Origin of the sequence: Streptomyces sp. SolWspMP-5a-2, assembly GCF_900091845.1 — a bacterium.
In the GTDB taxonomy this organism is placed as follows: Bacteria; Actinomycetota; Actinomycetes; order Streptomycetales; family Streptomycetaceae; genus Streptomyces; species Streptomyces doudnae.
The window spans coordinates 1-46,140 of sequence record NZ_FMCI01000336.1 but is presented as its reverse complement, the minus strand read 5'-3'; the positions used below and the strand labels follow the sequence as shown (position 1 = coordinate 46,140).

Annotated in this window: 35 protein-coding genes, 1 other RNA gene and 1 pseudogene; 19 read left to right on the top strand and 18 right to left on the bottom strand. The window is 72.8% G+C overall.

The window, feature by feature from the left end; translation table 11 throughout:
- Positions 1-303: 303 nt before the first annotated feature.
- Together GA0115242_RS33345 and GA0115242_RS33340 are read left to right on the top strand one after the other, a co-directional pair.
- On the top strand, positions 304-1,038 hold the full coding sequence (locus tag GA0115242_RS33345; RefSeq protein WP_093835205.1) for a class I SAM-dependent methyltransferase: 735 nt from the start codon (positions 304-306) through the stop codon (positions 1,036-1,038).
- A complete protein-coding gene (locus GA0115242_RS33340) occupies positions 1,035-2,105 on the top strand; it encodes a prenyltransferase/squalene oxidase repeat-containing protein (protein ID WP_093835203.1) in 1,071 nt (356 codons plus the stop codon). Before GA0115242_RS33345 ends, GA0115242_RS33340 begins: the two co-directional genes overlap by 4 nt.
- Before the next feature lie 156 nt (positions 2,106-2,261).
- Here the strand turns inward: GA0115242_RS33340 and GA0115242_RS33335 are convergent, their stop codons facing one another.
- Positions 2,262-2,555, bottom strand: coding sequence for a hypothetical protein (locus GA0115242_RS33335; RefSeq protein WP_093835201.1), 294 nt, complete (start codon positions 2,553-2,555; stop codon positions 2,262-2,264).
- A gap of 143 nt (positions 2,556-2,698) precedes the next feature.
- On the opposite strand from GA0115242_RS33335, the gene GA0115242_RS33330 reads away from it, so the two are divergent.
- Entirely contained in the window at positions 2,699-3,250 is a 552-nt protein-coding gene (locus GA0115242_RS33330) for a hypothetical protein (RefSeq protein WP_093835199.1), read from the top strand.
- Here the strand turns inward: GA0115242_RS33330 and GA0115242_RS33325 are convergent.
- Positions 3,247-4,278, bottom strand: a complete 1,032-nt coding sequence (locus GA0115242_RS33325) for an LLM class F420-dependent oxidoreductase (RefSeq protein ID WP_093835197.1) — start codon at positions 4,276-4,278, stop codon at positions 3,247-3,249. The genes GA0115242_RS33330 and GA0115242_RS33325 overlap by 4 nt on opposite strands.
- Positions 4,279-4,508: 230 nt before the next feature.
- On the opposite strand from GA0115242_RS33325, the gene GA0115242_RS33320 reads away from it, so the two are divergent.
- The 3 genes and pseudogenes from GA0115242_RS33320 to GA0115242_RS33310 all read left to right on the top strand — a co-directional run.
- Positions 4,509-5,696 carry a hypothetical protein gene (locus tag GA0115242_RS33320; protein ID WP_093835195.1) on the top strand — a complete coding sequence of 396 codons (1,188 nt, stop codon included), beginning with the start codon at positions 4,509-4,511 and terminating at the stop codon, positions 5,694-5,696.
- Between the two features lie 343 nt (positions 5,697-6,039).
- Positions 6,040-6,768: a dienelactone hydrolase family protein gene (locus GA0115242_RS33315; protein ID WP_093835218.1), complete on the top strand. Its 729-nt coding sequence runs from the start codon at positions 6,040-6,042 to the stop codon at positions 6,766-6,768.
- 222 nt (positions 6,769-6,990) lie between these two features.
- Positions 6,991-7,356 (top strand): annotated as a pseudogene (locus tag GA0115242_RS33310) (tyrosine-type recombinase/integrase); the annotation flags it as partial.
- A 130-nt stretch (positions 7,357-7,486) separates the two neighbouring features.
- On the opposite strand, the gene GA0115242_RS33305 reads toward GA0115242_RS33310, so the two are convergent.
- Together GA0115242_RS33305 and GA0115242_RS33300 are read right to left on the bottom strand one after the other, a co-directional pair.
- Positions 7,487-7,828 (bottom strand): hypothetical protein, encoded by a 342-nt coding sequence (locus tag GA0115242_RS33305; protein ID WP_093835191.1) that lies wholly within the window; start codon positions 7,826-7,828, stop codon positions 7,487-7,489.
- 1 nt (position 7,829) lies between these two features.
- A complete protein-coding gene (locus tag GA0115242_RS33300; protein ID WP_256089817.1) occupies positions 7,830-15,584 on the bottom strand; it encodes an RHS repeat-associated core domain-containing protein in 7,755 nt (2,584 codons plus the stop codon).
- A 486-nt stretch (positions 15,585-16,070) separates the two neighbouring features.
- Here GA0115242_RS33300 and GA0115242_RS33295 point away from each other — a divergent pair, with 486 nt between their 5' ends.
- Positions 16,071-19,169 carry a DNRLRE domain-containing protein gene (locus GA0115242_RS33295; protein ID WP_256089816.1) on the top strand — a complete coding sequence of 1,033 codons (3,099 nt, stop codon included), beginning with the start codon at positions 16,071-16,073 and terminating at the stop codon, positions 19,167-19,169.
- A 98-nt stretch (positions 19,170-19,267) separates the two neighbouring features.
- Here GA0115242_RS33295 and GA0115242_RS33290 read toward each other — a convergent pair whose 3' ends face one another.
- The 4 genes from GA0115242_RS33290 to GA0115242_RS33275 form a co-directional block, all read right to left on the bottom strand.
- Positions 19,268-20,056 carry a DUF5336 domain-containing protein gene (locus tag GA0115242_RS33290; RefSeq protein WP_176729958.1) on the bottom strand — a complete coding sequence of 263 codons (789 nt, stop codon included), beginning with the start codon at positions 20,054-20,056 and terminating at the stop codon, positions 19,268-19,270.
- Between the two features lie 83 nt (positions 20,057-20,139).
- The gene (locus GA0115242_RS33285; RefSeq protein ID WP_093835185.1) at positions 20,140-21,096 is read right to left on the bottom strand and encodes an N-acetylmuramoyl-L-alanine amidase; all 957 of its coding nucleotides are present in this window, start codon (positions 21,094-21,096) and stop codon (positions 20,140-20,142) included.
- Positions 21,097-21,106: 10 nt separating this feature from the next.
- Entirely contained in the window at positions 21,107-21,769 is a 663-nt protein-coding gene (locus GA0115242_RS33280) for a class I SAM-dependent methyltransferase (protein ID WP_161353407.1), read from the bottom strand.
- 334 nt (positions 21,770-22,103) lie between these two features.
- Entirely contained in the window at positions 22,104-23,849 is a 1,746-nt protein-coding gene (locus GA0115242_RS33275) for an MFS transporter (RefSeq protein ID WP_093835181.1), read from the bottom strand.
- 173 nt (positions 23,850-24,022) lie between these two features.
- Here GA0115242_RS33275 and GA0115242_RS33270 point away from each other — a divergent pair, with 173 nt between their 5' ends.
- Both GA0115242_RS33270 and GA0115242_RS33265 read left to right on the top strand, forming a co-directional pair.
- Entirely contained in the window at positions 24,023-25,210 is a 1,188-nt protein-coding gene (locus tag GA0115242_RS33270) for a lipid-transfer protein (protein WP_093835179.1), read from the top strand.
- A gap of 212 nt (positions 25,211-25,422) precedes the next feature.
- Positions 25,423-26,853, top strand: coding sequence for an MFS transporter (locus tag GA0115242_RS33265; RefSeq protein ID WP_370672340.1), 1,431 nt, complete (start codon positions 25,423-25,425; stop codon positions 26,851-26,853).
- Between the two features lie 196 nt (positions 26,854-27,049).
- On the opposite strand, the gene GA0115242_RS33260 is transcribed toward GA0115242_RS33265, so the two are convergent.
- Together GA0115242_RS33260 and GA0115242_RS33255 are read right to left on the bottom strand one after the other, a co-directional pair.
- Positions 27,050-27,682, bottom strand: a complete 633-nt coding sequence (locus GA0115242_RS33260; protein WP_093835212.1) for a response regulator transcription factor — start codon at positions 27,680-27,682, stop codon at positions 27,050-27,052.
- A gap of 67 nt (positions 27,683-27,749) precedes the next feature.
- The gene (locus tag GA0115242_RS33255; protein WP_107461555.1) at positions 27,750-29,102 is read right to left on the bottom strand and encodes a sensor histidine kinase; all 1,353 of its coding nucleotides are present in this window, start codon (positions 29,100-29,102) and stop codon (positions 27,750-27,752) included.
- Positions 29,103-29,666: 564 nt separating this feature from the next.
- On the opposite strand from GA0115242_RS33255, the gene GA0115242_RS33250 reads away from it, so the two are divergent.
- From GA0115242_RS33250 to GA0115242_RS33240, 3 genes are all read left to right on the top strand, one after another.
- On the top strand, positions 29,667-30,527 hold the full coding sequence (locus tag GA0115242_RS33250; RefSeq protein WP_093835175.1) for a MaoC/PaaZ C-terminal domain-containing protein: 861 nt from the start codon (positions 29,667-29,669) through the stop codon (positions 30,525-30,527).
- Positions 30,528-30,775: 248 nt separating this feature from the next.
- Positions 30,776-31,852, top strand: coding sequence for a Zn-dependent alcohol dehydrogenase (locus GA0115242_RS33245; RefSeq protein WP_093835173.1), 1,077 nt, complete (start codon positions 30,776-30,778; stop codon positions 31,850-31,852).
- Between the two features lie 11 nt (positions 31,853-31,863).
- The gene (locus GA0115242_RS33240) at positions 31,864-32,802 is read left to right on the top strand and encodes a 3-oxoacyl-ACP reductase (RefSeq protein WP_093835171.1); all 939 of its coding nucleotides are present in this window, start codon (positions 31,864-31,866) and stop codon (positions 32,800-32,802) included.
- A 186-nt stretch (positions 32,803-32,988) separates the two neighbouring features.
- On the opposite strand, the gene GA0115242_RS41030 is transcribed toward GA0115242_RS33240, so the two are convergent.
- Positions 32,989-33,144 carry a hypothetical protein gene (locus GA0115242_RS41030; protein WP_093835169.1) on the bottom strand — a complete coding sequence of 52 codons (156 nt, stop codon included), beginning with the start codon at positions 33,142-33,144 and terminating at the stop codon, positions 32,989-32,991.
- Between the two features lie 103 nt (positions 33,145-33,247).
- Positions 33,248-34,696 (bottom strand): hypothetical protein, encoded by a 1,449-nt coding sequence (locus tag GA0115242_RS33230; protein ID WP_237549451.1) that lies wholly within the window; start codon positions 34,694-34,696, stop codon positions 33,248-33,250.
- A gap of 197 nt (positions 34,697-34,893) precedes the next feature.
- Here GA0115242_RS33230 and GA0115242_RS33225 point away from each other — a divergent pair, with 197 nt between their 5' ends.
- The 3 genes from GA0115242_RS33225 to GA0115242_RS33215 are packed head-to-tail and all read left to right on the top strand — an operon-like array spanning position 34,894 to position 37,787.
- Positions 34,894-35,742, top strand: coding sequence for a Nif3-like dinuclear metal center hexameric protein (locus GA0115242_RS33225; protein WP_093835167.1), 849 nt, complete (start codon positions 34,894-34,896; stop codon positions 35,740-35,742).
- Positions 35,739-36,482: a zinc ribbon domain-containing protein gene (locus GA0115242_RS33220; RefSeq protein WP_202556208.1), complete on the top strand. Its 744-nt coding sequence runs from the start codon at positions 35,739-35,741 to the stop codon at positions 36,480-36,482. The genes GA0115242_RS33225 and GA0115242_RS33220 overlap by 4 nt, the downstream gene beginning before the upstream one ends.
- Positions 36,483-36,494: 12 nt before the next feature.
- Positions 36,495-37,787: a bifunctional RNase H/acid phosphatase gene (locus tag GA0115242_RS33215; RefSeq protein WP_093835165.1), complete on the top strand. Its 1,293-nt coding sequence runs from the start codon at positions 36,495-36,497 to the stop codon at positions 37,785-37,787.
- A 100-nt stretch (positions 37,788-37,887) separates the two neighbouring features.
- On the opposite strand, the gene eda is transcribed toward GA0115242_RS33215, so the two are convergent.
- The 4 genes from eda to GA0115242_RS33195 all read right to left on the bottom strand — a co-directional run bounded on the left by eda (position 37,888) and on the right by GA0115242_RS33195 (position 41,085).
- Entirely contained in the window at positions 37,888-38,580 is a 693-nt protein-coding gene (eda, locus tag GA0115242_RS33210) for a bifunctional 4-hydroxy-2-oxoglutarate aldolase/2-dehydro-3-deoxy-phosphogluconate aldolase (protein WP_093835163.1), read from the bottom strand.
- 274 nt (positions 38,581-38,854) lie between these two features.
- The gene (gene yaaA / locus GA0115242_RS33205; protein ID WP_093835161.1) at positions 38,855-39,637 is read right to left on the bottom strand and encodes a peroxide stress protein YaaA; all 783 of its coding nucleotides are present in this window, start codon (positions 39,635-39,637) and stop codon (positions 38,855-38,857) included.
- Between the two features lie 90 nt (positions 39,638-39,727).
- The gene (locus tag GA0115242_RS33200; protein ID WP_093835159.1) at positions 39,728-40,333 is read right to left on the bottom strand and encodes a hypothetical protein; all 606 of its coding nucleotides are present in this window, start codon (positions 40,331-40,333) and stop codon (positions 39,728-39,730) included.
- Positions 40,330-41,085 carry a MerR family transcriptional regulator gene (locus tag GA0115242_RS33195; RefSeq protein ID WP_093835157.1) on the bottom strand — a complete coding sequence of 252 codons (756 nt, stop codon included), beginning with the start codon at positions 41,083-41,085 and terminating at the stop codon, positions 40,330-40,332. The genes GA0115242_RS33200 and GA0115242_RS33195 overlap by 4 nt, the downstream gene beginning before the upstream one ends.
- A 78-nt stretch (positions 41,086-41,163) precedes the next feature.
- Between GA0115242_RS33195 and rnpB the strand changes: the two genes are divergently transcribed.
- Together rnpB and GA0115242_RS33185 are read left to right on the top strand one after the other, a co-directional pair.
- An RNA gene (gene rnpB, locus GA0115242_RS33190) (RNase P RNA component class A) lies at positions 41,164-41,563 on the top strand.
- A gap of 205 nt (positions 41,564-41,768) precedes the next feature.
- On the top strand, positions 41,769-42,287 hold the full coding sequence (locus GA0115242_RS33185; protein ID WP_176729957.1) for an AMIN-like domain-containing (lipo)protein: 519 nt from the start codon (positions 41,769-41,771) through the stop codon (positions 42,285-42,287).
- Positions 42,288-42,383: 96 nt separating this feature from the next.
- On the opposite strand, the gene GA0115242_RS33180 is transcribed toward GA0115242_RS33185, so the two are convergent.
- Both GA0115242_RS33180 and GA0115242_RS33175 read right to left on the bottom strand, forming a co-directional pair.
- Positions 42,384-42,653, bottom strand: coding sequence for a hypothetical protein (locus GA0115242_RS33180; protein ID WP_093835155.1), 270 nt, complete (start codon positions 42,651-42,653; stop codon positions 42,384-42,386).
- Between the two features lie 114 nt (positions 42,654-42,767).
- On the bottom strand, positions 42,768-43,322 hold the full coding sequence (locus GA0115242_RS33175) for a DoxX family protein (RefSeq protein WP_093835153.1): 555 nt from the start codon (positions 43,320-43,322) through the stop codon (positions 42,768-42,770).
- 390 nt (positions 43,323-43,712) lie between these two features.
- On the opposite strand from GA0115242_RS33175, the gene GA0115242_RS33170 reads away from it, so the two are divergent.
- On the top strand, positions 43,713-44,702 hold the full coding sequence (locus tag GA0115242_RS33170) for an aldo/keto reductase (protein WP_093835151.1): 990 nt from the start codon (positions 43,713-43,715) through the stop codon (positions 44,700-44,702).
- 333 nt (positions 44,703-45,035) lie between these two features.
- On the top strand, positions 45,036-46,140 hold a 1,105-nt coding region (locus GA0115242_RS33165), incomplete at its 3' end, for a D-alanyl-D-alanine carboxypeptidase family protein (RefSeq protein WP_093835207.1).

Genomic DNA, 46,140 nt, shown 5'->3' with positions numbered 1-46,140 from the left:
CGCCGCGGCCGAGGGGCGCACCGGGCCGGTGCGCGGCGGCCCGGCACCCGCGGGCCGCCCGGCCCCGGTCCGCTCCGGCGGTGAACTCGCCGGTGACGGTGGGGGAATCGTCCGGTCCGGCGGTGAACCCGCCCGTGACGGTGCGGGAGTCGTCCGCTCCGGCGGTGAACCCGCCCGTGACGGTGGGGAAATCGTCCGGTCCGGCGGTGAATCCGCGCGCGACAGTGCCGGAGTCGTCCGGGCCGGGGCGGAACCCGTCCGGGCCGATGCCGACGCCGAACCCAACCCCGAAAGCAGGGCCACGTGCTGACCGTCGACTTCTCCCGGTTCCCGCTCGCCCCCGGCGACCGCGTCCTGGATCTCGGCTGCGGTGCCGGACGGCACGCGTTCGAGTGCTACCGGCGCGGTGCCCGGGTCGTCGCGCTGGACCAGAACGGCGAGGAGATCCGCGAGGTCGCCAAGTGGTTCGCCGCGATGGCCGAGGCGGGCGAGGCACCGGAGGGCGCGACCGCCACCGCGATGGAGGGCGACGCGCTGGCGCTGCCCTTCCCCGACGAGTCCTTCGACGTCGTCATCATCTCCGAGGTGATGGAGCACATCCCCGACGACAAGGGCGTACTGGCCGAAATGGTACGGGTGTTGAAGCCCGGCGGTCGGATCGCGATCACCGTGCCGAGGTACGGTCCCGAGAAGGTCTGCTGGGCCCTCTCCGACGCCTACCACGAGGTCGAGGGCGGCCACATCCGCATCTACAAGGCCGACGAACTCCTCGCGAGGATCAGGGAGTCCGGGCTGCGCCCCTACGGCAGCCACCACGCCCACGGGCTGCACTCGCCGTACTGGTGGCTCAAGTGCGCGTTCGGCGTCGACAACGACCGGGCGCTGCCCGTACGGGCGTACCACAAGCTGCTGGTCTGGGACATCATGAAGAAGCCGCTCGCCACCCGGGTCGCCGAACAGGCGCTCAACCCGCTCATCGGCAAGAGCTTCGTCGCCTACGCCACCAAGCCGCACCTGCCCCTGGTGGACGCCAAGTGACCACCCCCCGGACAGAACACCTCGTCCTGCCCGGGGTCCTCACCGCCGAGCAGGCGCTCGCGACCGTGGCCGGCATCCGCGCCGTGCAGCGGGAGGACGGCGCGATCCCCTGGTTCAGGGGACACCACCTCGACCCGTGGGACCACACCGAGGCCGCGATGGCCCTGGACGCGGCGGGCGAGCACGACGCCGCCGAACGGGCCTACGCGTGGCTCGCGCGGCACCAGAACGACGACGGCTCCTGGTACGCGGCCTACGCCGACGGCGACTTCGCCGACGTCACCGACCGCGGCCGGGAGACCAACTTCGTCGCCTACGTGGCGGTCGGCGTCTGGCACCACTACCTGTCGACCGGCGACGACACCTTCCTCGACCGGATGTGGCCGGTCGTGCACGCCGCGATCGAGTACGTCCTGCGCCTCCAGCAGCCCGGCGGCCAGATCGGCTGGAAGGGCGAGGACGACGGCACGTCCACCACGGACGCGCTGCTGACCGGCTCGTCGTCCGTCCACCACGCGCTGCGGTGCGCGCTCGCCATCGCCGAACAACGCGAAGAGGCGCAGCCGGACTGGGAGTTGGCGGTGGGGGCGCTGCGGCACGCGATCCGCCGCCACCCCGAGCGGTTCCTCGACAAGGGCCGCTACTCGATGGACTGGTACTACCCCGTCCTCGGCGGCGCGTTGACCGGCGCCGAGGCCAAGTCCCGCCTGGAGGAGGGCTGGGACCGGTTCGTGGTGCCCGGCCTCGGCGTGCGGTGCGTCGTCCCCAACCCCTGGGTCACCGGCGGCGAGTCGGCCGAACTCGCCCTCACGCTCTGGGCGTTGGGCGAGTCCGATCGCGCGCTGCAGATACTCCAGTCCATCCAGCACCTGCGGGACCCGGACAGCGGGCTGTACTGGACGGGGTACGTCTACCAGGACCGGGCCGTGTGGCCCGAGGAACTCACCACCTGGACGGCGGGCTCCCTGCTCCTCGCGGTGGCGGCCCTGGGCGGCCACGAGGCGACCTGCACGATCTTCGAGGGAACCCACCTCCCTTCGGGCCTCGACCCGGACTGCTGCGGCTGACGCGCCGCGCGGCGGTTCAGGCGCGACGCGGCGCGTGGCCGGCGGTCCGGTCGTCAGTGGCGGTGCATGCGGTTTGGCGGTCCGGGCGTCGACGGCGGTGTGTGCGGTTGGCGGTCCGGTCGTCGATGGCGATGCGTGCGGTTGGCGGTCGGGCCCTCAGTGGCGGTGCATACGGTTGGCGATGGCGTGGCCGATGAAGAGGTAGACCACCGCCGCCAGGCCGTACCCCGCCACCACGCGCGCCCACGCCTCGTCGAAGGTGAACAGGTCGCGTGACCAGCCCGCCAGCCAGGCGGCCACATTGTGGACGAACTGCACCAGGTCGTTGGCCCGGTTGGCGTCCAGCAGATACATCAGGATCCACAGTCCGATGATGACGGCCATGACGTCCGCGACGACCGCGATGACCGTACCCGCGGAGTTGGAACCGCTCCGGTTTCGATAGGACATGGTGTTCGAATGGCCCCGGATTCCTCGTTGAAACCCGTAGGGCACAAGGGCCCGTCACTCGAACAGGTTCCCCCGGGTGGCGGAGCCGCGCGCCCCGGGTGACGGTGGCCGGGAGATCCGTCCGACGTCCCCCGGAGGACCCCGTGCCCATATCCCTGCGGCGCCTGCTCGTGGCGCTCACCCTCTGCTGCGCCCTGACAGCGGGCGCCACCGCCTGCGGCAGCGGCAGCGACGACGCCGTCTCCGCGGCCTCGACGCCCAGCGCCACCCACTCCGTCGACCGGCAGAAGCTCGCCAAGACGCGCTTCGTGGCGAACGCCGGTCTGGCCGCAGGTGCGACCTACCAGTGGATCGTGAAGCCCTGGAAGGCCGGCAAGTTCAAGAAGGGCGCCCACGGCAGGAAGCTCGCGCTGGTGAAGGCCGCGCTCGCCGGAGGGTTCGCGTACAACCGGCTCAAGGCCGCCCACCGCAACGCCGAGGGCGACCCGACGCTCTCCAAGGCGCTCGCCCCGCTCACGGCGGGTATCGACTCGCTTAAGGAGCTGCCGTCCAAGCTCCGCAAGGGCGACAACCCCGACGGGGTGGCGGGCGACTACAACGACATCATCAACAAGGTGAAGGACGCCGGGAAGAGCGCGGGCGCCGAGGTCAAGGACAAGGTGCCGTCGACGTCCCAGCTGACGAGCGGCTCCTAGTCCTCCTCGGCGTGACCGGCGTTCAACTCGGCCAGCACACGCAGCGTCTCGGGGTCCGGTGACAGGGCCAGCAGGTCCGTCACCGGGCCCTTGCGCCACGACTCCAGCCGTCCGGCGAGGCGTTGACGCGGGCCGACGAGGGAGATCTCGTCGGCGAAGTCGTCCGGGACCGCCCGCACGGCCTCCTCGCGCCGTCCGGCGAGGAACAACTCCTGAACCCGGCGGGCCTCTTGGGCGAACCCCATGCGGCCCATGAGGTCGGCGTGGAAGTTGCGGGCGGCGTGCCCCATGCCGCCGATGTAGAAGCCGAGCATGGCCTTCACCGGCAGCAGCCCCGCGGCGACGTCGTCGCAGACCTGGACGCGGGCCATCGGCGCCACGGTGAACCCGTCCGGGAGGGCGCCGGTCACCGCGGGCCCGTACACCTCCGGGCGGGACGGCGCCCAGTACAACGGCAGCCAGCCGTCGGCGATCCGCACCGTCTGGGCGACGTTCTTGGGGCCCTCGGCGCCGAGCAGCACCGGCAGTTCCGCGCGCAGCGGATGGGTGATCGGCTTCAGCGCCTTGCCCAGCCCCGTCCCGTCGCCGCCCCGGTGGGGGAGCTGATGGAACCGCCCGTCGAGCCGCACCGGCCCTTCCCTGCGCAGCACTTGGCGCACGACGTCGACGTACTCGCGGGTCGCGGTCAGCGGCGACGAGGGGAACGGGCGCCCGTACCACCCCTCCACGACCTGCGGCCCCGACAGCCCGAGCCCCAGCATGACGCGCCCGCCGGAGAGATGGTCGAGGGTGAGGGCGTGCATCGCGGTGGTGGTGGGGGAGCGGGCCGCCATCTGCGCGACGGCGGTGCCCAGCCGGATGGTCGAGGTGTGGGCGGCGATCCAGGTGAGCGGGGTGAAGGCGTCGGAGCCCCAGGACTCGGCGGTCCACACGGACCGGTACCCGAGCCGCTCGGCCTCCCGCGCCAGCTCGACGTCCCCGGCGGACGGCCCCCGCCCCCAGTACCCGAGCGCGACACCCAACCGCATCCGGCACCTCCTGACGGTCCGTCATATCGGGCCTGTGACTGTACGGCAGGGGCCGCGAGGGGTCCAGACGACCGGGAGGTGCGCGGGGAGGTGGGCGCCGTGCGAGGCGGCGGGCGTGGGCGGCACAACTCCGCGGCATCGTCGGGAGTCTGACGACGCAGGAATCCAGACAGGAATCCAGACCTGGGAAGAGCCGTCCGTCCGCCCGCGTTCCGACAGGGGTCCACTCCATGCCGACACACCCGTCCACCCGTCGCGCCTCCCGTGCCGTGGCGGCCGCTCTCGGCGCCGCTGGCCTGGTCGCGCTGGCCGCGGCGCCCGCCGTCTCCGCCGGTGATCCCGCGCCCGACCTGGTCGTCGGGGGCATCGGGCCGATGGACGGGCTGAAGCCGGGGAGCACCTTCGATCTGCCGGTCACCGTGGCGAACAAGGGCACCGCAGCCGCCGGGAAGGTCTGGATCCGCTACGCGGTCACCCGGGGACTCGACTTCGCGGAGGTCCCCACCAACTGCTTTGCGCAGTACGTGCGTTCCTACGACGAGATGCCGGAGCTGTGGACCGTGGTGTGCGGGTTCGACCAGGCGGTGGAGCCGGGCGTCGTCTACACGCCCGACCGGCCTCTCCCCGTCCGGGTGCTGGACCGTGCGCTCGACGACGAACTGCGCCTGCGCGTCCTGGAGTACGACCCGGGGGCGGACGAGAACGGCACCGCGCCGGTGGCGGGCACGGCGGCGCCGGTGAGGCTGGTCGAGAGACCGGGCGGGGCGCGGGGATCCGCGAGCGTCGTCCACCTGCCCGTGACCTCCGTCAACACGGCGGACTTCCGGGTGACGGGCGCGGAGCTGAAGGGCGCCGTCGGTGACACCGTCCCGATGAGCGTGGAGTTCGTCAACGCCGGACCCGCCTGGGTCATGGGCAGGCCGGACACCCCGTCCGTGAGCGTCACCGTCACGCCGCCCGCCGGGACCTCGGTCGTCAAGCCCGCCATGTTCTGCAAGGCCAAGGGCGAGGCCTACCGGTGCGGCATGCTCGCGGGCGCCCTCGACGAGGGAGGCAGGCAGGGATACACCTTCAAGCTGAAGATCGACAGGCGGGTCGCGCACGCCAGGGGCACCGTCGCGCTGAGCACCGAGGCACGGCCCTTCGACCCCCGCAAGGCCAACGACAGGGCGGACATCGTGCTGGAGGTCACCGGTGCGCAGCCCAGCGTCCCGCCCGGCGGATCGCCCGGTGGCGGTGACGGTCCCGCAGACGGGTCGCCGTCGACCGGCGGCGGGGCTGCCACGGCGAACGGCGGCGGCCACCTGGCCGAGACCGGAGCGCCGGCGCGGGGCGTCGCGGGGGTGGCCGCCGCCGCGCTGGTGACGGGTGCGGGCATCCTCGTCATGGCGCGTCGCCGGACCCGGAGCCACGTCTGACGACCGCCGGACGCGAGGGCTGAGACGGGCCTCGGGGCCGCTGGGCATGACCTCCGGCCGGGCGGGAAAAGACGGAGGGTCTGCGGCGGCCGGGGCGCGAGGCGAGCCCCACCTCTCACGCCAGGCCGGAGAGGACCGGCCCCCGGAACGGCCCACTCGCGCGGTGCGAAAACCTGTTGGCGACCGCTCGTGCCCCCTGCTACCTTCCGGGTGGCCGTGCGAGAGAACGAGGAGGTGGTAGCCGTGAACACTGTGTCGACACGGGTGCTCCCCTCCGGGGTCACGGCCGGGCGATAGGTCGTCCGGGAGCGCCGTTCCCAGCGCACTCCCGAAAGGCATGACCATGCGCTTCACCTCCGAACGACGCCTCGAAGACGGCGTCCTCGTCCGCGACTTCACCCTCGGCGAGATCCGCGGCACCCTGTGGACCCCCGCGTCCGCCGCACCGGCCCCGCTGATCCTGACGGCCCACAACAACGGCCTGCCCAGGCACGAACCCCGGCTGGTGGCCCGCGCCCGGCGCACCGCGGCGCACGGCTACACGGTGGCGAGCATCGACGCCGCGGGCTGCGGCGACCGCCCGCGCTCCGCGGCCGATGAACAGGCTCGCGCGGACCTCCGCCGGGCGATGCGGGCGGGCGAACCGGTCGACGACATCTTCGAGTCCTTCATCGCCCCCTTGGTGGAGAAGGCGACCCCGGAGTGGCGGACCACCCTGGACGCCCTCCTCGAACTCCCCGGGATCGACGGCCCGGTCGGCTACTCGGGCTGGACGGCGGTCGGCATCCACCTGGCGGCGACCGACCCGCGGGTCACCGCGGCGAGCCTCTTCACCGGGGGCTATGTGCCGTCGGCCCAGCGGGAGGAGGCGAGGAGCATCACGATCCCGCTCCTCCTCCTGCTCCAGTGGGACGACGAGGGCAACCCCCGCGACCGCGCCCTGACCCTCTTCGACACTTTCGAGAGCAAGGAGAAGACCCTGCACGCGAACACGGGCGGCCACACGGGCACACCATGGTTCGAGACGGAGGACGCGCTGCGCTTCTTCGACCGGCATCTGAAGAGGGGGTGAGTCGGGGGAGTACTTCGCTGTGGGCGTGGGCGACGATGCGTCTGCCGCCGCCCTCGCCCGCAACTAAAGCCAGTAAAGCGGCAGTTCTTGCGGGAAGACTTCGATGAATGGCGCAGCCGACGGTGACCTGGGCGGCCGTAGGAGCTCGGTCTCCCAGTCGTGGCTGTCGAACCGCTGTCTCACGCCGCCTGGCAGCAGTCGCCCTCGTTGCAGTCGCTGTGAGAACTCGCTCTGCACACCGGACTCCGCAAGGGCGAACTCCTCGGCCTGCGCTGGGAAGGCCCCGACCGGGGCTCAGCCGCCGTCCGCCGTACCTTGCGGCGCATCAGCACGGGCGGACTCACACCTTGCCTCACCCGCACCCTCACTACACTCCTCAGCAAGGCCGACCTTCGCCGCATCCGCTTCCACGACCTCCGGCACTCCACCGCCACCCTCCTCCTGGAACAGGGCGTCGAACTCGTCGTCATCAAGGAACTCCTCGGCCACGCCCACATAGGCGTCACCGCCACCGTCGACGCCCACGTCCGACTCCGCCTCCAGCGCGATGCCATCGACCTCCTCGGCCGCGCCCTCGACCACCCCTGACATACGTACAGCAACGGCGGCGGACCCCCATGTGTCCGCCGCCGTTGCCGTCAACTACTGCCGTCAAACGGCAAATCAGCCCCGCCGAGCGCAGCTCGCCGGGGCCTAGATTTGCGATCGCTAGCGTCACTCAGCGTGGCAGCTGAGACAACATCTGCGCGAGGCTGTCCGAGAACTCAGACATGTGCGATTCGGCGCTATATCTCACGGTGCAGGCGGCAGAGACCAGCTCCAGCGCTGAATAATCACCACTCGAAAGCATCCTCGCGCACATCCCTAGGGGGACTACCAAATCTGCTTGCGCACCATCCGATAGCGAATCGAGCATGTCGTCTTCCCCTGCGAGAACCAACTCCACGATCGAACTCAACACTCCCACCACCCTTGGAGCATCTACTCCATGGGCGAGCTCAATCATGTCTTCGTACTCGGCAAACCCGAATCGATTAACCTGGAGGTGCTCTCTGGCCACATCAACCACCTTCGAAACTGATTCCCTGATGCTGCAGCCTGGGCTGACAGACCAACGCACATGGACTGGCAGGCGTGCCGTGCGCGCCACCGGGCGGCGAGTTCAATCCCCGTACCTTTACCACTTCGAACGATCCCCCTCGGATCCCGGCCGCACCCTCGGCCGCCTCCGCCTGGATGAGGCACATCGTTTCAGCGCATCCCGCATGGTAGCGACCCCCCTCAGGCGTGAACTGCCGCACGAGAGAATCCACTTCTCCACCGGGAGCTGGCGTCAGGTCATGACCCGAGTGACCAAAATAGGTTCGCCCTGACGGTGATGTGTATTTCGCCGCAAAGAAAGGGCCATCAGTTTTATTGAAGCCAGCACGCAGGCTGTCGGCATAGTCGCCCAGGTTGCAGTTGTGAACTAGGACCGCCGCAGCCCCCGCCACCACATAGTACGTATGGACATCCCCAACCGTCAGGTTGTGAACAGCCGTCTCGTTGCTCGTCCAGCGTTTTACCGCCGTGATCTGGACCAGCGTGCCCGCGCTCGTGCGGAGCCACTGGCCCGGGGTCAGGGCTGTCGCCGGGAGCCACTTCCTGAGGGTCGGGACCCAGAAGGGGTGGCCGGCCGTCGCCGTCACGTGGGTCTTGGCGGTCGCGTCCTTCGCGGCGATCGTGACCCGCACCAGGTGCTTCAGGCCCTGGCCCTTGATCTCCGCGGTGACCGTCCGGGCGCGGGTCTCGCCCGAGATCGGGTCGGTCGCCTTCACCTTGTCGCCGGGCCTGACCTTCTCGATCGGCTTCGTGGAGCTGTCGGCCATCAGGACCCGGGTGCCCGGCACGAAGCTGTTGCAGGTGGCGCCCTCCGGGCTCTCCGCCCGGCCCGAACCGCCGCCTCCACTGGAGCCGCCGCTGTTGCGGGCGGAACCGCCGGAGTTGCCGCCCGGCTTGGTGCCGCTGCCCTTGGAGGCGCCGCCCCCGCCGGACGTCTTCTGGAGGGAGACCTTCGGGGCAGCCTTCGCCTGTGCCTGTTTCTGGACCGGGTTGCCGGTCTTCTTCTTCTCGGCCGCAGCCTTGTCGGCTATGCGTTTCGCCTGTTCGGCGGCTTTCTTCTTGGCTCTCTGGGCCGCCTCGCGTTTGGCCTTCTCGATCGCCGCCTTCTTCGCCCTGAGCGCCGCGGCCTCCGCCGCCTTCGCCGCCTTCAGGACCAGTTCGGCCGCCTTCTTCGCCGCGCTGAAGGACTCGATGGCCTTGATGGTGCGGTTGACGGCCTTCATGACCGACGGGATCTTCCCGAGCTTCGCCCAGGGGATCGCGCTGATGATGAGGCTTCCGCAGGACCACATGTCGCCGCCGAAGCACGCCATCGCGTCGTTGATGCCGATGAAGTCCTTCAGCGTCTCCCAGGCGACCGCCAGGATCACCGAGGTCAGCGACTTGCCCATGGTCGACTGGGCCTGGGCGACCTGCGCCGCCGACAGCCCCGCGCCCGCCAGCGCCGCCGCGCGTTCCGACGCCGTCAGGGAGATGGCCAGACCCGTGGGGTCGGACATCGTCACCGGGTTGTTGTGCGCGTAGGAGTAGCCGTTGGACTGGAGGACGTCGTTGAGGTCCACCACCGGGTCCGCGGACAGGAAGCGGCCGACCACCGGGTCGTAGAGGCGCGCACCGAGCTGCTGGTAGCCGGTGACGTCGTCACGGGTGGCGCCCAGGAAGCCGCGGTGGGACTGGAAGTTGGCGCCGACGGTGCCGGCCCCGCGTTGGTTGCCGAACGGGTCCTGCTTGCGGATCCGGACGGTGTTGGTGCTGTTGAGGGCGACCTCGGCGTACGTGCTGCCCTGGTGGTCCCCGGCCAGCGCCACCAACTGCTCGGCGCCCTCGCCGTTCGCGTACCGCATCACCGCGCCGCCCGGCGCCGTGTAGGTGCGCTGGGTGTTGATGAGGACCCCGCCCGGGGCGACCGTCACCTCGGTGTCACCGAGGTGGAGCGTGGCCCGCTTGCCCTGCAGGGTGAGCAGGCGGGCGCCGTCCGGGCCGTAGACGTACCGGGTCTCGTTCTGCGCGGACCACAGCTGTTCGGACTTGCCCGCCGCGCAGGTGGCCAGCACCGTGGGAGTCGAGTCCGCGGAGCCGGCGTCCTTGACCGCTACGCACAACCCCGAGGCGATGTGCGTGAGTTGGCCCGAGGTCGCGCGCCTGAACTCCTGAGCCGCCGAGCCGTCGCACTTCTGGATCTGGAGCGCGGAGCCCGCGGTGTTCGCGGCCGGGCGGACACACCAGGTGTCGTGGATGCCGAGCGTGCCCCGGTCCCGGTCGGTCTGGTCCGGGCTCGGGCTGAAGCGCCAGCTCTGTGCCGGTGAGGTGTTGCAGGCGTGCAACTGGACCGGCTGCCCGGCGGTCGAGAGCCCGCTCCTCAGATCGAGGCACTTGTCCGCAAGACCCACGTACGGCGTGCTGCCGCCCGTGCCCTGGCCGCTGATCCGCTCGACCTTGCCGTCGTAGGTCCAGGTCAGCTCCTGCTTGTCACCGTTCTCGACGGACGTGACGGACTTGGTCTCACCGGTGAGTTCGTAGAGGCGCTCCGCCTCGGCCTTCACCTGGGCGCCCTGGGGCGTGGTGTAGGTCCTGGACACCTTGGTGAGGGTGTGCGGCTGGCTGTTGTCGGCCTTGCCGTACGCGTAGCTGGTCGTCGCGTCCTTGGCGGTGGCGCCGGTGAGGTCCTTCTCGGTCAGCTTCTTGCGGTTGCCGGCCAGGTCGTACTCGTACTCCTGCCAGTAGCCCGAACCGTCCCTGCCCGCGGCCACGTTGAGCGAGCCGTCGGTCTTCTTCGGACCGGTGCAGGTGGTCTGGTCCTTGGCCGTCCAGGCCTTCCTGAGCTGGCCCATCGGGTCGTAGACGAAGCACTGGCGTTCGTCGATGCCGGTGGCGTGCTCCCGGATCGAGGTGACGTTGCCGGACGGGTCGTAGTCGTAGGACCGCTCGGAGACGAGGTTGCCGGTGACGATGTTCTGGTCGCCGGTCTGCTCCCGGTAGACGGCCTGGCTCTTCAGCTCACCGCTCGACTCGTCGTACCCGGCCTGCGTCCACACCCGGTAGGGCTGCGCGCCCAGCGTCGAGCGCAGGACCTGTCCGAAGGAGTCGTAGACGGTCTCGGAGCCGTACCAGTCCTTGCCCGAGATCGAGAGCGGCTTGCCGTACTCGTTGTAGCGGACCACCAGCTTCTCGGCGGCGAAGCGGCCCGCCTTGGGCAGCGTCGACTCCTGGAGCATGCCGGTGTCGGTGTACGCGTAGTCGTACGTGTACGACGTGTCCAGGCCCCAGGTGTCCTTGACGGACTGCGGCAGGGCCAGCGTCGTCGACGTCGGCTGGTAGTCCTTGGTGTAGCCGTCGACCTTCTGGGTGTACGCCTCCTTGCCGGTGTAGCGGGTCGCCGTGTACGGCATGCCCTTGCCGCCGGGCGCCTTGTCGTAGTCGTAGGCGGACAACAGGGTGCCGTCGGAGCCGCCGAGGCGCTGCTCGGTGGGGCGCGACAGGGCGTCGTAGCCGTTCCACAGGGTGGTGCCACGGGCGTCCGTGGTGGTCAGCGGCCGGTCGAGACGGTCGTAGGTGGTCCTCGTGGTGCCGGTGTCCGGGTCGGTCGAGGTCAGTTGCCGGCCCCGGTGGTCGTACGTCCAGGACCACGGGTGCGTCGTGTCGGTGGAGCTGGTCGCCTCCTTCAGACGGCCGTGCCTGTCGTACGTGTACGTCATCGAGGTGTGGCCGCCGGGCGCCTCGGGGTTGAAGGTGTCGACGCGGGAGGTGCGGCCCAGGCCGTCGGTGAAGACCTGGTAGGAGGAGGTGCCGGTGGGGTTGATCACCGTGGACCAGTCCTGGCCGTACTCGTAGCGGGTGGCCCGCTCGGGCACCGGCTTGGAGACGGTCTCCTTCGTCAGATCGTCGACGACCTTGAGGACGGGGGTCTCGGAGAGGACCCGGCCGAGCCCGTCGTAGGTGTAGCGGGTGATGTTCGGGACGGCGGTGTCGGCGAGCGGGGTGAACAGCTCGCCGAACGTCGCGTCGTGGGTGAGGTAGGCGTTGTTGGTCTGCCAGACCTCGCCCGAGGAGTTGTAGAGGGTGTCGGTGACCAGGTGCCCGCCGCCGTCGGCCTCCTCCTGAGTCTGCCGCTCCCGGCCGAGGCCGTCGTAGAGGGTGACGGAGGTTTCGACCCGGTTCTCGTGGCCGCGCGCCCGGGTGGTGATGAACGGCGGCTTGCGGTCGGGATTCTTGTCGTCGTAGGCCGGGATCGTGTAGACGGCCTCGAGGTCGGGGACGGCGGAGGCGGACGGGGTGCGGCCCGCCCCCCACGCCTCGGTGAGACGGCCCAGCGGGTCGAACCTGGCCTCGCTGACCTGGTTGTTGGCGTCGGTGGTCGTCAGCGTGGTCGAACGCCCCGGCTCCAGCTCCTGTTTCTGCGAGTGGCCGAGGGCATTGGTCTCGGTGACGGCGAAGACCTGCCCGGTGGGCGGTTCGTAGGAGATCGTGGACGGCTGGTTGTCGGGGTCGATCTGCCGGACCACCCGGCCGACCGGGTCGAACTCGCTGCGCCCGTTGCTCTGGTAGCCGGTGCCGGCTCCGTTCAGCGACCAGGTCTCGCTGGCCTCGCCGAGGGTGCCGGCGCCGAGCGCGGTGCCGTAGGACCGGCCGTCGTAGCCGGTGCGGACCGCGCCGCTCAGCGTGGACAGGTCGTCGAAGTCGGCCTTGGCGCAGGTGGTGGGGGAGACCAGGACCTGCTGGGAGAGGCCGATGAGGTGCTTGGCGGTCTGGTGGACGTACTCCAGCCTGGTGCAGGACTCGTCGTCGTCCTTGCCCGTGTCACCGAGCGACTCGACGAGGGTGGGCAGGCCGTACGTCGGCTCGTACGTGGTGCTGCTGCTGACGGTCCGGAGCTTGCTGGGGTCGTCACCGGTGCCGGAGGAGCGGGTGTACGCGACCTCCTCGGGCTCGGTGACCCGCCAGGCGCGCAACGGGCTGAGCCCGTCGTCGCGTTCGCGTCTGGCGAGTTCGGTGGCCTCGGGGACGGTGACGCTGCGGGAGAGCCAGTCGGTGTCGGCGTCGGAGGCGGAGCTGTAGCTCAGCTCCTCGGCTATCCGGCCCGCGAACGGCTCGCGGTCCTTGGCGATCTCGGCGCCGGTGATGTCCTTGACCGGGACGGTGTCGCCCATGCCGCGGAAGAACCGGGTGACGGACTTGGACCGCTTGCTGCCGATCGACGCCTCGTCGGTGCCGGTGATCACCGTGGTCTGCTCGAACCCGGCGAACTGCGAGTAGGTGCGGGTGGCCTTCTTGGTGAACTCCGCCTCGGCCAGCCGCCAGCCCGGGTTCTTGTAGGTGTACCCGGTCTGCGTCGCGAACGCCCCGTCGACGTTGGGGAGTTCCTCGATGCTCTGGACCACGTACTTGTGGAACCAGTCGATGTCCTCGACCTCGGGGTCCGGATGCCAATAAACCGGGTAGCAGAGCCGGGTGTTGGCCTTCAGCGCCGCGGTGTCCTTCTTGCCGGGCAGGCCGGTGCCCGACGCGCAGTCCCCGGTGGGCTGTCGATAGGTGACGACGGTCTCGCCGCCGTACTCGTTGATGACGCGGCCGATCCGCTGCCGGGAGAAGCCGGGCCGGTTGTCCCGCTTGACGCGGTTGGGCATGTCGTCGGCACTGGGTTCGAAACGGACGGCGTTCAGGGTGACCGAGGCGTCCGTGGAGCCCTTGCGCGCGTACCCGGTGCGCTGCACCGACTCCAGCCACAGGGCGGTGTTCGGCCCGCTGCGCAGGGTCGGGAAGCTGTGCTTGAGGGTGTACCGGTCCACCTGCTGGCGTGCGCTGGTGGTGGTGAGGCGCTGGGTGGAGGTGATGATGGTCGTGAGCCGCTTGCGTGTCCAGAAGGTCGGGCCCGCGTTCCAGCACTTCTTGTCGGACTGGCAGCGAAGGTCGGCCGGAGTGTCGTACCAGATGCGGTACTTGCCGGGATCCTTGTCCGCGAAGTTCTCGTCCGTGCAGGTCAGGGATCCTTCGGCCAGGCAGCGTTCGGTGACCTGGAAGGTGACGCGGGAGGTGGCGGGGGTGCCGAACAGGCCGCCCAGGGTGTTGCGCTGGCCGTAGTCGATGTGGTCGAGCCAGCCACCGCGGTCGTAGCTGACGGGCGCCTTGAAGTTGAAGTTGCGGGCGTAGTGGTTCTTCTCCTTCTTCCACCACAGGGACATGGCGTTGCCGTGGAGGTCCTCGACGTAGTCGAGACTCCAGCGCCAGCCCTGGGTGCACCAGGAGCCCGCCCAGTCACCGGCCTTGTAGCAGTCCTCGCCCGGATGGTTGCCGTAGACCGGGACGGTGAGGACGGAGTCGGTGACAGGGTCGCCCGAACTCCAGCCGGGGAGCTTGTGCTTGCCGAAGTGGTACCTGGTGCCGTCGCGGGTGGTGACGACCCAGTACTCGCCGTCCTTCGCGCCGTTGCCGGTCGACACGTCCTTGATCAGCTGGACCTTGGAGCCGTCGCCGTTGGCGGTCGTCCAGGTGCCGTTGGCCCACACGAGTTCGGTGGTGGTGCCGCCGAGGGAGAGGGTGGCGTTCTCCGAGCCCCAGCACAGGTCGGCGGTGCGGTGGGTGGCGTTGTTGGAGCCGGACTTCTTGGAGTCCTCACGGCAGTTGGCGTAGGTGCGGGTGATGGAGCCGGGTTCGTACTCCCAGCCGTCGCCGATCCAGGACGCCTGGTTGTTCGTCGAGGAGGTGCGGCCGTCCACCGACTGGGAGGAGTAGGTCAGGCCGACCTTCGGCGTCGGGCCGCCGGCCGCCTCGGGGACCTGGACCTGGTAGGCGTAGGTGAAGGCGCCCGAGGAGGAGCCCGCCGACCAGGAGCCGGAGGACAGCAGCGGGGCCGCGCCGAAGTCGCCGGCCGCGGAGGAGCCGGTGTCGAGGGCGCCGACCACCTGGGGCCCGGAGGCGTCGACGGCGGGGAGGGCGGCGGTGCGGACCGAGGCGCCGGACGGCTTCGCCCGGGTGTCCCCGGCGAGCAGTCCGGCGACCGGGACCGAGCCCGAGAGGATCGTGCGGGTGGCCGCCTTCTTCGCCGCCCGGGTGCGGGTGGGCGCCTCGGCGGCCGGCACCGACTCGACCGAACTGCTCAGCCGCTCCGGGTTCCTGGCGCTCTTGCCGGACATGGTGGTGGTGCCCTCGGCGGCGCAGTCACCCGTGTCGGGGGCGTCCAGGACGCAGTCGGGCAGCAGCATCAGGCCGAAGCGGTCGGCCGCCTGGGGGCCGTAGAGGTCGGCGAAGGCGGTGGTGTCGACGGCGAGCGCGACCTGCGCGGAGGGATCGGCGCCGGTCGGCGGGGTGACCCGCATGATCATGCCGGAGACGCCCGCGTCCTGGGAGGCGCCCGGCGCGGCCAGGTCGACCTTCCAGTCACCGGCGAGCGCGGCCGGGTCGGTGCCCTCGGGCACACCGACCGCGATCGGCAGGTCGTCCACCGGGACGGTGGTGCCGGGCGCCGTGCCGGTGGTCAGCGTCGCGACGCCGCTGTCCTCCTGCCAGGGCGTCACGGCGGTCGGCGTGTACGGGTCGACGGGAACCTCGGGCGCGGTGGTGAGGGTCTTGTCGGCCTCCTCGTCACCGTCGACCGCGGTGTTCTTGGGCAGTTCGGGCAGCTCGACGGTCCGGCTCATGCCTGGGCCGGGCAGCGCCCACGCGTCCGAGCCCAGGCTCGTCACGGTCAGCGTCGAGGACAGCAGAAGGACGGTCGTCACGCGGCCGAGGCGCCGACGCCGTCGTTGTGACTCCGTCAGGACGAGGCGTCTGCGCCCCAGCCATGACAGCGGACCTTGAGCACGCATACGCGTCGACTCCACCCAGGCGATGCAACAACAGAGATGGTCCGCACCTTCCGTCACGATCGCGATGGTGATCAAGACCCGGTAAACGGAGAGAAGAAGTCCCTTTGAGAGGTCCGTCACGCGATTTATCTGGTGAATCCGCTCGTGCGGTAGAAAAATGCCGGAAGTCACTGAAAATCAGTTCGCATGTGCACACAAGTGGAGGTCAAAAGCCGCATGATCGACATCCACGCGCTGTAGTCAAGGGGTGACCAAGCGATGATCACGAATTCATAAAATCCTCATGTGTGGACGGTCCGTGTGGGGCATGTGATGGTGTGCGCGCCCATGTCCTCACCCGCCTGGATCGCAGGGGAGTAGACCGCCGTGTCCGCGCCGCCCCGTTTTCTCAGTCCCTTCGTGCGCACGCGCACCCGGCTGACCCTCACGCTCGGCCTGGTCCTGGCCGCGCTGACTGCTTCGCTGCTGCCCTGGTGGCACGCCGACGACCCGTCAACTCCCGCCGCGCGCAAGGCGACCGAGGCCCGGAGAGCGGCCACGGAACCCCGCGACGCGTCCGCCGCCGCGGCCGAGGCCGGGCGCACCGGCAAGCAGGTGGTCGTCGACACGGAGACCACCGCCACCGTCATGACCTGGGCCGACCCCGACGGCACCCTGCGCACCCGGATGCACGCGCTGCCGCAGCGGGTGAAGAACGCCGAGGGCGCCTGGGTCAGGATCGACAACCGGCTGCGCCGCGAAGACGGCGTGGTGCGGCCCGCCGCCCCGGCCGTCCCGCTGGAGTTCTCGGCGGGCACGGCCGGGGCCCGCGCCTCCCGGGCGCAGGCGCGGCCTCAGTTGGCGACCGTCACCGAGACCGTGTTGGCGAAGACCGTCCTGCACGGCCACCACGTCGTCTACACCTGGCCCGGTGAGCTTCCCGCACCGGTGCTCGACGGACCGCGCGCCCTCTACTCGGAGGTGCTGCCCGGCGTCGACCTGTTGCTGGTGGCGCGGGAGGAGGGCGGCTTCGCCCAACTCCTCGTCGTCAAGGACCGGGAGGCCGCGCGCAACCCCGCGCTCACCACCATGACGTACGGACTGAAGTCCTCCACGGCGACCTTCCGGTACGACGAGAAGGCTGGCCGCGTACAGGTGCTGGACGACACCGGTGAGGAGGTCGGCTCGGTACCGACCCCGTTCGTCTGGGACTCCAGCGGCGTGGACCCCGAACTCCCCCCGGACGAGGAGCCGGCGACCTCGACCGGCACCCCCGGCGAGGTGCTCGGCCTGTCCGGGCTGAGCGGAGCCGAGCCCGGCGCCCGGCAGGCCCCGGCCCCGATGGGACTGGAGGGGGACGGGACGAGCGCCGCCCGCATCGAGGTGGCGGTCGGTGAGACCGGTCTGCTCGGCGACCCCGATGCGGTCTTCCCGGTCTTCGTCGACCCGTCGCTCAACCCCGGCTGGCAGGCATGGACCGTGGCCTACAAGCCGTACCCCAACACGAGCTTCTGGAACGGCACCAACTTCAGCTCGGGCACCTCGGACGCCCGCGTCGGACACGAGAACGACACCGGCGGCACGGCCCGCTCCTTCTGGCGGATGAACTACAGCAGCAGTCTGAAGGGCGCGAAGATCGAATCGGCGCGCTTCAAGGTGCTGAACAACCACTCCTGGTCGTGCACGAAGCGCGAGTTCCAGCTCTGGCAGACCGGCGCGATCTCCTCCGGCACCACCTGGAACAAACAGCCGAGCTGGTCGACCGAGGTCGCCAGGCAGTCGTTCGCGCACGGCTGGTCGTCGTCCGGTTGCCCCGACGACTACGAGGACTTCAACGTGAAGACCGCCGCGCAGAAGGGCGCGGACAGCGGCTGGTCGAACATCACCTTCGGGATGCGGGCGACCAGCGAGGGCGACACCCAGACCTGGCGGAAGTTCAGGGCGACCTCGGCGGTCCTCGAAGTCTCCTACAACCGGGCGCCCACCACGCCCACCGCCGTCTCCAGCGCTCCCGGCGGCACCTGCAACACCAGCACGGCGGGCGCCACCGTCGGCAAGGGCAACGTCGTCCTGTCGGCGAAGGCCACCGACCCCGACGGCAACCTCAAGGGACTGCGCTTCCGCTTCTGGAAGGCGGGCGACGCGACCCCGGCCGGCACCCTCGTCACCAGCCTGAGCGGCGGCAAGGCCACCCGGACCATCGCGTCCAGCAGCCTCGTCGACAAGGGGCTCTACTACTGGGACGTGCGCGCCGAGGACGGCAGCCTCACCTCCGCGTACTACCCGACCAGCGGCAACCGCTGCCGGCTCACCGTCGACGGCTCCGCACCGCCGCCGCCCACCGTGGAGAGCGACGACTTCCCCGAGGCCACCGACGACGGCATGACCTGGTCCGAGAAGCCGTTCGGCAAGACCGGCGCGGTCACCTTCAGGTCCGAGGGCGCCGCGAAGTTCCAGTACGCCGTGGACGGGAACGACTGGACGGACAGGGCGGCGACCGACGGCGCCGCCACCGTCACCGCGCTGAAGCCGCCGCACGCGGGCCCCAACATGCTGAACGTCTACGCCTTCGACGCGGTCGGCAACAAGAGCAAGGTCACCGACTACGCCTTCTACGTGCCGCCGCAGAAGGCCGCCGACGGACCCGGCGACACCAACGGCGACGACCTGCCCGATCTGATCGTCGTGGACGCGAGCGGCAAGCTGATCAACTGCGCGGGCAGCGTCGAGGGCGAACTCAACGCTTGCCTGGACGCCGCGTACTCCACCCGCGGCACACTGAAAACGGCCGAGCACTGGTACGACCCGGCCACCAAGAAGTCCGCCCTGATCACCCACTACGGGGACGCCTACCCGGGCGACGGTGTGACCGACCTGTTCGCGGTCTCCCCGGACGGCGCCTTCTGGCTCTACCCGGGCGACGGCTACGGCAGCTTCGACGTGGACCGGCGCCTGAAGGTGCTGCTGCCCGCGAACGCGCCCGCCCCCTCCACCTGGACCCAGATCAAGGCCGTCGGCGACATCACCGGTGACGGCCTGCCCGACCTGGTGCTGCGCGCGGGCCCCGCCTTCTGGACGCTGTCGGGCTACACCGGCGGAGCGTTCCGGTCCGCGACCGTCATGAACAGTGACGCCTGGGCCCGCCGGGACATCGTCAACGTCGCGGACATCAACGGGGACAAGACCCCCGACCTGCTCTGGCGCAACCTCGACAACGGCAACGTGTACGTCAGACACGGCAAGCCCGGCTCCGCCGCGGGCAGCGTCGACCTGGACTCCCTGAAACTGGCGTCCGGTTCACTGAACGGCGACGTCGCCTACGGCACCGCCTGGACCGAGGCCGCCATCAGCACGGCGCTCGGCATCCCGGACGTCAACAAGGACGGCGTCCCCGATATCTGGGCCCGTGCCGGGGCCGACGGGACCATGCGGATCTACCACCCGTCGAGGACCAACACCAACGCGCCCGTCAAGACCGTGCTCACCCAGGACTGGCGCACCGTGAAGGCACTCGGCTGAGCCGAACTCCCCGGCCCCCAAGGCTGGTTCGGACGTGACACGGCAGTGGCCCCCGCCCTGAGAGGGAGGGGGCCACTGCCGTGTGCGAGTGGACGGCGTCAGCCGCGCTGGATGCCCGACGTGTCCTGGAGGACGCCCCGGCGGCCGTCCTGGGTCTGGGCGACCAGGTTCTGGCCGCGCTGCTCCACCGCCAGGTACCAGGTGCCCGGGGCCAGTTCGGCGATCTGCGAGGACGCGTTGTCCTCGGCGAAGAGCGGACGGGTCACCGGCACGGCGAACCAGAACGGCGAGAAGTCCCCGGCGGGCTGCGGCGCCTGGCCCTGCGGCTGCGGCGCGGTCTGCGGCTGGGCACCGGCGTAGGGCTGGCCCGGCTGCTGCTGACCGCCGTACGGCTGCTGCGGGGCGCCCGGGTAGCCGTAACCGGCGGGCGGCTGCGCACCGTAGGGCTGCGGCGCGGCCGGACCCTGCGCGGGCACCAGGCCGACCCGGAGCGCGGGCACCAGCGGCGTCGCCACGGCGGCACCGGCCAGCACCAGGGCGGCGAAGAAGCCGAGGATCACGCCCGCGCCGGAGTTGTGGTCGATGAGCGTCCACAGGAGCACCCAGGCCGTGGAGACGGTCACGCCGACGGCGACGGTGCCCAGGTCGAGACCGGCCACCTTGAGGGGCTGCGGCAGCGACCGCGCGACCACGACGACCGCACCCCCGATGACACCGGCCAAGTAGACACCGATACCGAGCCCGAGGTTGTCCCACGCGTTCGGGAGGTCGACGCCGTTGCAGTAACTGCCGCTGCAACTTGCCAGATCGAGGAAGGACGCGATGAACAGCACGACCGCTGCCCCGATCACCACGCCGTCGCCTCGAGTGAGGGAGCGGATATTCACTTCAGGTCCTTCGTAGGTCGTCTCGTCGTCGGTAGACACTATCGTCCCACCGGTCCGGGTGTCCGCCGGGTTCCGCGCTCTGATCACGAACCGTGCAGGAAACTCACGATTCCCTCAGAGATGCCCCGCGCGGCCTTCTGCCGCCACCCGGAACTGGTGAGGAGTGCCGCGTCCTTGCTATCGCGCATGTTGCCGCACTCGATGAACACCTTGGGAACCGTTGACAGATTGAGACCGCCCAGGTCCTCACGCGTGACGAGCCCGGTGCCGTCGCCGACGTAGTTGGCGGGCGCGCTGCCCGTGACCCGGACGAAGGTGCCCGCGATCCGCTCGCCGAGGTCGGTGGAGGCGGTGAGGATCGGGCGGGTGTCCGCGGCGCCGGAGTGCACCGACGCCGGGAGGATGACGTGGAAGCCGCGGTCGCCGACCGGGGCGCCGTCCGCGTGGATGGAGATCGCCGCGTCGGCGTGCGCCTCGTTGCCGATCCGCGCGCGCTCGTCCACGCACGGCCCCCACGGGCGGTCGCCGTCCTGGGTGAAGCGGACCGTGGCGCCCTGCTCCTCCAGCAGCGTGCGCAGCCGCCGCGCGACGTCCAGGGTGAACCGCGCCTCCGCGTACCCGTCGTCGGTGGAGGTGCCGGTGGTGTCGCACTCCTTCCAGTTGGTGCCGATGTCCACCTTGCGGTTGATCTCGGCCGTGTGCTGGAAGTTGTCGGGGTTGTGGCCCGGGTCGACGACGACGACCTTGCCGCGGAGCGGACCGTCGGCGGGGCCCGCCGTGGCGCCCCCGGGCTTCTTGGCGTCGTCGCCCGCGGCGGTCGTGGAGGCGGCGGTGGGGGCGGAGCCGGTGGGCGCCGGGGCGCCGGCGGTCGACGACGACGGCTCGGCCGCCCCGTCCGGTCCGCCGGGGGCGCCCACCGCCTGGTACACGAGCCAGCCGACCAGGGCGCCGGGCACCAGCGCGGCGAGCGCGACGGTCCGGGCGCGGGGGCGACGGCGGCGGGTCTTGGAGGGATCGAGGTCCGGGCCGGGGTAGGACACGTCTGCGACTCTAACCGCGCCCCCGGTCCGCCGCCCGCGTTCGCCGCAGGACGCGCAGCGAGTCGGTGGCCGACACCTCCTCGAACGCCCCGGACGCCAGGGCCCGCAGATAGACGCGGTACGGGGCCTGGCCGGTGAACTCGTCCTCGGGCTCGGGGAAGACGTCGTGGATGAGCAGCAGACCGCCCGGCGCCAGATGGGGCACCCAGCCCTCGTAGTCGGCGCCCGCGTGCTCGTCGGTGTGGCCGCCGTCGACGAAGACGAGGCCGAGCGGGGTGTTCCACAGCGCCGCGACCTGCGGCGAACGGCCGACCAGCGCGACCACGTGCTCCTCCAGACCGGCCCGGTGCAGGGTCCGGCGGAAGGCCGGCAGGGTGTCCATCACGCCCAGCTCCGGGTCGACCGTCCCCGGGTCGTGGTAGTCCCAGCCGGGCTGCTGCTCCTCGCTGCCCCGGTGGTGGTCGACCGTCACCGCGGTGACCCCGGACCGCCGGGCCGCGTCCGCGAGCAGGAGCGTGGAGCGCCCGCAGTAGGTGCCGACCTCCAGGAGCGGCAGGCCCAGCCGCCCGGCCTCGACGGCCGCCGCGTACAGCGCGAGCCCCTCGTCGAGGGGCATGAAGCCCTTGGCCGCCTCGAACGCGGCGAGGAGGTCCGGCGGGGGTGCCGCGGTCATGGTGCTGCCTCTCGGGACGGGGTCGCAACGCTGCTCCCGCACCATGCTGCCGCACCCCCTGACCCCCGTTGGACAGGGGGTGCGGACCGGGCCCGCGCACGGCGCGTCCCCGGCGGTGGATCCAGGATGCGGCAGGCCGGACGGGGTGTCGTCAGCAGCGAGTGGCGGATGACTTGGCATTCCGTGCACCTGCCACCGCCCCCCGGCCCCGGCATCCGTCGTCCTACGGGAACTCCCCGCCCGGTCGCCGCGTTCGTGCGCCGCGGGTCCGGACGGGGAGTTCGTGTGCGTCGGTGAGGTGAGGTGACGGGAGCCTCCCCGCCACCTCCCGGGGTCAGTGGGTCGGGGTGGGGGTCGTGGCGGGGAGGGGCAGGTCCACGTCCACCGGGCGCTCGTCGCCCGCGTGGGTCGCCGACGAGGCGAGCGGGCCGTGGCCCAGGGCGCGGGCCGCGAGGACGTACGCGCCCTCGGCCGGCACCAGCAGGCGGTAGGAGCCGTCCTCGGAGGAGAGGGTGGCGCCCGCCTGCCGGCCGCGGTGGTCGATCAGGGTCACCTTGGCGCGGGCGACGGGGGCGCCGTCCGCGGCCAGCACCCGGCCGCGGAAGCCGCCGAGCGCCTCCTCGGCGCGCCTCAGGTTGGCGTCCTCCTCGCTGCTGGCGCGCAGCTGGGTGTGGCCCGCGGGGCGGCGGCCCGGCAGGAACAGGGCCATCAGCAGGCCGACCGCCACCGCGCAGGTCGCGATCAGGAAGGAGACCCGGAAGCCGTGCATGGTCGGGATCGCGACGCCCCCGGCGTGGTGCGCGGTGTTGGCCAGCACCATGCCGATGACGGCGCTCGACACCGAGGTGCCGATGGACCGCATCAGGGTGTTGAGGCCGTTGGCCGCACCGGTCTCGGAGGCCGGGACGGCACCGATGATCAGGGCGGGGAGCGAGGAGTAGGCGAGGCCGATGCCCGCGCCCAGGACGACGGCGATGACCAGGCTCTGCCAGGCCGCGCTCATCAGGCCGAGACCGGCGCCGTACCCGATCCCGATGATCACCATGCCGATGATCAGGGTGACCTTGGGGCCGTACTTCGCGGAGAGCCGGGCGTAGACGGGCGCCGTGACCATCATCGTCAGGCCGAGCGGCGCGACCAGCAGACCGGCGGAGACCATCGACTGGCCGAGCCCGTAGCCGGTGGAGCGCGGGAGCTGGAGGAGCTGCGGCAGGACGAGGGAGACGACGTAGAAGGAGACGCCGACCATGATCGAGGCGAGGTTGGTGAAGAGGACCGCGGGGCGGGCGGTGGTGCGCAGGTCGACCAGCGGGGCCTTCAGCCGCAGCTCCATCACGCCCCAGAGCAGCAGGACGACGGCGGCGGCGGCGAACAGGCCGAGCGTGGTGCCGGAGGTCCAGCCCCAGTCGCTGCCCTTGGTGATCGGCAGCAGGAAGAGGACCAGGCCGACGGAGAGCCCGATCGCGCCGAGCACGTCGAAGGTGCCCTCGGCGCGCATCGGGGACTCCGGCACGACGAGCAGGGTGAGGACGATGGACAGGACGCCGAGCCCGGCGGCGCCGTAGAACAGGGCGTGCCAGTCGGCGTGCTGCGCGACCAGGGCCGCGAGGGGCAGCGCGAGGCCGCCGCCGACGCCGATCGAGGAGCTCATCAGGGCCATCGCCGAGCCGAGCTTCTCGCGCGGCAGCATGTCGCGCATCAGGCCGATGCCGAGGGGTATCGCGCCCATGGCGAAGCCCTGGAGGCTGCGGCCGACGATCATCAGGAGGAGCTGGCTGGTGACGGCGCTGACCAGCGCGCCGACGACCATCACGGCGAGGCTGAGGATGAGCATGCGCCGCTTGCCGAACAGGTCGCCGAGGCGGCCCATGATCGGGGTGGCGACGGCGCCCGAGAGCAGGGTCGAGGTCAGGACCCAGGTCGCGTTGCTGGGCGCGGTGTCCAGCAGTTGCGGCAGGTCCTTGATGACCGGGACGAGCAGGGTCTGCATCACCGCGACAACGATGCCCGCGAAGGCGAGCACCGGGACCACGGCCCCGCTGGCTGCCCGGGCGGGCTGTTCGTTGGTCGTGTGGGACATGGGTGGAGGCCTCCAGTGGGGATGAGTACCGGCTAAACCTCGTATGCATGGGCAACTATTCCGTTGCTTCGGGCCCCTAATGGATTCTTGACCGCCTCATGAAGAACTGATGTTCCGTCAGTCCGGGCGCGAGCCCTGGCCTCTGGATAGAACGTGTTCTACTCTTCCGCGCCATGAAGGCATATGTGGCCGGGGTCGGGATGACCAGGTTCGAGAAGCCCGAGACCCGGGACTGGCAGTACTGGGACATGGCCAGGGAAGCGGGGAGCGCGGCGCTCGCGGACGCCGGGATCGACTACACGTCGGTGGAACAGGTTCCCGTCGGCTACTGCTTCCAGCCCTCCACCGCCGGACAGCGCGCCGTCTATGAGCTGGGTCTCACCGGGGTCCCCGTCTACAACGTGAACAACAACTGCGCCACCGGTGCCACCGCGCTGACGCTGGCCCGGCAGCTCGTCGAGGGCGGGGCCGCCGACTGCGTCCTCGCGCTCGGCTTCGAGAAGATGAAGCGGGGCTCCCTCGGCGGCGGCGCCGACGGCGGCGACTTCGCCACCTCGCCGGTCGCCAGGCACTACGGGATCATGGCCGCCCGGCACGGCTTCGAGGCCACCCCGCCCACCGCGCAGATCTTCGGCGACGCGGCCCGCGAGCACATGGCGCGGTACGGCACCACCGAGGCGCAGCTCGCCGCCGTCGCCGCCAAGAACCACCGGCACTCGGCGCAGAACCCGAACGCGCAGTTCCGGGACGTGTACGAGGTCGCCGAGGTGCTCGCCGCCCCGACCGTCCACCGGCCGCTCACCCGGCTCCAGTGCTCGCCCACCTCGGACGGCGCCGCCGCCGCGGTCGTCGTCTCCCGGCGGTTCGCGCGCCGCACCGGGCTCACCGGGCTGGTCGAGATCGCCGGGCAGGCGATGACCACCGACACCGGGGAGTCCTTCGCCTCCGGCTCCTGCGTCGACGTCGTCGGACAGCCGATGTCACGGGAGGCCGCCCGGCAGGCGTACGAGGCGGCCGGGCTCGGCATCGGGGACGTGGACGTCGTCGAACTCCACGACTGCTTCTCCGTCAACGAACTGCTCACCTACGAGGCGCTGGGCATGTGCGGCGCGGGGGAGTCGGGCAGGCTCGCCGAGTCCGGGGCGACGACGTACGGCGGGCGGTGGGTGGTCAACCCGTCCGGCGGGCTGATCTCCAAGGGGCACCCGCTGGGCGCGACCGGCCTCGCGCAGATCGCCGAACTGACCTGGCAGCTGCGCGGCCGGGCGGGAGGACGGCAGGTACCGGGCGCGCGGGTGGGCCTCGCGCACAACATCGGCCTGGGCGGAGCGGCGGTGGTGACCCTGCTCAGACGGGCGTAGACGGCGGGTCGCGGCGGCGGGCGGGGACGGCGGGGGCGTAGGCGGCGGGTGTGGACGGCGGGCCTCGGCGGTGGGCGTAGGCGGCCGGTCTTGGCGGCGGGCGTAGGCGGCCGGTCTCGACCGCGGGCCTCTACGGCGGGCTTTCGGCGGCGGGTCTCGACGGTGGATCCCGACCGGGGGCTTCTGCCGCGGGCCTCGGCGGCGGTGGGAGCATGGCCGTCATGCTCGAAGCCGCTGACGTCACCCGCCGCCCACCCACCCGCACCGCACCCCCTACCTGGCTCGTCGTCGCGCTCGCCTGCGCGGGCCAGTTCCTCGTCGTCCTGGACGTCTCCGTCGTCAACGTGGCGCTGCCGTCGATGCGCGCCGACCTCGGTCTGGACGCCCAGGGACTCCAGTGGGTGGTGAACGGCTACGCCATCGCCTTCGCGGGATTCATGCTGCTCGGCGGCCGGGCGGGCGACCTCTACGGCCGCAAGCGGATGTTCCTCGTCGGGCTCGCCCTGTTCACGCTGGCCTCGCTGGGCGGCGGCCTCGCCCAGCAGGGCCCCGAACTGCTCGTCGCACGGGCCGCGCAGGGGCTCGGTGCCGCGGTCCTCGCGCCCTCGACGCTCACGCTCCTCACGGCCGCCGTCCCGGAGGGCGCCGCGCGGGCGCGGGCCATAGCCACCTGGACCGCGGTCGGCGCGGGCGGCGGCGCGGCCGGTGGACTCGTCGGCGGACTGCTGGTCGACGCCCTGTCCTGGCGCTGGGTCCTGCTCATCAACGTGCCCGTCGGCGCCGTGGTGCTGGTCTGCTCGCTGCGCTGGCTGCCGGAGAGCCGCAACGGGGGCGGCCGCCGCCTCGACCTGCCGGGCGCCGTCCTGGTCACCGCCGGACTCGCCACCCTCGCCTACGGCATCTCGCAGACCGAGGCGGCGGGCTGGACGGCGGCGGCCACCCTGCTGCCGCTGGCCGCCGGGCTCGCCCTGATCGGCCTCTTCCTGCTGGTCGAGGCCCGTTCGGCGGCCCCGCTGATGCCGCTGGGGCTCTTCCGGGCGCGGGCGGTGTCCTCGGCCAACGCGGCCATGTTCCTCAACGGCTCCGCGATGTTCTGCATGTGGTACTTCATGACCCTGTACGCGCAGAACGTCCTCGGCTACAGCCCGCTGGAGGCCGGTCTCGCGCTGATACCCAGCTCGCTCGCCGTGCTGCTCGGCTCCAAGTCGGCGCCCCGCTTCCTGCCCCGGTTCGGCGCCCGCGCGGTCGCGGTGACCGGCACGCTGATCGCGGCGGGCGGGTTCGCCTGGCAGTCGGCGATGACCCCGCGCGGCGACTACCTCACCGAGATCATGTTCCCCGGGATCCTGATGATGCTGGGCGCGGGGCTGACGGCGACCCCGCTCGCCGCGCTGGCCACCTCGGGCGCGGCACCCGGAGAGGCCGGGCTGGTCTCCGGGCTCGTCAACACCTCGCGCACGATGGGGGGTTCGCTCGGGCTCGCGGTGATGTCGACGATCGCGGCGGCCCGCACCGGGTCCGCCACCACCGGCCAGGCACTGACGGAGGGGTACGCGCTGGTGTTCCGGACCGGCGCGGGGGTGCTGCTGGCCGGGGTGGTGCTGATGACGCTGTGGCTGCCACGCCGACCGGCATCGGTCTGACGGCATCGGTCTGACGGCGCCGGTTCGGCGGGACCGGGCTGTCGGCGTCTGTCTGACGGTGCCGGTTCGGCGGGACCGGGCTGTCGGCGTCTGCCTGACGGTGCGGGTCTGTCGGCGTCGGCCTGTCGGTGTCGGCCCGACGGTGACGGTTCGGCGGTGCGGGTCTGATGTCTGGGGGCCCGGGGCCGTCCGCGGGTCACAGCCAGCCGCGGGTGCGGGCCTCGCTCAGGGCCTCCGTGCGGTTGCGGGTGCCCGTCTTGCCGATCGCCGCCGACAGGTAGTTGCGGACCGTCGACTCGGAGAGGTGCAGCCGCGCCGCGACGTCCGCGACCGTCGCGCCGTCCGCCGACGCGGCGAGGACGTCCCGTTCGCGGGGCGTGAGCGGATCGGGGCCCGCGGCGAGCGCGGCGGCGGCCAGCGCCGGGTCGATCACCGTCTCCCCGGTCAGGACCCGGCGGATCGCGGCCGCCAGCTCCTCCACCGGGCCGTCCTTCACCAGGAAACCGGCGGCCCCGGCCTCCATCGCCCGGCGCAGGTACCCGGGGCGGCCGAAGGTGGTGAGGATCAGCACCCGGCACTCCGGGACCTCGTCGCGCAGCAGCGCCGCCGCGTCCAGGCCGCTCAGGCCGGGCAGTTCGATGTCCAGCAGGGCGACGTCAGGACGGTGGGTGAGCGCCGCGTCCACGATGGTGTCACCCCGGCCGAGCCGGGCCACGACCTCGATGTCCGGTTCCATGCCGAGCAGCAGGGCGAGCGCGCCCCGCATCATTCCCTGGTCCTCGGCGAGCAGGACCCGCACGTTCCCCCTCGGCCGGTGCTCCCGCGGCATCTCGTTCACGTCATCAGGGTAGGCCGCGTCCGGCGCCGGGACCGCGTCACTTCCCGCGCGGACGACGTCAGTCGAGGGGGCCGCCCGCCCCGGGCTCCCCGGCCGTCCCGGGCTCCCCGGCCGTCCCGGACCCCGGGGTGTCGCCGCTCTCCAGCGGAAGTTCGGCGACGACGGTGAAACCGCCGCCCGGCGCCGGGCCCGCCGTCAGCGAACCGCCCGCCGCCGCGAGCCGCTCGGAGAGCCCCTTGAGACCGGTGCCGCCGGACGAGCGGGGCCTCCCCGGCGTCTCGGACGCGGTGGGCGTGCCAGACGGTGCGGGTGATGCAGGTGATGCGAATGATCCGGACGTATCGGACGTGCTGGGTGTGTCGGGGGATCCGGGTGTGCCGGGGGATGCGGCGGGTGCCGGGCCCGGTCCGTCGTCCGTGACGGTGAGCCGGACCCGTTCGGCCCGCCCGGTCAGGGCGATCGCGCAGCGCGCTGCCCGGCTGTGCCTGACCACGTTGGTGACGGCCTCCCGCACCACCCAGCCGAGCAGCGCCTCGGACTGCGGGGAGAGCGGCTCGCCCGAGCGGGTCACCTCCGGCTCCACCCCGGCGGCGCGCAGCGCGGAACAGGCCGAGTCCAGCTCCGTCGCGAGACTGCCCTCCCGGTACCCGGTGACGGCCTCGCGGATCTCGGTGAGCGCCTGCCTGCCCACCGACTCGATGTCCGTGATCTGGGCGAGGGCCGCGTCCAGGTCGCGCGGGGCGAGCCGCCTGGCCGCCTCCGACTTCACCACGATCACCGACATGGTGTGCCCGAGCAGGTCGTGCAGATCGCGCGAGAACCGCATCCGCTCCTTCTCCACCGCCTGCCTGGCCAGCTTCTCGCGGGCCGCGTGCAGTTCGCGGACGGCCTCGGAGAGGGAGAGGATCGCCGCCGTCACCATCGTCGAGAGGAACGTGCCGTAGGCGATGTTCACCGCGTCCCAGCCCGCCCGGTACGCCGAGACCACCGCCGCGAGCGCGGTCAGCGCGAGGCCGACGCGCCCCAGGTTCGGGCCGCGCAGGACCGCGCCGGTGGCGAGCCCGAGCAGCGGGAAGAAGTACAGCCAGCTTCCCCCGTAGCCGATCGCCAGGGCGCAGGTGACCAGGCCCATCACCAGCAGGCACCACCGGGTCGACGGCGCCTCGCGCCGCCTGCGGTCGAAGGCGCGGAAGGCCACGGAGACGTAGAGCGAGTTGAAGACCAGCAGGCCGATGGCGCCGACCCACGGGTTCGGGGTCTTGCCCTGCCACAGGTTGGAGAAGGCGCCCAGCCCCATCAGCAGCCACGGCAGCAGCGAGAACGCGGTCGGCGGCGGCCCCGGGTCGACCTGCTCCCCGGTGGTCCGCGCCCGCTTGCGCGCCGCGCGGAAGGCCCGCATGTCGGCCCGCATGGCCGCCCGCCGCGCGGACCGCTCCGCGCGCCCCCGGGCCAGCCCGGCGCCGATTCCCCGGGCCAGCCGTGCGGCGAGTCCCAGGGCCGTGCGGTCGGTGCCTTCCCGGGCCCGGCGGTCGGTGCGTCCTCGGGTGCTCGGCATGTCCTCGCTCCGTTCGTGCGGTCCTGCGGGACCCGCGGGGGCCACCACCATCGCACCGGCCGCCGCACACCGGCCGGACGCCTCTCCCGGGTCGTTCTGTCCTGCCGTCGACGCTACGGAACAGGGCGCCCGGCGCGGCAGATGCGGATGTACGGACCCGGCCGGGACAAATGTCACGGGCCCCGCGCTCCGGCCCCCGACCCCCGCCCGGCGCACCGGCCGTCCGGCCGTGTCCGGCCACCCGAACGGGAGCTGACGGTGCGTCAGCAGCCTTCACAAGTGGGGAGCGCTCGGCTATACAGGGGGCGCCGGACTGGAACGCGTTCTAGGTCGGCCCGTGGCGACCTCGGTGCGACCGACGGTGCGGACGGCCGCGCCGAGGTCTTCAAGCGTCCGACCACCGTGAGTGTCAGGAGCCGTATGCCCATCGACGCAGCGAAGGCCCTCGCCGCCGAACCCCGGACCGGCGAGATCGCCTGGACCCGCAAGGACGTCCTGCTGTACCACCTCGGCCTCGGCGCCGGGACGCCCGCGACCGACCCCGGCGAACTCCGCTACACCCTGGAGTCCCGGCTGCACGTCCTGCCGAGCTTCGCCACCGTCGCGGGCAGCGGCTCGCCCGGGGTGATCAGCGGCCTCTCCATGCCGGGCGTCGACGTCGACCTCGCCCGTGTCCTGCACGGCGGTCAGAGTCTCACCCTGCACCGCCCGATCCCGGTCGAGGGTGCCGCCACCGCCACCGGCCGGATCGCCGCCGTCCACGACAAGGGGAAGGCGGCCGTCCTCGTCATGCGCACCGAAGTCGCCGACGAGCAGGGCCCGTTGTGGACCAACGACGCCCAGATCTTCGTCCGCGGCGAGGGCGGCTGGGGCGGCGACCGCGGCCCGGCCACCCGGCTCGCCCCGCCCGGCGGACCGCCCGACCGCACCGTGGAGCGCACCGTGCGCGAGGACCAGGCGCTGCTCTACCGTCTGTCGGGCGACTGGAACCCGCTGCACGCCGACCCCGACTTCGCGAAGCGCGCCGGTTTCGACCGGCCCATCCTGCACGGGCTGTGCACCTACGGCATGACCCTCAAGGCGGTCGTCGACACCCTGCTGGACGGCGATCCGTCCCGGGTGCGCTCCTACGCCACCCGGTTCGCCGGGGTGGTCGTGCCGGGCGAGACGCTGCGCATCCGCATGTGGCGGCCGGACGGCGGCACGGTCCGGGTGGAGGTCGGCGCGGCGGACCGTGACGACGCGCCCGTCCTCGCCGACACCGTCGTCACACACACCTGACCCGACTCGACCAGACCGGACTCAACCCGATTCAAACTGATTCAACCCGATTCGACCTTGCTCGACCCGACCCGAGCGGGCGGGCGGGCGCGACCGGGCCGGTCCCGGGGACGGACGCACCGCACCGCACCGAGCAGAGCAGCACGACCGGACGGACCGAGCAGAGCAGCACGACCGGACGGACCGGGTGGATCAGACCGCTCGGCCCGGCCGATGTGACCCAGTGGGCAGTTGAGGGGAGCCGCAGCATGCGCGCAGCCGTACTGCACGAGATCGGCCAGGACAAGCTGGAGATCCTCGACGACGTCGAGGCGGTGGGCTTCGGGCCCGGCCGGGTCAGGATCCGGATCAGGGCCACCGGCCTGTGCCACTCGGACCTGTCGGCGATGAGCGGGGTGCTGCCCCAGCCCGCGCCGTTCGTGCCGGGCCACGAGGGCGCGGGCGAGGTCGTCGAAGTGGGGGAGAACGTCCGCCACTTGAAGGCGGGGGACCGGGTGGTCGTCTGCTGGCTGCCCGCCTGCGGCGCCTGCGCGGCCTGCAAACGCGGCCAGACCCAGCTCTGCCTGGCCGGGTTCATGAACGCGGGCACCCCCAACTTCAAGCGGGCGGGCCAGGACGTCTTCGGCTTCGCGGGCACCGGCACCTTCACCGAGGAGGTCGTCGTCGACGCGGGCTGCGCGGTGCCGATCCCCGACGACGTGCCCTTCGACATCGCCGCGCTGATCGGCTGCGGTGTCACCACCGGACTCGGGGCCGCCCTCAACACCGCGGACCTGACGGCCGGTTCGTCGGTCGCCGTGATCGGCTGCGGAGGCGTCGGGATCTCCACCGTGCAGGGCGCGCGGCTGCGGGGCGCCGCCGAGATCGTCGCCGTCGACCCGGTGGAGGCCCGCCGGGAGGCCGCGCTCAGGTTCGGCGCCACCCGGGCCGTCGCCCCCGAGGAACTGGCCGACGCCAAGCAGCAGGTCACCGCGGGGGAGGGGTTCGACTACGTCTTCGAGGTCGTCGGCCGCTCCGCCACCGCCCGCACGGCCTACGAGAACACCCGGCGCGGCGGCACCCTCGTCGTCGTCGGCGCGGGCGCCCTCGACGACCATCTGCGGCTCAGCATGTTCGAGCTGTTCTTCGACGAGAAGCGCATCCTGCCGTCCCTGTACGGCGGCGGCGACGTCCTGCGCTCCTATGAGCGGACCATCGCGCTGTGGCGGGCCGGGCGCATCGACCTGGAGGGGCTGATCACCCACCGGGTGCCGCTGTCCGGCATCGACGAGGCGCTGGAGCAGATGCGCACCGGCACGGCCCTGCGCACCTGCATCGAGATCTGACGGAGGTCCCCGTGTCGCTGCCACTCGAAGGACTCTCCGCGATCGTCACGGGCGCCGGACGCGGTCTCGGCCGCGCCGAGGCGCTCGAACTCGCCCGGCTCGGCGCCCGCGTCGTCGTCAACGACGTCGGCGTGCCGGGCCGGGACGGCTCGGGCGCGGCCAGCGCGGGCCCCGCCGAGGAGGTCGCCGCCGAGATCCGCGCGGCCGGCGGCGAGGCGCTCGCCCACACCGGTGACGTCGCCGACTTCGCGCGGGCCGGTGAGCTGGTCGGCGCGGCGGTCGACGCGTTCGGCAGGCTGGACGTCCTGGTCAACAACGCGGGCATCCTGCGCGACCGGATGGTCTTCTCGATGTCCGAGGACGAGTGGGACTCGGTGATCCGGGTCCACCTCAAAGGGCACTTCAACACGACCCGGTTCGCGGCCGCGCACTGGCGGGAGCGCGCCAAGGCGTCCGGCGCCCCGGTCTACGGGCGGATCGTGAACACTGCGTCGGAGGCGTTCCTCGCCGGGTCGGCCGGCCAGCCCAACTACGCGGCGGCCAAGGGCGGGATCGTCGGTCTGACCACCTCCACGGCGCTGGCCCTCGCCAAGTACGGGGTCACCGCCAACGTCATCTGCCCGCGCGCCCGCACCCGGATGACCGAGGACGTCTTCGCCGGGTTCGGCGTCCCGGGCGACGGGCCCGACCCGCTCGCCGCCGAGCACGTCGCACCGCTCGTCGGCTACCTCGCGGGACCGGCAGCGGCCCGCATCAACGGCCAACTCGTCGTCGTCCACGGCGGGATGGTCGCGATCGTCGAACGGCCGCGGGTGCGGGCCAAGTTCGACAGCGCCCAGGACACCTTCGACTACGCCGAGCTGGACGCCCTGCTCACCCCGCACTACGCGGAACGCCCGGCGGACGAGACGTTCGCGGCGGCGGAGGTGCTGACGCTGAAACGGGGGTGACGGCAGCGGGAGTTGAGGCGACGCCCACGGGGAGCGGACGCTGACGGGAGAAGGGCGCTGACGGGAGAAGGGCGCCGACGGGAGGAGGGCGCCATCGGGAGGGGGCGCCAGCGCCGGCGAATGCCGTGGGCCAACGGGAAGGGGCGGTCCGCCGAACGGCGGACCGCCCCTTCCTCTGCGTCGTGCTCAGGCCGATGCCGCCCCGGCGGGCGCCGGCTTGCGGTGCCGACCGCTGGGGGCCGTGCGGCCCTCCTGGGCGGAGACCTCGCCGCGGTGCCTGCCGTTGCCGACGTCCTGCTGGTCGTCGCCGGACGGCGTCTGGGTCGTGCTGGAGTCGCTCATCGGAAGAATTCACCCCGTCAACATGATCTTTCTAACAGCCGACGATTTTAGCGGCCCGCCTCCCCGCCCCATCCAGCCGCCCGCGCCGACCGGCACTGTTTCGTTACAAGCGCCCGAGCGGGGCCTCCCGCAGCGGTACGGGACGGGGGACGGAGGGAGCGGGAGGAGCGGGGGCGGGGGCGCCGGGCTCGGTGGGCTCGGCCGGTTCAGCGGCCTCCACGGGGACGACGGGCACTGTGAGTTCGGCGGGCTCGGTGGCCTCGGCGGCCTTCGCGGGCTCGGTCGGCGCGGCGGATCTCGCGGTCTCGGTGGGCTCGGCGGATTCCGTGGGCTCGGTCGTCTCGGTCGTCTCGGCGGGCTCGGTGGCCCCCGTGGCCCCCGTGACCTCCGTGGCCCGCGTGACCTCCGTGACCCCCGGGCCCCCCGTTGCCCCCTCGACCCCCGTGACCCCCGTTGTCCCGATCGGTGGCGTCGTCGGTGCCGTGCCGTGGCGTTCCTCCCAGGGTGCCGTCACCCTGGCCACCCCGCAGGGCATCTCCCCGGTGGTGTACGGCAGTTGCAGCACGCCGTCCCTCGACCACAGCCCGGCGTCCGCCAACCACCCCGCGGGCGCCGGGAAATGCTGGACCTGCCGCCGGTCCGGGCGCCAGACGCCGATCCAGCGGCCCATCGGCCCGTCCACCCGCACCGCCACCGCGCAGCTCTCCGGGGTCAGCACCTGGCCGGGCTGGATCGCGAACGGCGTCAGCTCGCAGTCCGGCGGTCGCAGGCTCTCCGGGAACCGCACCGGCAGGGTGCTGCCCAACACCCCCCAGCCCAGCCGCCGTTCACCGGGCGACGGTGCGTCCGAGCGGATCAGCAGCAGCCCGCTGTCCGGGTCCGCCATCACCAGCCGGTCGTCGCTCTCGGCCGCGATCTGCAGCAGCGGCGACACCTCGCCCCCGCGCTCCAGATCCACCACCACCGTCTTGGTCCGGCCGCCGACCTCCCGGTCCAGGGCGAGCAGCCGCCCGGCGCGGTCCAGCCAGACCCCGCCCGAGCAGCGGCCGGGGATCTCGGCGACGTGCTCGGGCCCGAAGGCGCCGCCCGCCACCAGCCACACGGTGCTCGAACGCCGTCCCACCGCGAGGGCGTACGCCTTCTCGCCGCACGGCGCGGGTGGCAGCAGCCGCAGCCCGGCTCCGCCGTCCGGGCACTCGACGGCCCCGATCAGCAGCTCGCCGGTGTCGGGCCCGGTCGGGTAGAGCAGCGAGAAGACATGGCGCCCGGCGGTCGGACGGCGGATCAGCACCCGCCCGTCGGACATCGGCTGCACCTCGGTGCCGGGCTCCTCGGGCTGGTTGCCGGGCAGCGGCACCGCGTACGGTTCCGGGCCGTCCAGGGTCCAGCGCTCCGGGAACCAGGACTCGCCGTCCAGGGCGAGGCGGGCGGCGTAGGCACCGTCGGCGGTGATCGCGCAGGGCGCTCCGCCCGCGCCGTCCGCCGGGGTACGGCGGTCCGGCGCGGTGCCGTCCTCCCCGGTCGTACCGGACTCGATCGCACAGGCCGTCATCGTCTGGTCACCTCCGGCCACGAAGCTAGTTTTCGGCCGAACGGGCCGTGGACCGTGGGGCCGCCCCTTCACACATACGGGTGGTGCCGGAACGATTCGCCAGAGGAAGCGGAGGCGGGTGTGCTGACCGGGGCGTCCGCGCGGACCAGGGCCCCGCACCGGTTCAGCGCCGCGGATCAGACAGGTAGCCTTTTCCCGTGCCCCGTCTGTCTGAAGTCATCGCCGCGCTGGAGAACCTGTGGCCCGCCGCGCGGGCCGAGTCCTGGGACGCGGTCGGCACGGTCGCGGGCGACCCCGACCAGGAGATCTCCCGCGTCCTGTTCGCCGTCGACCCGGTCCAGGAGATCGTCGACGAGGCCGTGCGGCTCGGCGCCGACCTGCTGGTCACCCACCATCCTCTGTATCTGCGCGGGACGACGACGGTCGCGGCCCACACCTTCAAGGGCCGCGTCGTGCACACCCTGATCAAGCACGACATCGCCCTGCACGTCGCCCACACCAACGCGGACACCGCCGACCCGGGCGTCTCGGACGCGCTGGCCGGGGCCCTCGGGCTGCGCGTCGTGCGCCCCCTGGTGCCGGACCCGACCGACCCCGAGGGCCGCCGCGGCCTCGGCCGCGTCTGCGAACTCGACCACCCGGTCACCGTCGGCGAGCTGGCCGCCCGCGCCGCCGTCCGGCTGCCCGCCACCGCGCAGGGCATCCGCGTCGCGGGCGACCCCGACGCCACCGTCCGCACGGTCGCCGTCAGCGGCGGCTCGGGCGACAGCCTCTTCGACCACGTCCGCGCGGCCGGCGTCGACGCCTTCCTCACCGCGGACCTGCGCCACCACCCCGCGTCCGAGTTCCTCGCGGACCGCGCCCACCGACCTCTCGCGCTGCTCGACGCGGCGCACTGGGCCACCGAGTGGCCCTGGTGCGAGCTGGCGGCGACCCAGCTCGACGAGATCTCCGACCGCCACGGCTGGGACCTGCGCGTGCACGTCTCCCGGACGGTCACCGACCCCTGGACCAGTCACTCCCCTTCACCTGGAGCCCCCAACTGAACGCCGCGCCCGCTGACCAGATCCGCCTTCTCGACGTCCAGGCCCTCGACGTCCGCCTCCAGCAGCTCGCGCACCGGCGCCGGTCGCTGCCCGAGCACGCCGAGATCGAGTCGCTGACCAAGGACCACACGCAGTTGCGGGACCTCCTGGTCGCCGCGCAGACCGAGGAGAGCGACTGCTCCCGCGAGCAGACCAAGGCCGAGCAGGACGTGGACCAGGTGCGCCAGCGCGCCGCCCGCGACCAGAAGCGCCTGGACACCGGCGCCGTCACCTCGCCCAAGGACCTGGAGAACCTCCAGCGCGAGATCACCTCCCTCGCCAAGCGCCAGGGAGACCTGGAGGACGTCGTCCTCGAGGTCATGGAGCGCCGTGAGTCCGCGCAGGAGCGGGTGGCCGAGCTGACCGAGCGGGTCGGCGCCGTCCAGGGCAAGATCGACGACGCGACCGCCCGCCGCGAGGCCGCCTTCGAGGGGATCGACGGCGACGTCGCGACCGCCACCAAGGAGCGCGAGGTCGTCTCCGCGACCGTCCCCGCCGACCTGCTGAAGCTCTACGACAAGCTGCGCGGCCAGCAGGGCGGCATCGGCGCGGCCAAGCTGCACCAGCGGACCTGCCAGGGCTGCCGCCAGGAGCTGGCGATCACCGACATCAACGAGATCCGCGCGGCCGCCCCCGACACCGTCGTGCGGTGCGAGAACTGCGGCCGCATCCTGGTCCGCACCTCCGAGTCCGGCCTGTAAGGAGCCTGCGCCGTGCGGGAGTTCATCGTCGAGGCGGACGGCGGGTCGCGGGGCAACCCGGGGCCCGCGGGCTACGGCGCCGTGGTGATCGACGCGGTCACGGGGGAGACGGCGGCGGAGGCGTCCGAGTCGATCGGCGTCGCCACGAACAACGTCGCCGAGTACCGGGGACTGCTCGCCGGGCTCCGCGCGGCCCACGCTCTCGACCCGGCGGCCACGGTGCACGTCCGGATGGACTCCAAGCTCGTCGTGGAGCAGATGTCGGGCCGCTGGAAGATCAAGCACCCCGACATGAAGCCGCTCGCCCTGGCGGCGTCCCGCGTCTTCCCGCCGGACCGGGTGACGTTCGAGTGGATCCCGCGCGAACGCAACAAGCACGCGGACCGCTTGGCGAACCGGGCGATGGACGCGGCGGCGTCGGCCGACGCGCCGTCGGCCGAGGGGACGGAGGTCGGCGCCGCGGAAGCCGGAACCACGGCCGGTGCCGCGAAAGCTGGAACCGCTGCCACAGCCTCTTCCTCCTCCTCTTCCTCCGCTTCCTCTGTTGCCCCCGCTGCCGAGCGCGAGGCCGCCGGTGCCGGTGCCGGTGCCGGTGCGGCCGACGACGGTGGTACCGGGGCGGCGGCCGATCGGCGGGCGGCCCGGGTCGTCGCCGCCCCCGGCTGGGCCCCGGCCGACATGGGAGCGCCCGCCACCCTGGTGCTGCTGCGGCACGGGGAGACTCCACTCACCCCGCAGAAGCGGTTCTCCGGAAGCGGCGGGAGCGACCCCTCGCTCTCCGACACCGGCCGGGAGCAGGCCCGCCTGGCCGGGGAGGCGCTGGCGCGGCGCGGGACCGTGCAGGCGATCGTGGCGTCACCGCTGGCCAGGACCCGGGAGACCGCCGGGATCGTCGCCGCGCGCCTCGGGCTCGACGTCCGGATCGAGGACGGCCTGCGCGAGACCGACTTCGGCGCCTGGGAGGGCCTCACCTTCGGCGAGGTCCGCGACCGGCACCGCGCGGACCTGGACGCCTGGCTCGCCGACCCCTCCGTCGCACCGACCGGCGGCGGCGAGAGCTTCGAGACGACGGCCGCGCGGGTCGCCGCCGCGAGGGACCGGCTTATCGCCGCGTACGCGGGCCGCACGGTGCTGGTCGTCACCCACGTCACGCCCGTCAAGACGCTGGTCAGGCTGGCCCTCGGCGCGCCGCCCGAGGCCCTGTTCCGGATGGAGCTGTCGGCGGCCGCGTTCTCCGCCGTCGCCTACTACGCGGACGGCAACGCGAGCGTCCGCCTCTTCAACGACACGTCGCACCTGCGCTGACCGGGCCGGTCTCCGCAAGCCTGCGGAAGCCTGCGCAGGTCACCGGACGTTTCCGTAAGTCTCCGGGAGCCTCCGATGACCTATGACAGGGGGACGACGGTCATCCGCGCGGTCGGCCGAGCCCCGCCGCCTCGCGGGCCAGGGCCTCGATCCGGGACCAGTCGCCGGAGGCCACCGCGTCCCCGGGCAGCATCCAGGTCCCGCCCACGCAGCCGACGTTGGGCAGCGCCAGGTACTCGGGGGCGTTCGCCGCGCCGATGCCGCCGGTCGGGCAGAACCGTGCCTGCGGGAGCGGTCCGGCCAGTGACCGGAGGTACGCCGTGCCCCCGGCCGCCTGCGCCGGGAAGAACTTCATCTCCCGCACCCCGCGCTCCAGCAGCGCCACCACCTCCGACGTGGTCGACACCCCCGGCAGGAACGGCACCCCGGAGGCCCGCATCGCGTCAAGGAGCGTGTCCGTCCAGCCGGGGCTGACCAGGAACCGCGCCCCGGCGGTCACCGCCTCGGTCACCTGGGCGGGCGTGATCACCGTCCCGGCCCCGACGACGGCGTCCGGGACCGCGTCGGCGATCGCCCGGATCGCGGCCGGTGCGGCGGGCGTGCGCAGGGTGACCTCGATCGCGGGCAGCCCACCGGCGACCAGGGCCCGCGCGAGCGGTACGGCGTCGGCGGCGTCGTCGATCACGACGACGGGCATGACGGGCGCGAGCCCCAGCACGGAGGGAGCCGACGCGGCGGAGCCGGGGGCGGGGGACGGCGAGGGGGACGGAGAGGGCGAGGGGGTAGCGGCCATGACCGTCATCCTGCCTACGCGAAGCACCCTGCGCAAAGAGTGTTGCGCAGGGTGCAATCGGGCGACCGGGTGCGGGTGCGGGTGCGGGTGCGGGGCGGGGGAAGGACGTCTCCCCCATACGGGCTCGGCCGCCATGGACCCGCCCGAGCCGTAGACCGCTCGGAGCCGGAGCCGGAGCCGGAGCCGGAGCCGTAGCCCGGGAGCCGGAGCCTGGACGGGGGGACCGGGGGACCGGGGGTCCGTGGGACCCAGGTTGGGGTCTGGGGCGGGGCGGTCAGTGGATCTCGGAGACCAGCACGTCCAGCGCCCAGGGGCGCCCGGCCCGCTCCGGGGCCTGTGCCTCCACCTCGTGGCCGAGGTCCCGCAGCGCGTCCACCAGGTCGGCGGGGCCCGAAGGCACCGTCCCCGCCGTCAGCAGGCTGCGCACGATCCGCCCCTTCGTCGCCTTGTTGAAGTGGCTGACGACCTTCCGGGTCGGCGCGTGCAGCACCCGCACGGTCGCCGTGCGGCCCGCGACCTCGCCCTTGGGCTTCCAGGCGGTGGCGTACGCGGCCGAGCGCAGGTCGAGGACGAGGCCGTCGCCCGCCGCCTCGGGCAGCACGTCCGCCATCGGCGCCCGCCAGTGCCCGCCGAGCGCTCCGAGGCCCGGCAGTCGCACGCCCATCGAGCAGCGGTAGGAGGGGATGCGGTCGGTGACCCGGACCGCGCCCCACAGCCCGGAGAAGACCAGCAGCGACCGCGCGGCCCGTTGCTTGGCCGCCGCGTCGAGGGAGGCGAGGCCGAGGGCGTCGTAGAGGACCCCGGTGTAGATCTCGCCCGCCGGTCGCGCCCCCGCGGTCCGCAGCCCGGCGTTCTTGGCGACCTCGCCGCGCAGGCCCTCGCTCAGTCCGAGCACCTCGCGCGCCTTCTCCTCGTCGCCCGCGCACAGCTCGACCAGCTCGCCGAGGACCGCCTCGCGGGCGGTGGCGAGACCCGGCAGCGACAGCGACTCCGGCTTCAGCGGGGTACCGCGTCCGGACGGTGCCTTGCCTTCGGACGGCGGCAGCAGGACAAGCACGGAGGATCTCCTTCGGTTCGAGCTCTGCGCCAGCGTACGGCGTACCGGCCCGCGCCCGCCCGCCCGCGCGCGGGGGCCGGGGACGCGGTCTCACCCGACGGGGCCGGGCGGCAGCGGGGAGAGCGCGGCCCGCGCCCGCTCGACCGCGCGGACGACGGCGTCGGCGTCGTCGGCCTGGAAGCGGACCAGGCGGATCTCCCGGCTGCGCCCGAGGACCGTCAAGTGGGTGACGGGCCGGGCGAGTTCGAGGGTGACGGAGGTCTGCGCGCCGACCGGAAGGTCAAGTTCGCCGTCCGCCCGGGTGTGGGTGGCGCGCGACTCCCGCCGCACCGAGGCGATGTCGGCGAGCGGTACCGGCAGATCGACCTGGGCGGACTGCCGCACGCGCAGCAGCTCGCCGTCCAGGAGATGCGGCCGCACGACGGAGGCCGCGTGCAGCGCGACGGCGAACAGGACGCCGTAGACGTCGAGTACGAGCATCACCGTGTGAGCGACGGGGTGGTGGCGCAGCAGCACGGCCATCCCGGCCGTCTCGACGGCCCCGGCGAAGGCGAGCCCGAACAGCATCGCGCCCTGCCCGCGCGCGTAGCCGAACTCCTGCCCGTCGAGCGGGAGTCGGCGGCGCGGCAGGAGCCATCGGGCGAGACTCCCGAACAACAGGGCCTGGTGGCGCAGGACACCGCGCGCGGCCCTCACGCCCCACGCTCCCCGAGGAGACGCAGCGCCCGGCGGAACGCCTCGCCCTGGGCGGGGTCGACGTCCGCGTACAGCGCGCGCAGCAGACCGTTGTCCTGGTCGACGTCGATGGCGTCGGGCAGCAGCTCGCGGGGGACGCACGCGGCGAGCCGCCGGGCCGCCTCGTCCACCCGGGGGTCGGCGGGATCGGCCCCGGCCAGCGCGTCGAGCACCGCGTACGCCTCGGTGGTCAGCGCCATCGAGGCGGGCGAGGCGACCACGGCGGAGAGCCTGGCCAGCAGCCGCCGCCGGTCCTCGGGGGCGGCGCCGGTGTCGATCAGGGCGAGCATCTCGCGGTCCCGGGCGGCCGAGGGCGATCCGGCGGGCGGCGCGGTCCGGGCGAACAGCGCGGCCAGCTCGGGGGAGAGCGGGGCGTCGTCGGGGAGGGGGCCGTCCGAGTCCAGCAGGGCGCGGAGCCGGGCCCGGCGGTCCCGGATCGCCGTCTCCTGCCGGGCCAGGTCCTGGTCCAGCTCCTCCAGCACCTCCACGAGGTCGCGGCCGGTGTCGTCGGCGAGGACGTCCCGGACCTCGGCGAGTCCGAGCCCCAGCTCCGTCAGCCGCCTGATCCGGGCCAGCGCGACGGCGTGCCGCAGGGTGTAGTCCCGGTAGCCGTTGGCCAGCCGGTCGGGCTCGGGGAGCAGGCCCTCGTGGTGGTAGTGCCGCACGGTCCTGGGGGTGACCCCGACGGTGGCGGCGAGTTCTCCGATCCGCATGGGACCAGTAGAGACGTTGACGCGGCGGCAGGGTCAAGCGCGCCGCCGACCGCCCGGTACCATGGTCCGTACGGCAGACGAGCCGGGCGGACGGCCGCGTGGAGCCCCCAGGGGTTCCCCGAGGAACGTCCGGACTCCACAGGGCGAGGTGGTGGCTAACGGCCACCCGGGGTGACCCGCGGGACAGTGCCACAGAGAACAGACCGCCGGGGATCTCGGTCCCCGGTAAGGGTGAAACGGTGGTGTAAGAGACCACCAGTGCCCAGGGTGACCTGGGCAGCTAGGTAAACCCCACCTGGAGCAAGGTCAAAAGGAAGCACCCCGGTGCTTCTGCGCGGACGTTCGAGGGCTGCCCGCCCGAGTCCGCGGGTAGACCGCACGAGGCCGGCGGCAACGCCGGCCCTAGATGGATGGCCGTCTCCCGGCCGGCCGCGAGGCCGCCCGGCGACAAAATCCGGCGTACAGCCCGACTCGTCTGCCGCCTCCTCTCCCGGCCTGCACAGGAGCGGCCTCCGCGGCCCACGGGATCACCGGCGGGGGGGGAATCCGGGGGGAGACGGAGCGCCGGGAGATCTCAACCGCCGTCCAGCGGAAGACGCAGGTGCCGTGAGGCCGCCGCACAACCTTCCGCGAGGCCGTCCGTCTAAGCAGACACACATCTGCGCGCACCGCTGGGGGCGACCATGCGACGGTTGGGCACGGCACTGATCTCGATCATCCTGGCGGGCGGCGGCCTGCTGGCCCTCCCGGCCCCGGCCGGGGCTGCGGACTGCGGCGTGACGTGGGGGAGCCTGGACAAGTCCGGTGCCTCCGCCGTCCCGGCGCGGCTGACCGGCGTACGGGCCGGGCGGCACGCGTGCTGGGACCGCCTGGTCCTCGACGTCGCGGGGACGGACCCGATCGGCTACTCCGCGCGCTACGTCGACGTCCTGCGGCAGGACCCGTCCGGCGCGGTCGTCCCGATCGCGGGCGGGGCCGTCCTGGAGATCTCCCTCCACGCCCCGCGCCACGACAGCGCGGGCCAGCCCTACCCGCCGCTCCCGGCCGCCGACGTCACCGGGTTCACCACGTTCCGGGAGTTCACGTTCGCGGGCGGTTCGGAGGGTTACACCCAGACCGGCCTGGGCGTCCGTGCCCGGCTGCCGTTCCGCGTCCTCCAGTCGGCCGACCACCTGGTGGTGGACGTGGCTCACACCTGGTGAACCCGGGGTGGGGCCAGGGGGGCGATCTCGCAGGCGTGCAGCGCGGCGTGACGAGAGGGCAACCCGTGTGTGCCGGGAGCTCCGGGAGTATCGAGGTCAAGCGTTCGGGATGTCCGGCTTCGCCGCGATCAATGTTGCTCTCGGGATCACGACGAGCCGTTCGTCGGCGCCGATCGACACCCCCTCCGGGAGTCTCCCGCGCAGAGCGTCGGTGAGATCCCGGCCGATCACGACCACGTCGCCGTTGTCGAGCTCCCAGATGTCCGGGCAGTCGGGGTTGTCGGTCGTGACTCCCAACTCCTGCGGCGTCCTCCCCAGACGCCGACTGAAGTCCGCGGTCGGATCGGCTTCCCAGGGCCTGGTCATGACCGTCTCCTTCTTTGAGTCCCGTCTGATCCGGACTCTAGCGCTCGGGTCGCGAGTCCGGCCATGCCGGGAACGTGCCCTTCCTGAGCTGTGCGGGCGGTCGACCGTCTTCCCTCACCCCTCGAACAACTCCCCCTGTTCCCCCTCCTCCCGCGGGTCCGTCGTGACCCGGCGGTGGCGCAGGGTCACCACCGTCGCCGTCACCGCTGCCGTCACCGCCAGGGCCACCGGGACCATCCAGTCCCGGTTCACCGTGTGGCCCAGTGCGTGGTCGAGGGAGAGGCGGCCCGGACCCGTCACCGCCAGGGACGCCGCCGCCGTGCCGAGCAGTGCCGGGTACTCGTAGCCACCCGCCTGGCTGAAGAAGCCGTTCGGGGTGTGCAGGGCCGCCGCGCCCGCCATCGCCCCGGCCGCCGCCGCGCCCGCCGCCGGGGTCGCCAGGCCCAGCGCCAGCAATGCGCCGCCGCCCATCTCCGCGAGGCCCGCCGCCGTCGCGCTCGCCTTCCCCGGGCGGTAGCCCACGGACTCCATGAACCGGCCCGTCCCCTCGATGCCGTGCCCGCCGAACCAGCCGAACAGCTTCTGCGCGCCGTGCGCCGCCAGCACCCCTCCGGCTCCCAGCCTGAGCAGCAGCAGTCCCAGGTCACGTCGGTCGCAGCAGCAGGTCATGGTGGCTCCAGGGCAGACGGGGACAGGACAGGCCCTCCCACCGTCGCACCCGGCGGGTCCCCCGGCCGGGTGCGCGCCGCCGTCCGGGTGGCCGGGGCAGGAGGCAGGGGAGGCAGAGGGCAGGGCAGAGGACAGGGGGACAGGGGAGAGAGGACAGGGGTGGCTGGGAGGTGCGCGGGCGCTCGCCCCGGCCGTGCTCGGGGCGGGCTGCCCGGCTTCTCCCCGGGCGGGCCTCCTCGCGGTCTCCCCGCCCCGGTCTCCCCGCGGTGTCCCCCGGTCTCCCCACCCCGGTCTCCCCGCGGTGTCCCCCGGTCCCCCGACCCGGTCTCCCCGCGGTGCCCCCCTTCTCCCTTGTCCTCGCGTGCGCTTCAACTCCTACGCTGCGGCCGCATGATGACCGACAGGACACTCGGACGCAGCGGTATCGACGTCAGCGCGCTCGGCTTCGGCTGCTGGGCCGTCGGTGGTGAGTGGAGCGACCTCGACGGCCGACCGCTCGGCTGGGGGAAGGTCGACGACGACGAGTCCGTGCGGGCCGTCCGGCGCGCTCTCGACCTCGGCGTCACCTTCTTCGACACCGCCGACACCTACGGCGCCGGACACAGCGAGCGGATCCTCGGCCGCGCCCTCGGCGCCCGGCGCGACGAGGTCGTCGTCGCCACCAAGTGGGGCAACCTCTTCGACGAGCGCACCCGCACCCGCACCGGCGCCGACGACTCGGCAGGCCACGCCCGCCGCGCCCTCACCGCCTCCCTCACCCGCCTCGGCACCGACCGCGTCGACCTCTACCAACTCCACCTCGGGGACGTCGCCCCCGACCGCGCCCTCGAACTGCGTGACCTGTGCGAGGAGTTCGTGCGCGAAGGGCTCGTCAGGGCCTACGCCTGGAGCACCGACGACCCCGACCGCGCCGCCCTCTTCGCCGCCGGGCCGCACTGCGCCGCCGTCCAGCACGCCGCGAACGTCCTCCAGGACGCGCCCGCGATGTTCGCCCTGGCGGAGCGGGCCGGGGTCGCGAGCGTCGTGCGCAGCCCGCTCGCCATGGGGCTGCTCACCGGCAAGCAGGCCGTCGGACGGGCCCTCGGCGCCGGGGACATCCGTCACCTCCCGCCCGCCTGGCTCGCCGGGTTCACCCCGGGCGCGGGCGCCGACGCCGCCTGGCTGGAGCGCGTCGAGGCGCTGCGCGACCTCCTCACCTCCGACGGCCGCACCCTCGCCCAGGGCGCCCTCGGCTGGCTGTGGGCGCGCAGCCAGCGTGCCGTCCCGATCCCCGGCTTCCGCTCCGTCGCCCAGGCCGAGGAGAACGCCGGGGCGCTGGCGAAGGGGCCCTTGACGTCCCGTCAGCTCGCCGAGGTCGAGGCCGTCGTCGGACGGAGGTGAGGCGCGCGACGACGGTCCGGCCCGGATGCCCCGGGATCGGCCCGCCCCGCCTGCCGGCCGACCTCCGGCTGCCTTCGCACCGGCCCGGCCCATCCCCGGCTCGGCCCGTCCCCGGCTCGGCCCGTCCCCGGCCCGGCCCGTCCCCGGCCCGGCCCATCCCCAGCCCGGCACGACCCCATCTCAACTCAACCCACCCCTCGTCTCGCCCAGCCCGCCCCGTTCCACCCCACCCCCCCCGCGCCCCCGCATCGGAATCCCTCGGACAGGTAATCTCCCGGTCATCGGTGGGCCACTGCCAGGAAACCGCTGTTCAGTGCGGTGTACGGTCCCCTGATGCACGAGACCTCTCCGCTCACCCGGCGTGCCGCGCTGGGGATGGCGGCCGCCGTGATCCCGTTCGCCGCGGCCCCCGCGCACGCCGCGACCGCCGTCGGTGGTGCCCGGCTGGCCCGTGACGGGGTCCAGGGCGGCGGTCCGCCGGGGAAGCTCTCCGCGGCGGCCTGGCTGGTCGCCGACCACGACAGCGGGGAGGTGCTCGCCGCCTACCGCGCGCACCACGCCCTGGCGCCCGCGTCGACGCTGAAGATGCTGTTCGCCGCCACCGTGCTGACGAAGTTCGCCGCGACCGAGCGGCACACCGTGACCGACGCGGACCTGGCCGACGTCCCGGCCGGATCGAGCCTGGTCGGGGTGAAGGCCGGACTCACGTACACCGTCGAGCAGTTGTGGCAGGGCGTCTTCCTGCGGTCGGGCAACGACGCCGTCCACGTGCTGGCCCGGATGAACGGCGGGATCGAGCGGACCGTCGCCGAGATGCAGGCCCTCGCCGACGACCTCCAGGCCCGTGACACCCGGGTGGTCAGCCCCGACGGGTTCGACCACCCGGGGCAGCTCTCGTCCGCCTACGACCTCACCCTCTTCGCCCGGCACGGGCTGCGCGACGCGCACTTCCGCGCCTACTGCGCCACCCGCGGCGCGGACTTCCCGGCGGGCGGCGGCAGGACGTTCCGGATCCAGAACACCGACCGCCTGCTCACCGGCGAGCTGGGAGTGGCGCCGTACCAGGGGCTGATCGGGGTGAAGAACGGCTACACCAGCGACGCGGGCAACACGTTCACCGGCGCCGCGACCCGGGACGGCCGGACGCTGCTGGCCACCGTCATGCATCCGCGCAGCGGCTACAACGCCGTCTACGAGGAGACCGCGGCGCTCCTCGACTGGGGCTTCGGGCGAAGCAGCGCGGCGAACCCGGTGGGTGTCCTGGTGCCGCCGCTGAGCGAGGGCGGGGTGAAGGCCGAGACCGGGGCGGCGGTCGGCGAGGGGGCGCCGGGCCGGGCGGCGCGCGGGGAGAGCGGCGGGCGTTCCCCGTGGGGCGTGCTCGAAGGCGCGGGCGGGGCGATCGCGGTGCTGGCCGGGGGCGCGTGGGCGCTGCGCCGGC

Coding starts and splice junctions, on each gene's coding strand:
- GA0115242_RS33270 (WP_093835179.1), top strand. CDS start 24,023: ATGAAGGCATATGTGGCCGGGGTCGGGATGACCAGGTTCGAGAAGCCC.
- GA0115242_RS33195 (WP_093835157.1), bottom strand. CDS start 41,085: ATGCGGATCGGAGAACTCGCCGCCACCGTCGGGGTCACCCCCAGGACC.
- GA0115242_RS33180 (WP_093835155.1), bottom strand. CDS start 42,653: ATGACCAGGCCCTGGGAAGCCGATCCGACCGCGGACTTCAGTCGGCGT.
- GA0115242_RS33335 (WP_093835201.1), bottom strand. CDS start 2,555: ATGTCCTATCGAAACCGGAGCGGTTCCAACTCCGCGGGTACGGTCATC.
- GA0115242_RS33255 (WP_107461555.1), bottom strand. CDS start 29,102: ATGCGGGCCGACATGCGGGCCTTCCGCGCGGCGCGCAAGCGGGCGCGG.
- GA0115242_RS41030 (WP_093835169.1), bottom strand. CDS start 33,144: ATGAGCGACTCCAGCACGACCCAGACGCCGTCCGGCGACGACCAGCAG.
- GA0115242_RS33230 (WP_237549451.1), bottom strand. CDS start 34,696: ATGACGGCCTGTGCGATCGAGTCCGGTACGACCGGGGAGGACGGCACC.
- GA0115242_RS33275 (WP_093835181.1), bottom strand. CDS start 23,849: ATGTCCCACACGACCAACGAACAGCCCGCCCGGGCAGCCAGCGGGGCC.
- GA0115242_RS33245 (WP_093835173.1), top strand. CDS start 30,776: ATGCGCGCAGCCGTACTGCACGAGATCGGCCAGGACAAGCTGGAGATC.
- GA0115242_RS33185 (WP_176729957.1), top strand. CDS start 41,769: ATGCGACGGTTGGGCACGGCACTGATCTCGATCATCCTGGCGGGCGGC.
- GA0115242_RS33265 (WP_370672340.1), top strand. CDS start 25,423: ATGGCCGTCATGCTCGAAGCCGCTGACGTCACCCGCCGCCCACCCACC.
- GA0115242_RS33170 (WP_093835151.1), top strand. CDS start 43,713: ATGATGACCGACAGGACACTCGGACGCAGCGGTATCGACGTCAGCGCG.
- GA0115242_RS33315 (WP_093835218.1), top strand. CDS start 6,040: ATGCGCTTCACCTCCGAACGACGCCTCGAAGACGGCGTCCTCGTCCGC.
- GA0115242_RS33260 (WP_093835212.1), bottom strand. CDS start 27,682: ATGCCGCGGGAGCACCGGCCGAGGGGGAACGTGCGGGTCCTGCTCGCC.
- eda (WP_093835163.1), bottom strand. CDS start 38,580: ATGGCCGCTACCCCCTCGCCCTCTCCGTCCCCCTCGCCGTCCCCCGCC.
- GA0115242_RS33320 (WP_093835195.1), top strand. CDS start 4,509: ATGCCGACACACCCGTCCACCCGTCGCGCCTCCCGTGCCGTGGCGGCC.
- GA0115242_RS33325 (WP_093835197.1), bottom strand. CDS start 4,278: ATGCGGTTGGGTGTCGCGCTCGGGTACTGGGGGCGGGGGCCGTCCGCC.
- GA0115242_RS33175 (WP_093835153.1), bottom strand. CDS start 43,322: ATGACCTGCTGCTGCGACCGACGTGACCTGGGACTGCTGCTGCTCAGG.
- GA0115242_RS33280 (WP_161353407.1), bottom strand. CDS start 21,769: ATGACCGCGGCACCCCCGCCGGACCTCCTCGCCGCGTTCGAGGCGGCC.
- GA0115242_RS33250 (WP_093835175.1), top strand. CDS start 29,667: ATGCCCATCGACGCAGCGAAGGCCCTCGCCGCCGAACCCCGGACCGGC.